This is a genomic window from Paracoccus aeridis, assembly GCF_004923205.2.
Lineage (GTDB): Bacteria > Pseudomonadota > Alphaproteobacteria > Rhodobacterales > Rhodobacteraceae > Paracoccus > Paracoccus aeridis.
The window spans coordinates 54713-110304 of sequence record NZ_SELD02000015.1 but is presented as its reverse complement, the minus strand read 5'-3'; the positions used below and the strand labels follow the sequence as shown (position 1 = coordinate 110304).

Annotated in this window: 54 protein-coding genes (2 of these 54 running past the window's edge); 26 read left to right on the top strand and 28 right to left on the bottom strand. The window is 70.5% G+C overall.

Annotated features, from left to right (window positions below; all coding sequences use genetic code 11):
* Window positions 1-787 carry the 3' portion of a cryptochrome/photolyase family protein gene (locus ELI80_RS06540; RefSeq protein WP_201740570.1) on the top strand. Its footprint begins 815 nt before the window's first position, so only the last 787 of its 1602 coding nucleotides appear in the window; its start codon lies off the left edge, out of view; the stop codon is at window positions 785-787.
* Here ELI80_RS06540 and ELI80_RS06535 read toward each other — a convergent pair.
* A complete protein-coding gene (locus tag ELI80_RS06535) occupies window positions 724-2175 on the bottom strand; it encodes a cryptochrome/photolyase family protein (RefSeq protein ID WP_328592238.1) in 1452 nt (483 codons plus the stop codon). The genes ELI80_RS06540 and ELI80_RS06535 overlap by 64 nt on opposite strands.
* A gap of 126 nt (window positions 2176-2301) precedes the next feature.
* On the opposite strand from ELI80_RS06535, the gene ELI80_RS06530 reads away from it, so the two are divergent.
* The 4 genes from ELI80_RS06530 to ELI80_RS06515 all read left to right on the top strand — a co-directional run bounded on the left by ELI80_RS06530 (window position 2302) and on the right by ELI80_RS06515 (window position 4940).
* Entirely contained in the window at window positions 2302-3048 is a 747-nt protein-coding gene (locus tag ELI80_RS06530; RefSeq protein ID WP_136650306.1) for a fatty acid desaturase, read from the top strand.
* Window positions 3045-3584 (top strand): sterol desaturase family protein, encoded by a 540-nt coding sequence (locus ELI80_RS06525; RefSeq protein WP_136650305.1) that lies wholly within the window; start codon window positions 3045-3047, stop codon window positions 3582-3584. The genes ELI80_RS06530 and ELI80_RS06525 overlap by 4 nt, the downstream gene beginning before the upstream one ends.
* Window positions 3581-4504 carry a phytoene/squalene synthase family protein gene (locus ELI80_RS06520; protein ID WP_136650304.1) on the top strand — a complete coding sequence of 308 codons (924 nt, stop codon included), beginning with the start codon at window positions 3581-3583 and terminating at the stop codon, window positions 4502-4504. The genes ELI80_RS06525 and ELI80_RS06520 overlap by 4 nt, the downstream gene beginning before the upstream one ends.
* A gap of 79 nt (window positions 4505-4583) precedes the next feature.
* Window positions 4584-4940 carry a DUF4440 domain-containing protein gene (locus ELI80_RS06515; RefSeq protein ID WP_136650303.1) on the top strand — a complete coding sequence of 119 codons (357 nt, stop codon included), beginning with the start codon at window positions 4584-4586 and terminating at the stop codon, window positions 4938-4940.
* 4 nt (window positions 4941-4944) lie between these two features.
* Here ELI80_RS06515 and ELI80_RS06510 read toward each other — a convergent pair whose 3' ends face one another.
* A complete protein-coding gene (locus ELI80_RS06510) occupies window positions 4945-6339 on the bottom strand; it encodes a Coenzyme F420 hydrogenase/dehydrogenase, beta subunit C-terminal domain (RefSeq protein WP_201740569.1) in 1395 nt (464 codons plus the stop codon).
* Window positions 6336-7376, bottom strand: a complete 1041-nt coding sequence (locus tag ELI80_RS06505) for a polysaccharide pyruvyl transferase family protein (RefSeq protein ID WP_201740568.1) — start codon at window positions 7374-7376, stop codon at window positions 6336-6338. Before ELI80_RS06505 ends, ELI80_RS06510 begins: the two co-directional genes overlap by 4 nt.
* Window positions 7377-7602: 226 nt before the next feature.
* Here ELI80_RS06505 and ELI80_RS06500 point away from each other — a divergent pair, with 226 nt between their 5' ends.
* Window positions 7603-8103, top strand: a complete 501-nt coding sequence (locus ELI80_RS06500) for a YciE/YciF ferroxidase family protein (RefSeq protein ID WP_136650301.1) — start codon at window positions 7603-7605, stop codon at window positions 8101-8103.
* A 71-nt stretch (window positions 8104-8174) separates the two neighbouring features.
* On the opposite strand, the gene ELI80_RS06495 is transcribed toward ELI80_RS06500, so the two are convergent.
* On the bottom strand, window positions 8175-9176 hold the full coding sequence (locus ELI80_RS06495) for a Gfo/Idh/MocA family protein (protein ID WP_136650326.1): 1002 nt from the start codon (window positions 9174-9176) through the stop codon (window positions 8175-8177).
* A gap of 8 nt (window positions 9177-9184) precedes the next feature.
* Entirely contained in the window at window positions 9185-10150 is a 966-nt protein-coding gene (locus tag ELI80_RS06490; protein ID WP_236641364.1) for an MDR/zinc-dependent alcohol dehydrogenase-like family protein, read from the bottom strand.
* A gap of 83 nt (window positions 10151-10233) precedes the next feature.
* Here ELI80_RS06490 and ELI80_RS06485 point away from each other — a divergent pair, with 83 nt between their 5' ends.
* On the top strand, window positions 10234-10845 hold the full coding sequence (locus tag ELI80_RS06485; RefSeq protein ID WP_161596433.1) for a DUF1003 domain-containing protein: 612 nt from the start codon (window positions 10234-10236) through the stop codon (window positions 10843-10845).
* Here the strand turns inward: ELI80_RS06485 and ELI80_RS06480 are convergent.
* From ELI80_RS06480 to ELI80_RS06465, 4 genes are read right to left on the bottom strand one after another with little or no spacing between them, the layout of a single operon-like run.
* Window positions 10788-11909, bottom strand: a complete 1122-nt coding sequence (locus tag ELI80_RS06480) for an inositol-3-phosphate synthase (protein WP_136650299.1) — start codon at window positions 11907-11909, stop codon at window positions 10788-10790. The genes ELI80_RS06485 and ELI80_RS06480 overlap by 58 nt on opposite strands.
* Window positions 11910-11920: 11 nt before the next feature.
* The gene (locus ELI80_RS06475; RefSeq protein ID WP_136650298.1) at window positions 11921-12853 is read right to left on the bottom strand and encodes a glycosyl hydrolase; all 933 of its coding nucleotides are present in this window, start codon (window positions 12851-12853) and stop codon (window positions 11921-11923) included.
* Window positions 12850-13665, bottom strand: coding sequence for a TIGR04290 family methyltransferase (locus ELI80_RS06470; RefSeq protein ID WP_236641363.1), 816 nt, complete (start codon window positions 13663-13665; stop codon window positions 12850-12852). Before ELI80_RS06470 ends, ELI80_RS06475 begins: the two co-directional genes overlap by 4 nt.
* Before the next feature lie 11 nt (window positions 13666-13676).
* Window positions 13677-14267 (bottom strand): histidine phosphatase family protein, encoded by a 591-nt coding sequence (locus ELI80_RS06465; RefSeq protein ID WP_136650297.1) that lies wholly within the window; start codon window positions 14265-14267, stop codon window positions 13677-13679.
* Window positions 14268-14406: 139 nt separating this feature from the next.
* On the opposite strand from ELI80_RS06465, the gene ELI80_RS06460 reads away from it, so the two are divergent.
* The 7 genes from ELI80_RS06460 to ELI80_RS06430 are packed head-to-tail and all read left to right on the top strand — an operon-like array spanning window position 14407 to window position 22074.
* The gene (locus tag ELI80_RS06460) at window positions 14407-15522 is read left to right on the top strand and encodes an NAD-dependent epimerase/dehydratase family protein (protein WP_136650296.1); all 1116 of its coding nucleotides are present in this window, start codon (window positions 14407-14409) and stop codon (window positions 15520-15522) included.
* Complete coding sequence (locus tag ELI80_RS06455) at window positions 15519-16634, top strand: SDR family NAD(P)-dependent oxidoreductase (RefSeq protein ID WP_201740567.1); 1116 nt, start codon at window positions 15519-15521, stop codon at window positions 16632-16634. The genes ELI80_RS06460 and ELI80_RS06455 overlap by 4 nt, the downstream gene beginning before the upstream one ends.
* A gap of 26 nt (window positions 16635-16660) precedes the next feature.
* Window positions 16661-17746, top strand: a complete 1086-nt coding sequence (locus tag ELI80_RS06450; protein ID WP_136650322.1) for a glycosyltransferase — start codon at window positions 16661-16663, stop codon at window positions 17744-17746.
* Window positions 17743-18852 (top strand): CgeB family protein, encoded by a 1110-nt coding sequence (locus ELI80_RS06445; protein WP_136650295.1) that lies wholly within the window; start codon window positions 17743-17745, stop codon window positions 18850-18852. Before ELI80_RS06450 ends, ELI80_RS06445 begins: the two co-directional genes overlap by 4 nt.
* A complete protein-coding gene (locus ELI80_RS06440; RefSeq protein ID WP_136650294.1) occupies window positions 18849-19931 on the top strand; it encodes a CgeB family protein in 1083 nt (360 codons plus the stop codon). The genes ELI80_RS06445 and ELI80_RS06440 overlap by 4 nt, the downstream gene beginning before the upstream one ends.
* Window positions 19928-21025: a CgeB family protein gene (locus tag ELI80_RS06435; protein WP_136650293.1), complete on the top strand. Its 1098-nt coding sequence runs from the start codon at window positions 19928-19930 to the stop codon at window positions 21023-21025. The genes ELI80_RS06440 and ELI80_RS06435 overlap by 4 nt, the downstream gene beginning before the upstream one ends.
* Window positions 21022-22074, top strand: a complete 1053-nt coding sequence (locus tag ELI80_RS06430; protein WP_136650292.1) for an NAD-dependent epimerase/dehydratase family protein — start codon at window positions 21022-21024, stop codon at window positions 22072-22074. The genes ELI80_RS06435 and ELI80_RS06430 overlap by 4 nt, the downstream gene beginning before the upstream one ends.
* A gap of 62 nt (window positions 22075-22136) precedes the next feature.
* On the opposite strand, the gene ELI80_RS06425 is transcribed toward ELI80_RS06430, so the two are convergent.
* From ELI80_RS06425 to ELI80_RS06410, 4 genes are all read right to left on the bottom strand, one after another.
* Window positions 22137-22859 carry a DUF998 domain-containing protein gene (locus ELI80_RS06425; protein ID WP_136650291.1) on the bottom strand — a complete coding sequence of 241 codons (723 nt, stop codon included), beginning with the start codon at window positions 22857-22859 and terminating at the stop codon, window positions 22137-22139.
* Between the two features lie 77 nt (window positions 22860-22936).
* Window positions 22937-24106, bottom strand: coding sequence for a nucleotide sugar dehydrogenase (locus tag ELI80_RS06420; protein WP_136650290.1), 1170 nt, complete (start codon window positions 24104-24106; stop codon window positions 22937-22939).
* A gap of 37 nt (window positions 24107-24143) precedes the next feature.
* Window positions 24144-24593, bottom strand: coding sequence for a DUF6165 family protein (locus ELI80_RS06415; protein WP_136650289.1), 450 nt, complete (start codon window positions 24591-24593; stop codon window positions 24144-24146).
* Entirely contained in the window at window positions 24590-25492 is a 903-nt protein-coding gene (locus tag ELI80_RS06410; protein ID WP_201740566.1) for a glycosyltransferase family protein, read from the bottom strand. The genes ELI80_RS06415 and ELI80_RS06410 overlap by 4 nt, the downstream gene beginning before the upstream one ends.
* A gap of 218 nt (window positions 25493-25710) precedes the next feature.
* Here ELI80_RS06410 and ELI80_RS06405 point away from each other — a divergent pair, with 218 nt between their 5' ends.
* The 3 genes from ELI80_RS06405 to ELI80_RS06395 are packed head-to-tail and all read left to right on the top strand — an operon-like array spanning window position 25711 to window position 27781.
* Entirely contained in the window at window positions 25711-26049 is a 339-nt protein-coding gene (locus tag ELI80_RS06405) for a phosphonate C-P lyase system PhnL family protein (RefSeq protein ID WP_136650288.1), read from the top strand.
* The gene (locus ELI80_RS06400) at window positions 26046-26642 is read left to right on the top strand and encodes a ribose 1,5-bisphosphate phosphokinase PhnN (protein ID WP_136650287.1); all 597 of its coding nucleotides are present in this window, start codon (window positions 26046-26048) and stop codon (window positions 26640-26642) included. The genes ELI80_RS06405 and ELI80_RS06400 overlap by 4 nt, the downstream gene beginning before the upstream one ends.
* Window positions 26639-27781: an alpha-D-ribose 1-methylphosphonate 5-triphosphate diphosphatase gene (locus ELI80_RS06395; protein ID WP_136650286.1), complete on the top strand. Its 1143-nt coding sequence runs from the start codon at window positions 26639-26641 to the stop codon at window positions 27779-27781. The genes ELI80_RS06400 and ELI80_RS06395 overlap by 4 nt, the downstream gene beginning before the upstream one ends.
* Window positions 27782-28260: 479 nt before the next feature.
* On the opposite strand, the gene ELI80_RS06390 is transcribed toward ELI80_RS06395, so the two are convergent.
* Entirely contained in the window at window positions 28261-30183 is a 1923-nt protein-coding gene (locus ELI80_RS06390; RefSeq protein ID WP_161596432.1) for a PAS domain-containing HWE histidine kinase family protein, read from the bottom strand.
* A gap of 657 nt (window positions 30184-30840) precedes the next feature.
* Between ELI80_RS06390 and hppD the strand changes: the two genes are divergently transcribed.
* Complete coding sequence (hppD, locus tag ELI80_RS06385) at window positions 30841-31941, top strand: 4-hydroxyphenylpyruvate dioxygenase (RefSeq protein WP_136650284.1); 1101 nt, start codon at window positions 30841-30843, stop codon at window positions 31939-31941.
* Between the two features lie 48 nt (window positions 31942-31989).
* A complete protein-coding gene (locus ELI80_RS06380) occupies window positions 31990-32358 on the top strand; it encodes a Rieske (2Fe-2S) protein (RefSeq protein WP_136650283.1) in 369 nt (122 codons plus the stop codon).
* A 31-nt stretch (window positions 32359-32389) separates the two neighbouring features.
* Here the strand turns inward: ELI80_RS06380 and ELI80_RS06375 are convergent, their stop codons facing one another.
* From ELI80_RS06375 to ELI80_RS06345, 7 genes are read right to left on the bottom strand one after another with little or no spacing between them, the layout of a single operon-like run.
* Window positions 32390-33376: an ABC transporter substrate-binding protein gene (locus ELI80_RS06375; protein WP_136650282.1), complete on the bottom strand. Its 987-nt coding sequence runs from the start codon at window positions 33374-33376 to the stop codon at window positions 32390-32392.
* A 33-nt stretch (window positions 33377-33409) separates the two neighbouring features.
* Window positions 33410-34315: an ABC transporter permease gene (locus tag ELI80_RS06370; protein ID WP_136650281.1), complete on the bottom strand. Its 906-nt coding sequence runs from the start codon at window positions 34313-34315 to the stop codon at window positions 33410-33412.
* The gene (locus ELI80_RS06365) at window positions 34312-35250 is read right to left on the bottom strand and encodes an ABC transporter permease (RefSeq protein ID WP_136650280.1); all 939 of its coding nucleotides are present in this window, start codon (window positions 35248-35250) and stop codon (window positions 34312-34314) included. Before ELI80_RS06365 ends, ELI80_RS06370 begins: the two co-directional genes overlap by 4 nt.
* Window positions 35243-36076: an ABC transporter ATP-binding protein gene (locus ELI80_RS06360; protein ID WP_136650279.1), complete on the bottom strand. Its 834-nt coding sequence runs from the start codon at window positions 36074-36076 to the stop codon at window positions 35243-35245. The genes ELI80_RS06365 and ELI80_RS06360 overlap by 8 nt, the downstream gene beginning before the upstream one ends.
* A complete protein-coding gene (gene hydA, locus ELI80_RS06355) occupies window positions 36076-37527 on the bottom strand; it encodes a dihydropyrimidinase (protein ID WP_136650278.1) in 1452 nt (483 codons plus the stop codon). The genes ELI80_RS06360 and hydA overlap by 1 nt, the downstream gene beginning before the upstream one ends.
* Window positions 37524-38024, bottom strand: coding sequence for a hypothetical protein (locus tag ELI80_RS06350; RefSeq protein WP_136650277.1), 501 nt, complete (start codon window positions 38022-38024; stop codon window positions 37524-37526). The genes hydA and ELI80_RS06350 overlap by 4 nt, the downstream gene beginning before the upstream one ends.
* Window positions 38021-39304 carry a Zn-dependent hydrolase gene (locus ELI80_RS06345; protein ID WP_136650320.1) on the bottom strand — a complete coding sequence of 428 codons (1284 nt, stop codon included), beginning with the start codon at window positions 39302-39304 and terminating at the stop codon, window positions 38021-38023. Before ELI80_RS06345 ends, ELI80_RS06350 begins: the two co-directional genes overlap by 4 nt.
* Window positions 39305-39450: 146 nt before the next feature.
* Between ELI80_RS06345 and ELI80_RS06340 the strand changes: the two genes are divergently transcribed.
* The 4 genes from ELI80_RS06340 (at window position 39451) to amaB (ending at window position 44868) form a co-directional block, all read left to right on the top strand.
* A complete protein-coding gene (locus ELI80_RS06340) occupies window positions 39451-40077 on the top strand; it encodes a TetR family transcriptional regulator C-terminal domain-containing protein (protein ID WP_136650276.1) in 627 nt (208 codons plus the stop codon).
* A gap of 98 nt (window positions 40078-40175) precedes the next feature.
* A complete protein-coding gene (locus tag ELI80_RS06335) occupies window positions 40176-41492 on the top strand; it encodes an NAD(P)-dependent oxidoreductase (protein ID WP_136650275.1) in 1317 nt (438 codons plus the stop codon).
* An 11-nt stretch (window positions 41493-41503) separates the two neighbouring features.
* Entirely contained in the window at window positions 41504-42802 is a 1299-nt protein-coding gene (preA, locus tag ELI80_RS06330; protein WP_136650274.1) for an NAD-dependent dihydropyrimidine dehydrogenase subunit PreA, read from the top strand.
* Between the two features lie 527 nt (window positions 42803-43329).
* Window positions 43330-44868 (top strand): L-piperidine-6-carboxylate dehydrogenase, encoded by a 1539-nt coding sequence (amaB, locus tag ELI80_RS06325; RefSeq protein WP_438943056.1) that lies wholly within the window; start codon window positions 43330-43332, stop codon window positions 44866-44868.
* 346 nt (window positions 44869-45214) lie between these two features.
* On the opposite strand, the gene ELI80_RS06320 is transcribed toward amaB, so the two are convergent.
* From ELI80_RS06320 to ELI80_RS06310, 3 genes are read right to left on the bottom strand one after another with little or no spacing between them, the layout of a single operon-like run.
* Window positions 45215-46219, bottom strand: a complete 1005-nt coding sequence (locus tag ELI80_RS06320) for a phosphotransferase family protein (RefSeq protein ID WP_136650273.1) — start codon at window positions 46217-46219, stop codon at window positions 45215-45217.
* Entirely contained in the window at window positions 46216-47427 is a 1212-nt protein-coding gene (locus tag ELI80_RS06315) for an acyl-CoA dehydrogenase family protein (protein WP_136650272.1), read from the bottom strand. Before ELI80_RS06315 ends, ELI80_RS06320 begins: the two co-directional genes overlap by 4 nt.
* 9 nt (window positions 47428-47436) lie before the next feature.
* Window positions 47437-48183 carry an SDR family NAD(P)-dependent oxidoreductase gene (locus tag ELI80_RS06310; protein ID WP_136650271.1) on the bottom strand — a complete coding sequence of 249 codons (747 nt, stop codon included), beginning with the start codon at window positions 48181-48183 and terminating at the stop codon, window positions 47437-47439.
* A gap of 85 nt (window positions 48184-48268) precedes the next feature.
* On the opposite strand from ELI80_RS06310, the gene ELI80_RS06305 reads away from it, so the two are divergent.
* A complete protein-coding gene (locus ELI80_RS06305) occupies window positions 48269-49000 on the top strand; it encodes a FadR/GntR family transcriptional regulator (protein ID WP_161596431.1) in 732 nt (243 codons plus the stop codon).
* Window positions 49001-49301: 301 nt separating this feature from the next.
* The gene (locus tag ELI80_RS06300) at window positions 49302-49595 is read left to right on the top strand and encodes a PepSY domain-containing protein (protein WP_136650269.1); all 294 of its coding nucleotides are present in this window, start codon (window positions 49302-49304) and stop codon (window positions 49593-49595) included.
* 162 nt (window positions 49596-49757) lie between these two features.
* On the opposite strand, the gene ELI80_RS06295 is transcribed toward ELI80_RS06300, so the two are convergent.
* The 4 genes from ELI80_RS06295 to ocd are packed head-to-tail and all read right to left on the bottom strand — an operon-like array spanning window position 49758 to window position 54855.
* The gene (locus ELI80_RS06295) at window positions 49758-51164 is read right to left on the bottom strand and encodes an amidohydrolase (protein ID WP_136650268.1); all 1407 of its coding nucleotides are present in this window, start codon (window positions 51162-51164) and stop codon (window positions 49758-49760) included.
* Between the two features lie 44 nt (window positions 51165-51208).
* Window positions 51209-52570 carry a branched-chain amino acid transport system II carrier protein gene (gene brnQ, locus ELI80_RS06290; RefSeq protein WP_136650267.1) on the bottom strand — a complete coding sequence of 454 codons (1362 nt, stop codon included), beginning with the start codon at window positions 52568-52570 and terminating at the stop codon, window positions 51209-51211.
* 46 nt (window positions 52571-52616) lie between these two features.
* On the bottom strand, window positions 52617-53762 hold the full coding sequence (locus ELI80_RS06285; protein WP_136650266.1) for an amidohydrolase: 1146 nt from the start codon (window positions 53760-53762) through the stop codon (window positions 52617-52619).
* Between the two features lie 31 nt (window positions 53763-53793).
* Entirely contained in the window at window positions 53794-54855 is a 1062-nt protein-coding gene (gene ocd, locus ELI80_RS06280; protein WP_136650265.1) for an ornithine cyclodeaminase, read from the bottom strand.
* Between the two features lie 185 nt (window positions 54856-55040).
* Here ocd and ELI80_RS06275 point away from each other — a divergent pair, with 185 nt between their 5' ends.
* Window positions 55041-55592, top strand: partial view of a GntR family transcriptional regulator gene (locus ELI80_RS06275; protein ID WP_136650264.1) — the 5' portion only. The gene runs 123 nt beyond the window's last position; 552 of the gene's 675 nt are visible here — the first part of the coding sequence; its start codon is at window positions 55041-55043; its stop codon lies off the right edge, out of view.

Here is a 55592-nt window from a genome sequence, read left to right as displayed (position 1 = left end):
GCCCTACCTGAACATCGGCCTTCTCGATCCGCTGGACCTCTGCCGCCGGGCAGAGGCCGAATGGCGCGCAGGGCGCGCGCCCCTGAACTCGGTCGAGGGGTTCGTCCGCCAGATCATCGGCTGGCGCGAATACGTCCGCGGCATCTACTGGCGCGAGATGCCGGCCTATGTCGACCTGAACGCGCTCGACGCAACGGCCGACCTGCCCGATCTCTACTGGACGGGCGACACCGACATGGCCTGCCTGGCCGAGGTGGTGGGCCAGACGCTCGACATCGGCCACGCCCACCACATCCAGCGGCTGATGATCACCGGCACCTTCGCGATGCTGATGGGCGTCGATCCGCGGCAGGTGCACGAATGGTATCTCGCCGTCTACGTCGACGCCTACGAGTGGGTCGAACTGCCGAACACGCTGGGGATGAGCCAGTACGGCGACGGCGGGCTGATGGCGACCAAGCCCTATGCGGCCAGCGCGGCCTACGTGAACCGGATGTCGAATTACTGCGGCGCCTGCCGCTACGATCCGAAGAAGCGCCTTGGCAACGGGGCCTGCCCGTGGAACGCGCTCTACTGGGATTTCGTCGCGCGCCACGCGGACCGCTGGCGCGGGAACAACCGGATGCTGCCGATCCTGCGGAACTGGGAACGCTTCGACCCTGACGAGCAGGCCGCGATCCGCGCCGCCGCCGCCGCGTTCCGCGCGGGGCTGCCGGCTGGCGGCTATTCCTCCTCGTCCGGGGCCTCGGACGCGCGCCCATCCGGGCCCACATCAGGCTCGGCCTGAGCCTGCCGCATCGTGGCCAGCGCCTCCAGCGCCCGCTGCCGCCCGGCGGCGAGATCCACGATCGGCTCGTCCGGATAGCCGTCTGCCGGGTCCATCCCCCACGAACGCGGCACCGCGTCGAAATAGTCGCGCGCGTCCTCGCTGTCGCTGCCGTCCCAGCCCCAGAGCCAGCGGCGGCGGTAGTCGCCTTTGGGATCGAACTTCGCCGCCTGCGTCGCGGGGTTGAAGATGCGGAAATAGGGCGAGGCGTCCGGCCCGCTGCCGGCCACCCACTGCCAGTTCATCGCATTGGATGCGGGGTCCCAGTCGATCAGCGTGTCCGCGAACCAGCGAAGCCCGACGCGCCAGTCGATCAGCAGGTGCTTGGAAAGGTAGCTTGCCACCGCCAGCCGCACGCGGTTGTGCATCCGCCCCGTCACGAACATCTCGCGCAGCCCCGCGTCGACCAGCGGCTCGCCGGTGACGGCGCGGGTCCAGGCGGTCTCGTCCGCCGTGTCGCGGCGAAAGGGGAAGGCGGCGAATTCGGCGCGCCATTCCCTTTCCGGCAGCGTCGGCCATTCCGTCAGCAGGTGCCAGGCGAAGTCGCGCCAGGTCAGTTCTGACAGGAACTTCTCGGCCGCCTGCGCGCGGGCCGGGTCGTGCAGGTGCCGCTCGGCCGCGGCCCAGATCGTGCGGGGCGAAATCTCGCCCGTCGCCAGCGCGTCGGACAGGCCGGAGGTCGCCTCGGGCCGGTCCGGGCGGTCCCGCTGAAGATAGCCTGCGGCGCGGCCGAGGAACGCGTCCAGCCGTTCCCGCGCCGCCGCCTCGCCCGCCGGGGCGGCGTGGCGCGCCACCACCTCGGCGCCGCGGTCCATGTCGGGGGCGAGGTCGGGCAGCGGCTCGGACCGGGGCGGGTCGGCCCAGCAAATCTTCGGCTCGGGCAGCGGCGCGGGCACGCCGTGGCGGCGGACGGCGCGCGCGAAGGGGGTGTAGACCTTGTAGACGCCGCCCGAGCCGGTGCGGATCGCCTGCGGCGCCACCAGCAGGTGCCCGCAATGAAGGATCAGGCGCCGGCCGTCGGCTTCCAGCCGCTGCGCCACGCGGGCGTCGGCGGCGCTGCGCGCGGGTTCGGGCCAGTCGGTCGCGTGGATCTCGGCCGCATCGACCTCGGCCGCGACCCCGGCCACCACCTCTGCCGCGTCGCCTGTCCGCACGACCAGCGCGCCGCCGCGCCCCTTCAGGTCGGCGGAGAGCGCGCTCAGCGCGCCTTGCAGCCGCCATCGCGTCGCCGCGCCCTGCCCGCGCAGCACCTCGTCCACGACGAACAGCGCGACGACCGGCCCAGCGGCCGCCGCCGCCGCCAGCGCGGGATTGTCCGCGACCCGAAGGTCGCGCCGGAACCAGCAGATCGCCGTCAGAATGTCACCCCGCTTGCTACCCGACCCAACCGGAAAGGCAGGGTGCGGGTTGCATCCCTTGCCGCAAGGACCGCACGCGCCTACATTCGAGGCCTGCCGACCAAGTGGAACCGCGCCATGACCAGCATCGACCTTGCGCGCGCCATGCCCCGCCGTCGCCAGACCGTGCTGGCGCTGGCGATCGCCGCCGCGATCATCGTCGCATGGCTGTCGCTCCACGTCTTCGCGGTCTGCTTCCTCGACGCGCCTGCCCACCCGTTCCTCGCCGCGCTCTGCCTGGTCGCGCTGACGTGGCTGTCGGTCGGCCTGTTCATCATCGCCCACGACGCCATGCACGGCGCGGTGGTCCCCGGCCACCCCCGCGCGAACCGCGCCATCGGCACGCTGGCGCTCGCGCTCTATGCCGGGTTTTCCTTCCGCCGCATGATCGTCCAGCACATGCGCCACCACCGCGCGCCGGGGACGGACGACGACCCCGACTTCGCGCGCGGCGGCCCGGTGCGCTGGTACGCGTCCTTCGTCCTTCATTACTTCGGGCTGCGTGAGGTCCTTGTCCTCGGCAGCGCGACGATCCTCTATGCGCTGATCCTCGGCGACCGCTGGGCCTACGTGCTCTACTGGTCGATCCCGTCGATCCTCGCATCGGTCCAGCTGTTCGTGTTCGGCACCTGGCTGCCGCACCGGGCCGACGACGACGCCCCCTTCGCGGACCGCCACAACGCCCGCTCGCCGGCCATGTCCGACACGCTGTCGCTGCTGACCTGCTATCATTTCGGCGGCTACCACCACGAACACCACCTGTATCCGGGTGTCCCGTGGTGGCGCCTGCCCGCCACGCGCGCGCGCGCCGAGGATGCGCCGTGACCATCCTCGGCCCCGTCCTGATCGTGATCGCCACCGTCGCCGCGATGGAGTTCGTGGCCTACGCCACCCACCGCTGGATCATGCACGGTCCGCTGGGCTGGGGCTGGCACGAATCCCACCACGAGGCGCACGACGACGACCACGGCATCTTCGAGAAGAACGACCTCTACGCCGTCGTCTTCACCATCCTGTCGATCGGTCTGTTCGCAATCGGGTCGGCGTGGTGGCCGCCCTTGTGGTGGATCGCGGTCGGAATGGCGGTTTATGGCGTCCTGTATTTCATCGTCCATGACGGGCTGGTGCACCAGCGCTGGCCGTTCCGGCATGTGCCCCGGCGCGGCTACCTGCGGCGGCTCTACCAGGCGCACCGGCTGCACCACGCGGTCGAGGGGCGGGACGATTGCGTGTCGTTCGGGTTCCTCTACGCGCCGCCGGTGGATGGGCTGAAGGCGGACCTGAAGCGGTCGGGGGTGCTGGCGAAGCGCGCATCCGCCCACCGCGACGCCTGGAACCCCGAGACGCAGGACCGGATTTGACTGACACCGCCGCACCGACGCTCGCCCGCGACAGCGGCGAGGTGATCCGCAAGGGATCGAAGAGCTTCGCCGCCGCGTCGCTGCTGATGCCGCGCGCGATGCGCGACGACACCGTGATGCTGTACGCCTGGTGCCGCCACGCCGACGACGTGATCGACGGGCAGGATCTTGGCGGCGCGAGCCTGCCGCCCGAGGACGCGGCGGCGCGCCTCGCCCATCTGCAGGCCGAGACGCTCGCCACCCTGCGCACCGACGCGCCGGTGAGCGCGCCGTTCCAGGCGCTGCGGGCGGTGGCGCGGCGGCATGATTTCCCGGAACGCTGGCCGCTCGACCTGATCGCGGGGTTCGCGATGGACGTGGACGGGCAGCGCTACGACACGCCCGAGGACACGCTGCGCTACGCCTATCACGTGGCGGGGGTCGTGGGCGTGATGATGGCCCGGGTCATGGGCGTGCGCGACGACGCGGTGCTGGACCGGGCCTGCGACCTGGGGCTGGCGTTCCAACTGACCAACATCGCCCGCGACGTGATGGACGACGCGCGGATGGGCCGGGTCTACCTGCCCGCCGCATGGCTGGGCGGCGACGCGCCCGACCCCGCGGCCGCGACGCCGTCGCCCCACGTCCACGCCGCGACGCTGCGGCTGCTGGACCTGGCCGAACCCTACTACGCGTCCGCCCGGATCGGGCTGTCCGCGCTGCCCTATCGCGCCGCGTGGTCGATCGCGGCGGCGCTCCGGATCTATCGCGCGATCGGGCTTCGCATCCGCGCCGGGGGCCCGGACGCCTATCGCCATCGGATCGGCACCGGGAAGGCTGCCAAGGTCGCCATGATCGCCGCCGCGAAAGGCGACGCGATCCGCAGCAGGGGCGCGCCCCCTGACCTGTCCCGCGCCGGGCTTTGGACCCGCCCGCGCTAACCGGGGGGCGGCCTGACAAATATTCAGGCAACCTTTCCCGCCGCTCTCGCGTCCTATTGCGAACGCAGGAGGAATGCTGATGGACGACAGCCGGATCTGGAGTTTCGAGGAAAGCCTTTGGGTCGCCTCGGACGAGGAATACCACCAGAACGTGGACGCGGATTGCGTCATGGCGCTGGGGACCGACCCGCATGTCTTCGCCGGCGAGGACGCGGTGAACGCGGTCAGCAACACGCCGAAATGGGACAGCGTCGCGTTCTCGGACCAGCACGTCTCGCGCCCGCAGGAAGGGCTGATCGTGATCGGCTACAAGGTCGAGGCGTCCAGGGGCGACAAGTCGTTCCGCGCCGCCTGCACCTCGGTCTACCGCCGGATCGAGCACGAGGACTGGACCGTGGTCCAGCACGCCGAGCTGCCGCTTCCGGGCCACAGCTGACGGGTCAGCCCCGGCGACCGCGCGACGACGACAGGCGCTCGAGCCGGTCGAACAGCGGCCCGAGCCGTCCGCGCGCATAGACCAGCCCCTCGTACACGCGATAGGCGGCCCACGCCCAGCGCAGGTAGATGCCCGGCCGCCCGGTCCGCACCGCAAGATCGGCCATCCGGTGCGACCCCGCGCTGATCGCCGCGCGGGTGCGGTAAACTGCCTTGCGCCGGGCCGTCAGCCCCGCGGCGTCCGGCGCGACCCGCTTAACCGGCCGCACCCCGCGCCTGTTCCACGTCAGCCGATAGGCCAGCCCCTCGCGCCGCTGCCGGAACCCCGCCGCCTGCGTGTCGGCGATGAAATCCGCATCCACCGCCTTCAGGTCCAGCCGCCCCTGCGCCGAGCCTTCGTCCACCAGCCTCTGCATCAGGGGCGTGCGGACCACGATCACGTTGGTGCCGCGCCCGTCGGACGAATACGGCTCGACCCAGGCATCGCCGAAGCTGATGTCGGCGGTCTCGGCCACCACGTCGTCGCACCAGTTGCAGGCGCTGTTCATGAAATAGCCCGCGCCCCAGTCCCCGTCGGCGAGATGCCACCAGTCCTGCTGGGCCGTTACCCCGCCGTCGAGCGTGAGATGCGCGGTGTACCAGTTGGCGGGGCGGCCCTCGTCCTTGCGGCGGTATTCCACGGCGCGCACCGCCGCGGCGTCCGCGCCAAGCTGCCACGCGAAGCTGGTGACGAACCGCGCGCTTTTCATGTGCCCGCAGAAAAGGCCGAGCCTGTGGGTGATCCGTTCCGCCAGCAGAGGGTCTTGCGCGGCGGCCAGATGCACCGCCTTGATGAAGCAGGGGATGCCCACGACCGCGTAGCGCCCCGGCACGCGCCGCACCTCGTCCAGCACGTCCGCGAGGTGCACGGGATGATAGCGCGACTTCGCCCCCGCCAGCAGTTCGTCCACCGACCGCGCCACGCGGTAGCCGAAGAACGGCGCGCCACCGGCGCCCGGATGGACATGGAGCACCGCGTCGACATGGCCGCGCCGCAGCAGCTCGGCCGCGATCCAGCTCACCAGCCCGCCGGAGCTGCCCTTTTCGCGGAACGGCGCCTCGACCGCGGCGCCGACATGGGCGGACACGTGGCGACCGATCCGGTCGTCATGCAGGGGGGCGCCGGGAAAGGCGCGGGCGGCGATGGCGTCCTCGTTCTCGGCCCGGGGCGAGAACGGGCAGGTGGCCGAGAACGCCTCGGTCGGCGTCTCCATCCACTCTGCCGGGCCGGTCGGGTTCAGCTGGCCGAAGCGGTCCCATTCCATCCGCGCGCGAGGTTCCCCCGACGCGCAGGCGCCGCAGCCGATGCAAAGGCCCGACCGGACGATCGCGCCCGGGCTGACGAGCGGCGGCGCGGTCACGCCAAAACCCGGCCGAGATAGGCGTCGGACTGCGCCCTGAGTTCCGCCAGACGGGCGCCCACCTGCGGCGGGCTGTCCAGCGCCGCGCCCGTCTCGGACGCGGGCCGGTCCTCGAACGTGAGGTGCCGCCGGGCGTCCAGGAGCGCGATCAGGTCGCGCAGCTTGTTCCAGCGATAGAAGGACGGTGCGGCCACGAACGGCTTTCCGTTCACCAGCGAGAACACGCAGCCGTGGAAATAGGTGGTGGCGACCGCCTGCGCCCCCGCGACCAGCGCCGCGAAGTCGTGCGGGCCCGCGTCCAGCCGCTGCTCGTCGGCCCAGTCGTTGCGGTAGCCCACGCTGATCGTGCGCCAGCCGCGCCGGCGGGCGGCGTCGCGGACGCGGGCCGCGAACCAGTCCGGGATGTGGTGGCCATAGACCAGCAGGTAGGGCGCAGGCTCGTTGGCCGGCGCGACGTCCGGCGGGAACTGCAGCACCGGGTCCAGCACCATCTCGGGCGTGCGGCCGGTCGCCGCCTGAACCACCGCGCGGGTGTTTTCGTCCCGCACCGAGATCGCGTCCAGCCGGCCGAGCCGCGCGCGCCAGTCGGGCGCGAGGCCGCCATCCGCATCCATGTTGCCGCTGCTGGCGGCATAGGTCACGACCCGCGACGCCGCCACCCCCTCGCCCCAGAACAGCCGCTTGCCGCCATACCACGGGTGGCTGAGGTTCAGCACCTCGTCCGATCCGATCACGACCACGTCGAAGCGGGGGATCCCCGCGGGATCGTCGAGGTCGAACGGCGCCGACAGGGGTAGCGCGTCGAAGGCTTTTGTGAAGCGCCGCAGCTTGCGGCCATAGGCGCGGATGTCGGCGCGCCCGCTGCGGTCTGGCAGCAGGGGCTGGAACGCGTAGCGCCATTCCTGCGAGGTCACGTCCCGCGAGACATGGTCCAGCAGCACCGCGTCGTGCCCGCGCGCGGCGATCCCCTCGACCAGGCAGCGCGCCTGCCAGTAGCTGCCGTAGTTGATGCAGCGATGGAACGTCAGGACGCCCACGCGCCGCGCGCCCGTCCGCTCCGCTCCGCCATCCCGCCGCGATCCGGCGTCACTTCCCGTGTCTTGCGTCATGCCACGCTTGAACCAGCACGCGGCCGGATCGTCCAGCCGGTTCCACGTTCGCGCCCGCCCCCACCCCTGCCCTAATCTATGTCAAGCCGCGCAACCGGCGACCGGCGGGGAGGGTTGTCACGGCGTAACGCAGGCCAGCCCGGAAGGACGCGACATGGCACTCATCAAGAACATCGAAACCCTGCAGGACCTGTTCGTCCACACGCTGCAGGACATCTACTACGCCGAACAGCAGATCACGAAGGCGCTGCCGAAGATGATCTCGAAGGCGACCGACCCGCAGCTGCAGCAGGGCTTCGAGAAGCACCTGCGCGAGACCGAGGGCCAGATCCAGCGGCTCGACCAGGTGTTCGGCACGCTCGGCCTGTCGCCCAAGGGCGTGGAATGCCCGGCAATCGACGGCATCATCAAGGAAGCGGACGAAACGGCCGGCGACATCGCCGACAAGTCGGTGCTGGACGCGGCGCTGGCCGCATCGGCCCAGGCGGTCGAGCATTACGAGATCACCCGCTACGGCACGCTGATCGCGTGGGCGCGCGAGCTTGGCCGCAACGACGTCGTCCCGATGCTGCAGCAGAACCTGGACGAGGAATACGCCACCGACAAGACGCTGACGGCGCTGGCCGAGTCGCGCGTGAACGCCGCCGCCCAGTAAGGGCACGGCGCCCGGCAGGGCACGCCGCGCGGGTTCCTCCCCCGACGCCTCGGCGGCCCTGCCGGTCTGTTTCAGCGTCCGTAGATGCGGTCCAGCACTTCGGACACGGTGACGAGGTTGCGCGCCTCGGGATCGAAGCGCGCGCCGGCCGCAAGCCGCGCGAGCCAGTCCACCGCCGCGCGGCCGCCCCAGTCGTCGGGCAGCGCGCTGATGCTTTCCTCGCGCGTGTGCAGGTGCCGCGCGCCGACGAGATCGTAGAACGAACCGTCCACGTTGCGCAGGCTCGCCCCGCCCCCGGTGCCGAAGAACTCGGCCGCGATCACCGCCTCGCGCCCCGCCTGCAGGCCCCATGAGCAGCCCAGCCGGACCGTGGTTCCGCCGGCAAGGTCGATGGTGGCCACGGCGTAATCCTCGACCTGCCGCGCCGGGTCCGCCAGCGGCGCGCCCTTGGCGTAAAGGCGGCTCTCGACCCGCTCGACCCGCGGCCAGTCGAGCGCCCACAGGGCAAGGTCGACCATGTGCACGCCCAGGTCCACGACGCAGCCGCCGCCCGACAGCGCGGGGTCGTAGAACCACGGCTTGTCCGGCCCCCAGGCGTTGTGGAACAGCAGGTCCACGCCGAACACGTGGCCGAGCGCGCGTTGTTGCAGCAGGTCGCGGATCGCCCGCATCGCGGCGGTGTGGCGATAGGACAGGTCCACGCCCAGCAGCAGGTCGGCGCGTTCGGCGGCCGCGACGACCCCCGCGACTTCCGCCGCCGTGCGGCCCAGCGGCTTCTGGCAGAACACGGCCTTGCCCGCTTCGAGCGCGGCGATCGACTGTTCGGCATGGGCGGCACTCGGCGTGGCGATCACCACCGCGTCGATGCCGGCGTCGAGCAGCGCGTCGAGCCCGTCCACCCGCACCGCGCCGGGGGCGAGGGCCAGCGCCTCGGCCGCGCCCGCGTTGTCGGGTTCGGCCACGGCCACGATGTCGGCAAGGCCCGTCGCCGCCAGCGCGGCCATCCGGTGCCGCCCGATCCAGCCGGTGCCGAGAAAGCCGAGCCGGGGCTTCGGGACGCCGCCGGGACCCATCGGCCCGCTCACATCCGCACCCAGGCCTTGACGAAGCCGCCGGGCTTGTCGCGGGTGGCGGCCATCGCCGCGCCCAGGTCTTCCAGCGGATAGTCCCCGGTCAGCAGCGGCGCCAGGTCCAGCCGCCCCGACGCCACCGCATCGACCGCCGCGCGCAGGCCCGCGACGCGCACGGCCGGATCGCGCTCGTGGGCGCTGGCGATGTCGATGCCCTTCCAGTTCCACATCTGCATGTTGACCTGCCGCGGCCCATCCTGATGGTAGCCGGCGATGACCAGCCGCCCGCCCTCGGCGACCAGCTCGCCCGCAAGGTCCAGCGGCCACTGCTTGCCGACGCATTCGATCACCCGCTCGGCCATGCGGCCGCCGGTCAGGCGCTTCACGTCCTCGATGATGCGCCAGTGGTCGTCCATCACGACCGCCTCGGCCGCCCCCATCGACCGCGCGAGATCGAGCGATTCCGCCCGCCGCGACACCGCGATCACCCGCGCGCCCGCGTCGGTCGCGAGCCGCGTCAGGATCGCGCCCAGGAAGCCGATGCCGACGATCGCCACAGCCTGGCCCGCGCGGATGTCGCTGCGGGCGAAGATGTTCATGGCGCAGGCCACCGGCTCGCCCGGCACCGGCTTGCCGTCGAGTTCCGGCGGCAGCGGCACGACCATCCCGGCCTCGGCGACGTCGTATTCGGCGTAGGCGCGTTCCGACAGCGCCGCGACCCGCTGGCCGATCTCCAGCCCCCGGACGCCCTCGCCCACGGCGGCGATGGTGCCCCAGCATTCGTGGCCCATCCCCCCCGGCGCGCCCGGCCAGGTGGACCACGGCTGCCCTTCCCACGGCTCGACGTTCGAGGCGCAGACGCCGCAGCCCTCGACCCGGATCAGCACCTCGCTTGCGCCCGGCACGGGCACCGCGACCCGTTCGACGGAAAAATCCTGCGGGCCGTTCAGCACCGCTGCGCGCATCGTCTGTGTCATCTGCTATCGTCCGTAACAAGATCATGGGCTGGAACCGGATCGCGGCCCGACCCCTTATCGAAGGCACAGTTGGCGAGGCCCTCATGGATCAGACAGACCCCGTTCCCAAGGGCGAGGACATGACGGAGCAGCTGACCAGCAACATCATGCGGCTGGTCGAGCGGCGCCGGCAGGAAGACGCCCGCGCCTCGCTGAGCGACAGGATCGCCGAGGCGATCACCCGCATCGCCGGCTCGATGACCTTCATCCTGCTGCACGTCGCCTTCTACGGCGGGCTGCTGCTGGTGCTGACGGACCTGATCCCGATCCCCGCTCCCTTCGGCGACGGGCTGGGCATGATCGGCTCGGTCGCCTCGATCGAGGCGATCGTCCTGTCGCTGTTCGTGCTGATGAACCAGCGGAAGGAAGAACAGCGCGCCGATGCCCGCGCCGACTTCACCCTGCATGTCAGCCTGCTGACCGAGGACGAGCTGACCAAGCTGGCGACGGTCATCCACCGCATGGCCGAGAAGCTGGACGTCCCGATTGACCGCGAAGCGGCCGAGGAGATCGAGAAGAACGTCGATCCCGAACAGGTCCTTGACGCGCTGGCCGAGATCGAGGGGGAGGACGGCGGCGCCCCCGGCCATCCCCGCACTCACGACGCGGATGCGGCCACGGGCGAGTCCGCGATGAAACCCTCGACCGCCTCGTAGGCCTCGTCGTCGGTCATCTGCCGGGGCGGGTGCTTGCAGAAATACGCGGCCGGCGCGAGGACCGGCCCCGAAAGACCCCGGTCCCGCGCGATCGCGGCGCAGCGGATCATGTCGATGGCGACCCCGGCCGAGTTCGGGCTGTCCTCGACCGAAAGCCGCAGTTCCAGGTTCATGGGGACGCCGCCGAACAGCTCGCCCTCCATCCGCAGGAAGCAGACCTTGTTGTCGTTCTGCCAGGCGACGTAGTCGGACGGGCCGACGTGGATGTTCTCGTCCGACATCCGCTGTGCCGCGACGGCCTGCACGGCTTCCGTCTTGGAGATCTTCTTGCTTTCCAGCCGCTTGCGGTTGGCCATGTTCAGGAAATCGGTGTTGCCGCCGGTGTTCAGCTGGTAGGTCCGGCACAGCTTGACCCCGCGCTTGGCGAAGAGGTCCGTCAGCACCCGGTGGACGATGGTCGCGCCAAGCTGCGCCTTGATGTCGTCGCCGATGATCGGCACGCCCGCGGCGCGGAAGCGTTCGGCCCAGGCCGGGTCCGAGGCGATGAAGACGGGGATGTTGTTCACGAACGCGACCCCGGCTTCCAGCGCGCATTCGGCGTAGAACTCGGTCGCCTTCTGGCTGCCGACGGGCAGGTAGTTCAGCAGGACGTCGGTGCCGGAGTCCCTGAGCGCGCGCACCACGTCCTCGCGCGAGGGTTCGGGCAGGTCGGCGGGCACGAAGGTCCGCGCGTCGGGGTGGTCGGCCATGTGCTCGGCCACGCCGTCCAGCAGCCGGCCCATCGCCACGACGGCGCCGGTTTCCGGCACGTCCGCCGCGAACACGGCGGTGCAGTTCGGGGGCGCGAAGATCGCCCGCGAGATGTCCTGCCCGACCTTGCGCCGGTCGATGTCCCAGGCGGCCACCACGCGGATGTCGCCCGCGCTGTAGCCGCCGAGGTCGTGGTGCATCAGCCCCGACGCGTCGTTGCGCCCGGCATAGTGCGCGAGCCCCTGGACGAGCGAGCTGGCGCAGTTGCCGACGCCGATGATGGCGATGTTGATGGGCTTTCTGGCGTCGGTCATGCGGATTGCTTTCAGGTCAGGGCGGGCTGCGACGCGGGCGGCTGCGTGGTCGCGGTTGCGGGCGCGTAGCGTTCGATCATCGCGGCGCAGAAATCGGCGAACTGCTGGGGATCGTGCGGCGGGCTCGTATGGTGCGCGCCGGGGCCGAGATGCTCGGGCGTGAAGCAGAACGTCACGGTGGTGTCGAAATCGGCCAGCGCCTCCATCTGCCGGTCGAACCAGCCGATGGCGTCGGGGCGGAAGCTGTCGGCCCAGCTGAGGCCGGTGCGCAGGTGCCGCACGCCCAGGCGCTTCATCCAGGCCACCGCGTCGTCGAGCCGCGGGTCCTGGTAGTGGAACCACTGCATCAGCCCCATGTCGGCGGCGTGCGGCGCGTAAGCCTCGAGGCCCGGCTTGGGCGTGCCGTCGGCGCGGATCAGGCCCATGTAGAAATGGCGATAGTAGGACGACCCCTCCGCCTCGCGGTGGCGCGTCGTCGCGCCCCATTCCTGCGGCAGGTCGAACAGCGAATACCAGAAGATCCGCGGCACCCGGCCGATGAGCAGCTCGGCCGTCTTCTGGACGCCGAAGACCTGCACCTCCTCGGCGCCGAAGGACCCCACGCCGACCTCGGTCACCCAGACGGGCTTGTCGGTCACGGCCTCGATCTCGGCGACCTTGGCCGGCCAGTCGTGGATCGGCCACAGGTTCCAGTCGAGCGGGAAGCCATGCACCGCCACGACGTCCACGTGGTCGAGCGCGCCATGCCCCTGCATACGCTGCACCCACAGCGGGTCGATCGGCGACATGCCGCCGAGGACGCGGGTCACGGCCGGGTTCACGGCCTTGATGGCGCGCCCGGCGCGGGTCACGCAGTCGGCGAAGCGCGACCAGTCGGGGTCGAGTTCCGGGTCCCAGTGGGACTTGTTGTTCGGCTCGTTCCAGATCATCGCGGCTTCGATCATCGGGCGGCTTCTCCTTCGGGGCGCGCGGACCGGGCGGAACCGGCGGGACGGGCGGGATAGACCGCGTGCGGGCCGTATTTCCCATACGGAACGGGCGCGGTGCGGCACAGATAAACTTCATCAAGCGGCCCCGCCTCGATGCGGAAGCCCGACGCGCGCAGCATCGCTTCCACCCCGGCGCGGTTCGGGACCCACCAGTTGGTCCAGTCGTTGGCCCACGCGCTTTCGACGAAGGCCATGCGCGGATGCGCCGGGTCCTGGAAATGCGCGTCGTCGGCGAAATCGTAGTCGGGGGCCACCTTGGCCACCTCGTCGGGGCCGCGGGTCAGCGTCTGGAACAGCATCATGTCGCCCGCGACATGCTCGCGGATCAGGTCCAGCGCCAGCAGCGGGTGGCGCAGGTGATAGAGGACGCCCATGAAGATCACGAGGTCGAAGCGTTCGCCAAGCGCGCCCACGTCGTAGATCGACAGGTTGCGGAACTCGACCCCGTCGGCGCCCAGCGTCTCGGCGGCAAAGCGCGCCTGCGCGAGGTAGCGGTCGTCGCTGTCGATGCCCAGGACGCGGGCGGCGCCGCGCCGCTTCATCTCGAAGCTGTAGAAGCCGGCGTTGCAGCCGATGTCGAGGACGGACCTGCCGGTCAGGTCGGCGGGCACGAGATCGCCGAAGCGCGCGAACTTGTCGGCGGGATAATCGCCGAGGAAATGTTCGGGCGCGGTCGGATGGCCGTGCAGGTCGAGGTTGTGGAACCACGGGCCAAGCCGGTCGATCCGATCGCGGATGCGGTCCATCGGTGGCGTCGGGTCGTCCATCGCGAGCGTCCTCAGTTTCGGGCGTTCAGGCTTAGAAGCTGCGCCCCGCCCTGTCCATCGGCGTTCAGCCAGCAGATGCGGCCGGGATCGACGGAAAAGCGCAGAATGTGGTCCAGGGCCAAGCCGAGATAGCGGCAGACCACGCCCCGGATCACGTCGCAATGGCTGACGCACAGGACCGGTTCCCCGCCTTCCGCGCCGAGCCGGTCGATCAGCGCGGCGGCGCGGGCGACAGCCTGCGCCATCGTCTCGCCCCCCGGGGTGGGCGCGGTGCCCCGCGCGGTGTTCCACAGGTCCCATTCGGCGCCGGACAGATCCGCGAAGTCGCGCCCCGACCAGGCGCCGAAGTCGATCTCGTCCAGCGCGGGGTCGATCTGCGGCGACAGGCCCAGGCCGCTGCCGAGGATCGCCGCCGTCTCGACCGTGCGGCGCCGGGGGCTGGACAGGACGCCGGCGATGCCGGCCGAAGCCACCGCGCCGGCCAGCGCCCACGCCTCGTCCCGGCCCGCGTCGTTCAGCGCCACGTCGCTCGTCCGCCCGCTCAGCACCCGGCCAAGCTCGTCGTGCGAGCCGTGCCGGACCAGCCCGACAAGGCGGCTCATGCCCGCACGCGGCCGGCGCCGCGCCCGTTTGATCTTTGTTGAAGAAGAAGATGCTGAAGGCGGAACCGCTTGAACATGAACAGGTTAAAACCATACCAAGTCGGTCGACACAACCGGACACAGGCACTCAGGGGGACGTTTGGAACAGGTTCTGATCACCGGCGGGGCAGGCTTCATCGGCCGTTTCGTGACCGACGAACTGCTGCGGCGCGGGCACAGGGTGCGCGTGCTGGACGCGCTGATCCCGCAGGTCCACGGCGACGCCGCGACCCGCCCCGACGCCCTGAACGCGGAAGCGGAGTTCATCCACGGCGACGTCCGCGACAAGGACGCGGTCGCCCGTGCGCTGAAGGGCGTGGACAGCGTCGTCCACCTCGCGGCCGAGGTCGGGGTCGGCCAGTCCATGTACGAGGTCGAGCGCTACACCTCGACCAACGACGTCGGCACCGCCGTCCTGTTCGAGAAGCTGATCGACAACCCGGTGCGCCGCGTCGTCACCGCCTCGTCCATGTCGATCTACGGCGAAGGGCTGTACCGCGACGCCGACGGCGCGCTGGTCGAGGACGCGGAACGCCACGGCATCCGCGACGGGCTGAAGAACTGGGAGCCGGTGGACGCGCAGGGCCGCCCGCTGTCGCCGGTGGCGACGCCGGAATGGAAGCGCCCGAACCTCGCCTCGATCTATGCGCTGAACAAGTTCGTGCAGGAACGCACGACCCACATCATGGCCGCCCCCTACGGGATCGAGGGGGTGTGCCTGCGGCTGTTCAACGTGTTCGGCCCGGGCCAGGCGCTGTCGAACCCCTATACCGGGGTGCTGGCGATCTTCGCCTCGCGCTATCTCAACGGACAGGCGCCGATGATCTTCGAGGACGGCGAGCAGCGGCGCGACTTCGTCCACGTCTCGGACGTGGCCCGCGCCTTCGCGGATTCGCTGACGTTGCCGCAGGCGGCGGGGGGCACGTTCAACATCGGCTCGGGGCATGACCGTTCCGTGACCGAGGTCGCGCAGGAACTGGGCCGGGCGATGGGCCGCAACGACCTCGACCCGCAGATCGTCGGCAAGGCCCGGATCGGCGACATCCGCCACTGCTTCTGCGACACCTCGCTTGCGGCGGAAAAGCTCGGCTTCACCGCGCAGACCGACTTCCGGGAGGGCCTGGGCGAGCTTGCCGAGTGGGTGGCGAGCCAGACCGCCGTTGACCGGGTGGAACAGGCGCGCGCGGAACTCGACAAGCGGGGCCTCGTCGCGTGAGCGTCGCCCGCGACATCCCGTCCGGCAACCGGACCGACCCCGCCGCCGACCCGCGCCCGGTGCTGGTGACGGGCGGCGCGGGGTTCATCGGCTCGAACCTCGCCGACCGGCTGGCGGGCGAAGGGCACCGGGTCATCGTCTACGACGCGATGACGCGGCCGGGGGTGGAACGCAACCTCGCCTGGCTGCAGTCGCGCCACCCGGACCGGATCGACCACGTGCAGGCCGACATCCGCGACGCCGCGCGCCTTGCCGCCTGCATCCGCGACGCCAAGGTCGTGTTCCACATGGCGGCGCAGGTCGCGGTCACGACAAGCCTCGTCGAGCCGGTCGAGGACCTGCAGGTCAACCTGATCGGCACCGTCAACCTGCTCGAGGCGCTGCGGGCCAGGGGCGACGGCACGCCGCTGGTCTTCGCCTCGACCAACAAGGTCTACGGCGATCTCGCCGATCTCGACTTCCAGCTGGCGGAGGAAGCGTACCTGCCGACCGACGCCGGGGTCCGCGGCCATGGCATCGCCGAGACGCGGCCGCTCGACTTCCACACCCCCTACGGCTGTTCCAAGGGCGCGGCGGACCAGTACGTGCTGGACTACGCGCGCAGCTACGGCGTGCCGACGGCGGTGCTGCGGATGTCCTGCATCTACGGCCAGCGCCAGATGGGGACCGAGGACCAGGGCTGGGTCGCCCACTTCCTGATCCGTGCGCTGAAGGGCCAGCAGATCACCCTGTTCGGGGATGGCTGCCAGGTCCGCGACATCCTCGACGTGTCGAACGCGGTCGACGCCTATCTGGGCGCGTGGAAGCGGATCGACGCGGTGTCGGGCCGCGCCTTCAACCTTGGCGGCGGGCCCGCCAACGCCGTCAGCCTGCGGCAGCTGCTGGACTTCGTGGGCCAGATCATCGACCGGCCGGTGGACGTGGCCTATTCCGACTGGCGCGCGGGCGACCAGCGCTACTTCGTGGCCGACACCCGCGCGGTGGATGCCGCGCTGGGGCTTTCGCCCAAGGTGGACTGGCGCGACGGCGTGACGCGGCTGGCGCAGTGGCTCGCGGCCGAGGGCGGGATCAACCTGCCGGTCGGCAACCCGGCGCTGGCGCAGTCGGCCTGAGCGTGGCGGGCGCACACCGCATCCTGATGACGACCGACGCCGTGGGCGGGGTCTGGCGCTACGCGCTGGAGCTTTGCGCCGCGCTGGACGCCGAGGTCGTGCTGGCGGTGCTGGGCCCCGCGCCCGACGCGGACCAGCGCGCGGCCGCGGCATCGGTGCCGGGCCTGCGGCTGGTCGAGACGGGGCTGCCGCTCGACTGGCTGAGCGACGGGCCGGGGCCGGTGCTGGCGGCGGGCGCGGCCATCGCCCGGCTCGCGCGAGAGGTCGGGGCGGATGTGGTCCACCTGAACTCCCCCGCGCTGGCGGTCGCCGATTTCGGGGTGCCGGTCGTGGCGGTGAACCACGGTTGCCTGGGGACGTGGTGGGACGCGGCGGGTAAGGGCGCGGTGGATGCGACGCTCGCCTGGCTGCCGGACCTCGTGGGCCGTGGGCTGCGGGTCGCGGACCGGACCGTCGCGCCGACCCGGGCCTACGCGGAAGCCATCGCCCGCCGCTACGCGCTGCGGGTGGTGCCGACCGCCGTTCACAACGGCCGCACCCCGATCGCCCTGCCGGCCGCCCTGCCGGCCACCCTGCCCGCCGCCGCGCCCTGTCCCGGTGCGCTGACCGTCGGACGGCTGTGGGACGAGGTGAAGGGCACCGCCACGCTCGACGCCGCGGCCGCCCGGCTCGACGCGCCCTTCGTCGCCGTCGGGGCGACCCGCGCCCCGCACGGCGCCACCGCCGCCCCGCGCCACCTGCAAGCCACCGGGCCGTTGCCCGAGGCGGAACTGGCCGGCCTGCTCGCCCGCCGCCCCGTCTTCGCCAGCGCCGCCCGGTTCGAGCCCTTCGGCCTTGCCGTGCTGGAGGCCGCGCAGGCGGGCTGCCCGCTGGTCCTGTCCGACATCGCGACATTCCGCGAACTGTGGGACGGCGCCGCCGTCTTCGTGGCCGCCGGCGACCCGGACGGCTTCGCCGCCGCCATCGCCGCGCTGCTGGCGGACCCCGCCCGCCACGCCCCGCAGGGTGCCGCCGCACAGGCCCGCGCCGCCCGCTTCACCCCCGCCGCCACGGCCGCGGCGATGACCGCCATCTACCGCGACGCGCTCGGCTCGCGTGAGGACGCCGCATGAAGATCGTCTACTTCACCCATTCGCTGCAAAGCTGCTGGAACCACGGCAACGCCCATTTCCTGCGCGGCGTCTTGCGCGAACTGTCCGCGATGGGCCACGACGTCCGCGCGGTGGAGCCGCAGGGCGCGTGGAGCCTGGAGAACCTGCTGCGGGACCACGGCGAGACGGGCCTTGCCCCGTTCCGCGACAGCTACCCCGACCTGCGCGTGGAAACCTACCCCGCCGACGCCGACCCGGTGGCGCTGGCGGACGGGGCGGACCTCGTGATCGTCCACGAATGGAACGACCCGGCGCTTGCCGCCACGCTCGGCCGGGCGCGCGCGCAGGGCGCCAGCTTCCGGCTGCTGTTCCACGACACCCACCACCGCGCCGTCAGCGACCCCGAAGCGATCCGCGCGTTCGACCTGTCGGGCTTCGACGGGGTGCTCGCGTTCGGCGAGACGCTGGCGGAGGTCTATCGCCGCTGGGGCTGGGGCGACCGCGTCTGGACCTGGCACGAGGCCGCCGACACCCGCCTGTTCCACCCGCCCGCGCAGGAAGGCCCCCGCGACGGCCTCGTCTGGATCGGCAACTGGGGCGACGGCGAGCGCACCGAGGAGCTGGAAGGCTTCCTCTTCCGCCCCGCCCGCGACGCGGGCCAGCCGCTTGACATCTACGGCGTCCGCTACCCGGCCGAGGCGCTGGCGACGCTGTCGCGCTATGGCGTGCGCTACCACGGCTGGGCGCCGAACGCCGCCGCGCCCGGCATCTTCGCGCGCCACATGGCGACCGTCCACGTGCCGCGCCGCTTCTACACCACCGTCCTGCCCGGCATCCCCACCATCCGCGTGTTCGAGGCGCTGGCCTGCGGAATCCCGCTTCTGTCCGCGCCGTGGTCGGACAGCGAAAACCTGTTCCGCCCCGGCACCGACTTCCTGTTCGCGGATACGGGCGCGGCGATGACCCGGCGCCTGCGCGACGTCGCGAACGACCCGGACCTGCGCGCAAGCCTCGTCGCGCACGGGCTGGAAACCATCCGCGCCCGCCACAGCTGCGCCCACCGGGCACGGGAACTCATGTCCATCGCCGCCAAGCTCGGCCTCACCGAAGGAGCATCCGCGGCATGAAGATCGCGTTCTACGGATCCAGCCTGTTGTCGTCCTACTGGAACGGCGCGGCGACCTATTACCGCGGCATCTTGGGCGAGCTCGCGAAGCGCGGGCACGAGATCACCTTCTACGAACCCGACGCCTTCGACCGCCAGAAGCACCGCGACATCGACCCGCCGGACTGGTGCCGGTCGGTCGTCTACCCGGCGACCGAGGACGCGATGCGCACCGTCCTGTCCGAGGCGGCGGCGGCCGACATCGTCGTCAAGGCGAACGGCGTCGGCGTCTTCGACCGCGAACTGCTGGAAGGTGTCGTCGCGGGCGCCCGTCCCGGCGCGCTGAAGATCTTCTGGGACGTGGATGCGGCGGCGACGCTGGACGAGATGCGCGGCGACGAGGCCCATCCGGTCCGGCAGGCGCTGCCGCATCTGGACATGGTGCTGACCTATGGCGGCGGGCCGCCGGTCGTGAACGCCTATCGCGGGTTCGGCGCGCGGCTGTGCGAGCCGGTCTACAACGCGCTCGACCCCTCGACCCACCACCCGGCGCCGTCCGATCCCAGGTTCACCTCGGACCTCGCCTTCCTCGGCAACCGCCTGCCCGACCGCGAGGCGCGGGTGGAGGAGTTCTTCCTGCGCCCCGCCGCGGGCCTGCCCGACCGGCAGTTCCTGATCGGCGGGAACGGCTGGGAAAGCAAGGACATGCCCGCGAATGTCCGGCATCTCGGCCATGTCTACACGCACGAACACAACGCCTTCAACTGCACCCCGCTGGCGGTCCTGAACGTCGCCCGCGACAGCATGGCGAACGTGGGCTTCTCGCCCGCGACGCGCGTGTTCGAGGCGGCGGGCGCGGGCGCCTGCCTGATCACCGACGCGTGGGAGGGGATCGAGCAGTTCCTGGCCCCGGACACCGAAGTGCTGGTCGCCCGCGACGGGCAGGACGTGGCCGACCACCTTGCCGCGCTGACGCCGGAACGCGCGGCCGAGATCGGGCGCGCGGCGCTGGCGCGGGTCAAGGCGGAACACACCTACGCCCTTCGGGGCGAGCAGGTGGACGCGCTCCTGCGCGCGCAGGCCAGGGGGGTCGCCGCATGAAGCTGGTCGTCCTGGGACTGTCCCTGTCCTCGGCGTGGGGCAACGGCCACGCCACCACCTTCCGTGCGCTTCTGAAGGCCTTCGCCCGGCGCGGGCACGAGGTCCTGTTCCTCGAACGCGACGTGCCGTGGTACGCGGGCCACCGCGACCTGGCCGACCCCGACTGGTGCCGGCTGGCGTTCTACGGCGACCTGCCGGCACTCGACGCATGGCGGGACGAGATCGCCGCCGCCGATGCCGTGATCGTGGGCAGCTACGTCCCCCAAGGGGTCGAGGTTGCCCGCCGCGTGCAGGACTGGGCGCGCGGCGTCACGGCCTTCTACGACATCGACACGCCGGTGACGCTCGCCAAGCTGGAACGCGGCGACTTCGAGTATCTCTCGCCCGAGGTCATCCCCGGCTTCGACCTGTACCTGTCCTTCACCGGCGGCCCGACGCTGCGCCACATCGAAACCGCCTACGGCGCGCCGATGGCGCGGGCGCTGTACTGCTCCGTCGATCTCGATCTCTACGGCCCGCGCGAGGTGCCGGTGCGGTGGGACCTGTCCTACCTGGGCACCTACAGCGACGACCGCCAGCCGACGCTGGACCGGCTGCTGCTCGAACCCGCCCGCCAGCGCCCCGACCTGAAGTTCGTCGTGGCCGGGCCGCAATATCCCGCGACGATCGACTGGCCCGCGAATGTCGAGCGGATCGAGCACTGCCCGCCCGCCGACCACGCCGCGTTCTATTCGGCCAGCCGCTTCACGCTGAACGTCACCCGCGCCGACATGATCCGCGCGGGCTGGTCGCCGTCGGTCCGCCTGTTCGAGGCCGGGGCCTGCGCCACGCCCATCGTCTCGGACCGCTGGGACGGGATCGGAAGCCTGTTCGCGCCGGGGGCGGAGATCGTGCTGGCCGACAGCGCCGCCGACGTCCTCGCCGCTATCGACCGCGACGCCGCCGCGATGGGCCGCGCCGCGCGCGCGCGGATCGAGGCCGCGCATTCGTCCGACCACCGCGCCGCCGAACTGGACGCGCATCTTGCCGAAGCCGCAGGGGCGCGCCGCCACGCGCAGGCCCGCCCCGCCGCGTCAGAAGGAATCCCGGCATGACGAAACCGACCATCATCACCGCGCTGCCCAACCGGCGCGAAGCCGCCCGAAGCGGCGACCGCAGGCTGACCGTGGTCGCGGGGGGCGCGGGCTTCATCGGCTCGCATCTCTGCCGCGCGCTTCTGGACCGGGGCGAGGCGGTGCTGTGCCTCGACAACCTCCAGACCGCCCGCCCGTCGAACCTGCCGGGCCTGCAGGCGGACCCGAACTTCACCTTCGTCCGCTGCGACATCGCGAACCCGCTGCCGGCCGAGGTGCTGGCCCTCGCGCCCCGCATCCACCGGATCTACAACCTCGCCTGCGCGGCGTCCCCGCCGCTTTACCAGCGCGACCCGGAACACACGATGCTGACCAACGTCGTCGGCACCAACCACCTGCTGCGGCTGGCGGAAAGCGCCCGCGCCCGGTTCCTCCTGACCTCGACCAGCGAGGTCTACGGCGACCCCGATATCCATCCGCAGGCCGAGGATTACCGCGGCAACGTCAGCTGCACCGGCCCCCGCGCCTGCTACGACGAAGGCAAGCGCGCCGCCGAAAGCCTGACCTTCGACTACGGCCGCGCCGGCCGGGCCGAGGTGCGGGTCGCGCGGATCTTCAACACCTACGGCCCGAACATGGACCCGGCCGACGGGCGGGTGGTGTCGAACCTGATCTGCCAGGCGCTGCGCGGCGACGAGCTGACGATCTACGGCGACGGCAGCCAGACCCGCAGCTTCTGCTACGTCTCGGACCTCGTCGCGGGGCTTCTGGCGCTGATGGAGGCCGGGTTCGACGGGATGGAGCCGGTGAACCTGGGCAATCCCGACGAGCTGACGGTGAACGAGCTTCTGGGCCATGTCATCGCGCTGGCCGGCGAGCCGCGGCAGGTGGTGAACCGCCCGTTGCCCGTGGACGATCCCCGCCGCCGCCGCCCCGATATCACCCGCGCCCGCACGCTGCTGGGGTGGAAGCCGCAGGTGCCGCTGTCCGAGGGGCTGGCCGCGACCTATGCGTGGTTCGAGGAGGAGATGGGCGGGGCCGCGACCGGCATCGGTCAGGGCCGCAGTTGAGCGAGGGACGCGGCTGAGGCAGGGTTGAAGCCCACGCCGGGCCGCGACTGACGGCCAGGCCGCTATTGGGGCGCCATCGCCCGCACCACCGGGCGCAGCGCGTCCCCCTTGACCAGCCACGACACCGCGAAGGCGACGGTCGCCAGCGTCTCGAGCCAGAACACCGGGCGCAGCGGGACCAGCCGCGCCTGCACCGCGTCCGGCGCGACCATCAGAAGCCCGATCGCGGCCATCGAACCCACGATCGTCCAGCCGCAGGCGCGATAGATCCGGTTGCTCGCGGCCTTCTCCGTCGAGCCTTCGCTGCCGCGGACGAACAGCACCAGGCAGAACACCGCCAGCGCGCCGAAGAAGGCGGCGGCGCCGAGCCAGTGGACCGTGCTTGCGAGCGGAAAGCCCAGGACGCACTGGCTGAGCGTGCAGGGAACCTCTGTCCCCGGCAGCGTCGGCACCAGTGCGATGGTCAGCGCGCCCAGCGACGCGGTGCGGGCGGCGGCGAGGTCGCTGATCCATTCGCCGGTGCGGGGGCGATAACCCTCGTAGCTCCACAGGAAGACGGCGTTGGCGCACAGCGTGCCCACGAAGATCTCACGCATCGGCGAGTAATACGATGCCGAGATGCTGGGCAGGATGCCGTGGCCGAACACGATGCCCCAGACGATCAGCGCCGCGGGCAGGAAGAACCCCAGAAGCCCGATGGCCCGGCGCACCCGCAGGAACGACAGCACCAGGTCGTTGTCCGCGCGCTGCTGCGCCCCCTGCTGGTCGCGGATCACGTTCGCCATGCCCTGCCCCTCACGTCACCGACGGCAGGCTAGCACGGATCGCCCGCGAGGCGAGCGCCATCGCGCGCCGGGCAGTCTCAGTCGTCGCGCCCGGACAGGTCGCGCGTGTAGACCTTGTCCGCCACGTCGGCGAGGTCCGCGCTTTGCCGGTTCGACACGATCACGTCGGACATCGCCTTGAACTCGTCGAGGTCGCGGATCACGCGCGAGCGGTAGAAGTCGTCGGCGTCCAGCGCGGGCTCGTAAACCACGCACTCGATCCCCTTGGCCTTGATCCGCTTCATCACGCCCTGGATCGAGCTGTGGCGGAAGTTGTCCGACCCCGCCTTCATCACCAGCCGGTAGATGCCGACGACGCGGGGTTTGCGCGCGACGATCTGGTCGGCGATGAAGTCCTTGCGCGTGCGGTTGCTTTCCACGATCGCGGCCATCAGGTTCTGCGGCACGCGGTCGTAGTTCGCCAGCATCTGCTTGGTGTCCTTGGGCAGGCAGTAGCCGCCATAGCCGAAGCTGGGGTTGTTGTAGTGGTCGCCCACGCGCGGATCGCCCGAAACGCCCGCGATGATCTCGCGCGTGTCCAGTCCCCGCGCCTCGGCGTAGCTGTCGAGTTCGTTGAAGAACGCGACGCGCATGGCGAGGAAGGTGTTGGCGAACAGCTTGATCGCCTCGGCCTCGGTCGGGCCGGTCAGCAGCACCGGAGTCGTGTGGGACGAGGTTCCTTCCAGCAGCAGGTCGGCGATGCGGCGGCCCTGGTCGCCCCGGTCGCCCACGACGATGCGGGACGGGGCGATGCTGTCGGCCAGCGCCTGGCCTTCGCGCAGGAACTCGGGCGCGAAGATGATCCTGTCCGATCCGGTCTCGGCTTGCATCCGCTCGACGAACCCGACCGGGATGGTGGACCGCACCAGGATCAGCGCGTCGGCATTCGCCGCCTGCACCTGCCGTATCACCGCCTCGACCGAGGAGGTGTCGAAGCGGTTCGTCACCGGGTCGTAGTCGGTCGGCGTCGCCACCAGCACCAGCTCGGCCCCGGCATAGGCCGACGCGCCGTCGGTCGTGGCGGTGATGTCCAGGTCGCGGGTGGCCAGCCATTCGCTGGCCAGCCGGTCCTCGATCGGGCTTTGCCGGTTGGCGATCGCGGCGACGCGGTCCGCGTTCAGGTCCACGGCGGCGACCTGGTGGCGCCCGGCCAGCATGACCACGTTTGCGGTGCCCACATACCCCAGGCCGGCGACGGCGATCTTCATCGGATTGTTCCCATCTACTCGTGACAGGCGCCAAGGATCACGCCGGGCCCCGCGCGTCAACTTGGCCTTCGGCGCAGGAGGCGGGATGATGCTTTTCCTCGACGAGGCCCGATTTCAGAAGCGCGTTGATCGCGCGCTTCAGCGCGGCGCGTTCGTCGTTGGTCTGGTAGACCGACCGCGCGAGCGCGACGAACGCGTCGTCGAAGCTGCCCTGCGCTTCCTTCACGCGGATGTCGTCCTCGATCCGCCACAAGGCCGCGTTGACGCGCGCAAGCCCGTCCAGAAGCGGGGCGAGGCCGGCGACCTGCATGACCGGCGCCGCCACGTCCCGCAGCGCCTGAAGCTCGCGCCCGACATTCGCGCGGGCGGCCGCGTCGGGGATGAGCCGGGCCTTCAGATCGAGGATCGTGATCTTGTCCAGAAGCTCGCCCCAGGACACCGGGACCATGGGGACGGGCGGGATCGGGGGGGCGTCTTCGCGGGTCATGCGGATGTGTCGCCCCCCGCGGCGGCACCGTCAAGCGCGCCCGCCACCCGCGCGATCACCTCGGCCCAGTCACCCGCGCGGTGCTGGCGGAAGATGCGGACCGAGGGATACCACGGCGTCCGCTCTCCCTCGCCAGGCCAGCGCCAGTCGGCGCTGTCCTTCAGCAAGAGCCATGTTGGCCGCCCGAGCGTCCCCGCGAGATGCGCGATCAGCGTGTCCACCGTGATGACGCGCGATGCGCCCGCGACCAGCGCGGCCGTCCGCCCCATGTCCATCGGGCAGCCTTCGGGATCGAGGACCGGCAGCGCGGTCGGGGCGGCCACCAGAGAAATCGCGGGCGCGCGGCAGACGGGCGCCATCAGCGCCTCGGGGATCGACCGCGAGGGATCCCAGTCGCCGCCCTGCCAGCAGAGCGCGAGCGTGCCCGGCGGCAGGTCCGCGGGCCGCACCGCAAGCGGAAGCGGCGGCGCGGCGGCGGGCGTCAGCCGCAAGGCGAAGGGCAGCTCCATGATCTCGACGTCGCAGTCGTGGGGCTTGAGCGGGCGGGCCACGTCGAAGGGAACCAGCCGGTCGATGCCGGGATGGCCGGCGAACAGCGGCAGGAGCCGGGGCTGCATCTCGACCGTCACCTCGGCCGCCCGCGCCCGCAAATGCGGCAGGAAGCGGGCGAACTGCACCGTGTCGCCAAGGCCGTGATAGCAGCGGACCAGCACCCGCCGGCCGTCGAAGGGCCGCCCGTCCCAGACCCAGCGCAGGTGGTAGGGCAGGTTCGGGTCGTCGCGCGTGGCGGGATCGCGGGCGGAATGCGCCGCCGCCATGATGTCCCACGCCGCGCGATGGTCGCCGCGGCGCATGGCGGCGGTCCAGGGATCGGGCTTGGGGTCGGTCTGCTGGTCCATCGGGCCGCCTTGTCGCTTCGCGTCCGACCTAGCGCCTGCCGCGCCCGCGGAACAGCCCGCGAAGCACCGCGCGGGGAGCGTTGGCGCTGAGATGCTTCGTCGCTCGATGCTGGTGAGAACAGGCACCTCGTCGGAACCGCGCTGGCGGATCAGGTGCTTGACGACCCGCGCCACGCCTGTAGGCAGCTTCTCGTGTCCTCGGCCGCGCAGGTATGACGATGATCGACGATCAAGACGTGACCGGGGCCTTCACCCTCGACAAGCGGGGTGGCACGGCGCTGCGGGTGATCGAACGGGCGCGGCCGCACCCCCTGCCCGGCAAAGGCGTGGCGCTTGCCGGCGCGTCCGGCGCGGGGAAATCGGCGCCCACAAGGCTGGCCCGGCACAACGACCGGATCGACGCGGGCTCCATCCGCCGCGTCGTCCCCCGCCTCTCCCGCATCGAGAACGTGGCCGAGCCGCTCCCGACTCCGGGCGCTCCCGGCGGCGACGAGGGGCGCGCCCTCGCCCGGCAGGCGGTCGTGACGACCTTCGGCCCCGACCGGACAGCGGCATGACGACGGAGCCCGCGCCCGGAACCGCCCGCGCCCCCGCGCCGGCGCCGTGCTTCGCCTTCGTCGGACCCTCCGGCGCGGGCAAGGACAGCGTGATGGCGGCGGTGGCCCGCGCCCGGCCGGACGTGCTGCTGGCGTGCCGCGTCGTCACACGGCCCCCCGACCCGACCGAACCCTTCGAGGCCGCGACCCGCGACAGCTTCGACCGCGACCGGGCGGCGGGCCGCTTCGTCCTCGACTGGGACGCGCACGGCCTGTCCTACGGCATCCCGCGCGAGGTTCGCGGCGCGCAGGCCGCGGGCCGGATCCTTTTCGTGAACCTCTCGCGCGCCGTGCTGCCGCAGGCCGTCCGCGCGCTGGCGCCACTGAGCGTGGTCCACGTCACCGCCCGCCCGGACGTGCTGGCCCGGCGCCTCAGCGCGCGGGGGCGCGAGGATGCCGACGCGATCGGGGAACGCCTGCTCGGCGCCGACACCCCGTTGCCTTCGCTCGCCGGAACGCCCATCCACCGCATCGACAATTCCGGCCCGCTGGACCATGCCGTGCAGGCGGTCCTTGCGCTGCTGCCCGCCCCCTCAGACACGAGCTTTCCATGACCGCCGAGACCGTCTTCGCCAACGCCTCCCTGATCCTGCCCGACCGTGTCGCGAGGGGCAGCCTTCTGGTCCGCGACGGGCTGATCGCCGGCATCGACGAGGGGAGCCGCGTCCCGGCGGGCGCGATCGACTGCGGCGGCGACTATCTCTCGCCCGGCATGGTGGAACTGCACACCGACAACCTGGAACGCCACATCCAGCCCCGCCCCGGCGTCAACTGGCCGCACGCCGCCGCCATCGTGGCGCACGACGCGGAACTGGCGAGCGTCGGGATCACGACGGTGTTCGACGCCCTGCGCGTCGGTTCGATCGAGGAGGAAGAGGCCGACTATCCCCGCTACGCCCGCCCGCTGGCGTCCGAGATCATGGCCCTGCTCGACACCGACGCGCTGCGGATCAGCCACTACATCCACCTGCGGGCCGAGGTCTGTTCGGAAACGCTGGTGGCCGAACTCGACGAGTTCTCGGCCGCCGACCGCGTGGGCCTCGTCAGCCTGATGGACCACACGCCGGGGCAGCGGCAGTTCCGCGACATAAGCAAGCTCGCGCTCTACGTGCAGGGCAAGCACCGCATGTCGGACGAGGCCTTCGCCGACCACATCCGCCGCCTGACCGACCTGCAGGCCCGCTACGGCGCGCTGCACGAGGCGGCGGCAGTCGCGGCGGCGGGCCGGCTGGGCGCGGTGCTGGCGAGCCACGACGACACCACGCCCGAGCAGGTCGCGACCTCGGCCGCCTACGGGATCCGGCTGGCCGAGTTCCCGACCACGATGGAAGCCGCCGACGCCTGCCGGGACCACGGCATCCGCACGATCATGGGCGCGCCGAACCTCGTGCGCGGCGGGTCGCACAGCGGCAACGCGGCGGCAGCCGACCTCGCCCGCGCCGACCGGCTCGACATCCTGTCGTCGGACTACGTGCCCGCATCGCTTCTGGCGGGCGCGGCGATCCTGGGCGGGATCTGGGACGACCTGCCCCGCGCGATCGCGACCGTCACCGCGAACCCCGCCGAAGCCGCGAGCCTCACCGACCGCGGCCGGATCGAGCCCGGCCGCCGCGCCGACCTGATCCGCTTCTCGATGCTGGACGCGACCCCGGTCCTGCGCGAGACATGGGTTGGCGGCCGCCGCGTGGCGTGACGGGATAGGGACGTGACGGCCGGGGGGCGTGACTGGCCGGGGCGCTGAGTCGCGGCTTCGCGGGGCACCTTGTGCTCGGCGTCGTCAGGGGGCTGGGCGCGAGGATCGAACCGCAGGGGGAAGTTTCCACGGGTCACCGGCGAACTCCGGGCGAATCTTTCCCAGCACAACCCCAGGGGTGAACGGCCCGGAACCCGTGCGCGTGGGTGACGGGCTGATCGGCAGCCCGACGGACGACACCTCGGCCCCGGTGTTCACCAAGACTGGCGAGGTGCTGGGGCAGGTTCCGGTCGGTCCGCCCCTGTCCATCATGGAGCTGACCGCGGAACCGCACGGCCCCAAAGGCGGCGCTGACGGTAACCGTCGACGATCCGGGCCCTTAGACGGCGCTGAGCCTGACCGAGTGACCGGAGCGCGCGCCCCTGTCAGGCGGCCGGATCGGGCGGCATGATCAGGCGGGTGGAACCCGGGCCGCGCGATCACGCATCGGGCGCGACCTCATCGGGCAGCGGCAGCGCGTCGCCATCGTTCGTCACCTCGGCCAGCGGCGCGGTCAGGTGACACTGCACCCCTGTCACGGCATAGTCAATCCGCACCCGCCCGGCGCCCGAGTCCGCCAGCCCCATTTCCAGCAGTTCGGTTCCGAAGCCGCGGCTTTTCGGTCGCCTGACCGGCGGCCCGCCGCTTTCCGCCCAGTGAAAGGACAGCATCGGCGCGCCGGACCCGCCGTCCTGCTCCACCGACCAGGCCAGCTTGACCCGGCCCTCGGGGACCGACAGCGCACCGTACTTGCCCGCGTTCGTCGCCAGCTCGTGCACGATGAGCGACAGCGACAGCGCCGAGCGCGCGCCGATGGTCAGGTCGGGCCCGTCGAACATGATCCGCCGGCCCTGGTCGTGGACCGCGGCCGCGCCCTCGACGATGGACCGGATGGTGGCGGCGTTCCGGTGCCCGGTCATCACGACGTCGTTCGCCGCCGACAAGGCCCGGATCCGGGCAATCGTGGCAAGCCGGCCGGACTCCACGTCCGGGGCGTCGCGCAGCGTCTGCGACACGATCGCGGAAACCACCGCCAGCGTGTTCTTCATCCGGTGCGCAAGCTCGTTGTTCAGCGTCGCGCGGCGATGTTCGTTGCGGACCCGGCGGGTGATGTCGCGCACGGCGCCCACGAAGCGGACCGGCGCGCCGCCGCGATGCAAGCCGCCCGACAAGTCGCGATGCAAGCCCACCAGCAAGCCTGCGCTGTGCCCGCCGCCCGCGCCTTCACCGTTACCCTCGCCCTCGCGCAGGGACACGCCCTTCATCGATGCCCGGCGCTCGATCCCGTCGTCCAGGCCGATCACGCGGAACTTCATCTCGAACACCTCGCCGCCGTCGCAGGCGGCGGCGAAGCGGCGCTCGAACTCCGGCCGGTCGCCGGGATGGATCGCGGCGATCATGTCCGACAGCTTGGGCCTGCTCGACTCGGAACTGCCGAACAGCAGGCAGGTGTTGCGGTCCCAGTCCAGCGTCCCGGTGCTGAGGTCGATGTCCCACAGGCCGACGTCGCCGATCTCCACCGCAAGCCGGCGGCGCTGCTCGATGTCGGACCGCTCCTGTTCCGACCGGACCCGATCGGTCACGTCCGAGAACACGAGCACGAAGCGGTCGCCGCCCAGAGGCTGCGCGACCCCGTCGTATGACCGTCCGGTCGCGCCGAACTGGCGGACGAAGGATTGCGCCGCCTGCCGCTCGACCACCTGCGTGGCCATGTCGATCCAGTAGCTGTCGACCTGGCCGAACACCTCGCGGACGGTCCGGCCCTTGACGGAACGGTCCTCGATCCCGCTCAGCCGCTGCCAGGCCGGGTTGAACTCCTCCAGCCTGAAATCGTCGATCCGCCCGTCCTCGCCGCGGATCAGTTCGCCCACCAGCAGCCCTTCCTGCAGGGCGTCGAAGAGCGCCTGCCATTGCGCTTCGGACGACCGCAGGCGGGCCGCGGTCGTCACCGCCCCGGTCGTCTCGTTGGTGATGCACAGAAAGCCCGCGACGCGGCCGCGGGCATCGCGGACGGGCGAATAGCTGAACGTCCACCACGTGTCCTCGGGGACGCCGTAGCGGGCCATCCGGATATGGAAGTCGCTGACCGAACTCGCCTCGCCCGCCATCGCCCGCCCGGCCATGGACCGAACCGCAGGCCACGCATCGGCCCACAGCATCGGCAAGGTCGTGCCGACGGCATCGGCGACCCGCGGCCCGAGGACCGGGCGATAGGCGTCATTCGAGAAGAACCACATCTCCTCGCCCCAGACGAGATAGCTCGATTCGGCCGAACCCAGCAGCGTGTTGACCATCGCGAGAAGCAGCGGGTCCCAGTGCTGCGGCAGTCCCAGCGGATGGTCGGCCCAGTTGTAGGCGGCCATCTCGCGGCCGGTCAGGCCACCTTCTGCAAACGGTTGCTGCCCGGGGAATACGTCATCCCGGGCGGTGACGGATGCGATGAAGGGCTTTTCACGGGACATGGGAAATGGCGCAATCTGCCGAAGCGAAGACAAAACAGACAATCTGGAGAGCCGCCGTTTCCGATACGCTCGGGCGTGCCGGGCTGGGCCCCCTGTCCATCATCAAAGCAGATAACCGCCTTGTCTGGAAAGGACAATCTCGTGCGGGCTCGCGCTGCGGTGGTGCCGGCCGCTGAGCGCGAGTCCGCCGGTGCGCGTCCGCGCGGGCGCAACCTGTCGGCGAACAACGACAATTCCGGCTGCCCCGCCGGTTGCCGGCCGTCGGTTCCGCGCCGCCCGCATCCACGGACCAGCCGCCCAGCGACCTTACCGGCAGCGCGCGCGGATCGCCCACCGGCCTGTCGGCTACGACCCGGCGCTGTCCCTCCGGCAACGGCCGGGGTCCGGCGGCCGATCGGGTGCACGCGCCCGGCTGCCCGTTCAACCCCACCCGGGGCGCCGGATCGACGGTCGCGTTTCCGCCCCTGCGGCAAATCGCATCATTTGCAACGATCCGTTGTTTCGCCGCCTCCCCCCGATGCTGTATGGTCCATCCACAACGAGGAGTGAGGAAACATCATGGGACCCTTCCCGCACGACGCCCCGCGGGCCGTCATCAGCGAGGCGAACCCGGCCGGCACCGACGGCTTCGAGTTCGTCGAATTCGCCCACCCGCGCCCCGAGGAGCTGGAAAGCCTGTTCCAGCGCATGGGCTATACCGAAGTCGCCCGCCACCGCACGAAGGACATCTCGCTGTACCGGCAGGGCAACATCAACTACGTCCTGAACCGCGAGCCGGGCAGCCACGCCGCCCGCTTCGTCCAGGAACACGGCCCCTGCGCCCCCGCAATGGCGTGGCGCGTGGTCGATGCGAAGGTCGCGCTGCAACGCTGCCTCGACTACGGCGCGAAGGAGTACACCGGCAGCGACAAGAGCCTGGACGTCCCTGCCGTCATCGGCATCGGCGGGTCGCTGCTGTACCTGGTCGAAACCTACGGCGACAAGGGCTCGCCCTACGAGGCCGAGTTCACGTGGCTGGGCGAGGCCGACCCGAAGCCCGCGGGCGTGGGCTTCTACTATCTCGACCACCTGACCCACAACGTCATGCGCGGCAACATGAGCACGTGGTACCGGTTCTACGCCGACGTGTTCAACTTCCGCGAGATCCGCTATTTCGACATCGCCGGAAAGCAGACCGGGCTGACCAGCCGCGCGCTGACCTCGCCCGACGGCAAGATCCGCATCCCGATCAACGAAAGCTCCGACGACAAGAGCCAGATCGAGGAATACCTGCGCGAATACAAGGGCGAGGGGATCCAGCACATCGCCGTCGGGACCGAGGACATCTACGCCGCGACCGACGCGATCGCGGCGCGGGGGCTGGAGTTCATGCCGGGCCCGCCCGCGATCTACTACGACAAGTCCTTCGACCGGGTGAAGGGCCACGACGAGCCGATCGAGAAGCTGGAAAAGCACGGCATCCTGATCGACGGCGAAGGCGTGGTGCAGGGCGGCGAGACGCGCATCCTGCTGCAGATCTTCTCGAAAACCGTGATCGGGCCGATCTTCTTCGAGTTCATCCAGCGCAAGGGCGACGACGGCTTCGGCGAGGGCAACTTCAAGGCCCTGTTCGAGTCGATCGAGGAAGACCAGATCCGCCGCGGCGTGCTGACGGCCTGATCCGTTCCGGGCGGCCCCCGCGGCCGCCCGCCTTTCCGGGGAACCCCCATGACCGACGCCTGGCGCAAGTACCGTGGCGCCCCCGCCGACGGCACCCCCCTCTGCCCCGTCGAAGCCATTCCCGATCCGGGCACGCGCAGCGTCATGGTCGCGCGCTTCCCGGTGATCCTCGCCCGGAACGGCGGGACGCTGCGGGCCTATGTCAACGCCTGCCCGCACCAGTACCTGCCGCTCGACCACCGCGGCCCGAACGTCATCAGCGCCGACGGGACCATGCTGCGCTGCACCAACCACGACGCCGCCTTCCGGCTGGAAGACGGCGCAGGGGTCGAGGGGCTGGGCCTTGGCTGCGCGCTCGATGCGATCCCGGTCACTGTGGACGCGGCCGGGATGGTGGTGATCGGCGGGTCGCCCTGACGGCGCCCGCCGCCCGCCCTGCCGCAGGGCCCTATTGCAGCGCCTTGTCCGTGATCGCGTGGGTCCATGCGCCGTCCGGCGCCTTCGAGATCACCGGGTCCGACCCGCCCGCCAGCAGCGTGTCGACCGTGCGCTGGTAGTCCGCCTCGTCCAGCGCGCCGTTCGATCCGACGGTGAGCTTGGCCACCTCCTGCATCATGCGGACCTGGTGCGCCTCGGTCTGGGCGCCGGTCTCGTCATTGTCGAGGACGATCTGCGCGGCTTCCTCGGGGTTCTCCTCGGCGTATTTCCAGCCCTTCATCGAGGCGCGGACGAAGCGGACCAGCCGATCCTCCATCGCCGGGTCGGCGAGCGTCGATTCCAGCGTGTAGAGCCCGTCCTCCAGCGTGGCGACGCCTTGGTCCTCGTACTTGAAGGTCACGAGGTCGTCGGGGCTGATGCCCGCGTCCAGCACCTGCCCGTATTCGTTGTAGGTCATGGTCGAGATGCAGGACGCCTGCTTCTGCAGCAGCGGATCGACGTTGAAGCCCTGCTTGAGGACGGTCACGCCGTCCGGTCCGCCCGTCGTGGGCAGGCCGAGATGCGCCATCCAGCTGAGGAACGGGTATTCGTTCCCGAAGAACCAGACGCCCAGCGTCTTGCCCTTGAAGTCGGTGGCGGGGTCCGTGACGCCGCTTTCCTTGAGACAGGTCAGCATCATCCCCGACGACTTGAACGGCTGCGCGATGTTGACGATCGGCAGCCCCTTTTCGCGCGCGGCCAGCGCCGCCGGCATCCATTCCACGGCGACGTCGGCGCCGCCCCCCGCCAGAACCTGCGTCGGCGCGATGTCCGGCCCGCCGGGCTGGATCGTGACGTCGAGGTTCTCTTCGTCGTAGAAGCCCTTGTCCTCGGCGACGTAATAGCCCGCGAACTGGGCCTGCGTGACCCACTTGAGTTGCAGCGTCAGCGGGTCGGCGGCGTTTGCGGCACCGGCCAGCAGGGCCAGCGCGGCGGACGAGATCATCAGTCTGGTCATTCTCCACTCCACTGTTGGGGGCGTTCTCGCCCGTTATGTCCGTTGTGACGGGTGCCAGAAGGTGACGCGGGACTCGACTGCCGACACGGCCCCGTAAAGCGCGGACCCCGCCAGCGCCGCCATCAGGATCTCGGCCCAGACGAGCGCGAGGTCCATCTGCCCCACCGCGGTCGAGATGCGGAACCCCATGCCGCGGGTCGGGCTGCCGAAGAACTCGGCCACGATCGCGCCGATGAGGGCGAGGGTGGTGGTGATCTTGAGCCCGTTGAACAGGAACGGCATCGCCGCCGGCAGGCGCAGCTTCGCGAGGCTTTCCCAGTAGCCCGCGCTCCACGTCGCCATCTGGTCGCGCTGCATGGCGTCGGTCGCGGCAAGGCCCGCGACCATGTTCACGAGGATCGGGAAGAACACCATCACCACGACGACCGCGGCCTTGGACTGCCAGTCGAACCCGAACCACATCACGAGGATCGGCGCGATCCCCACGATCGGCAGCGCGGCGACGAAGTTGCCGATGGGCAGAAGGCCGCGTTGCAGGAACGGCACCCGGTCGATGGCGATGGCGGTGGCGACCGCCAGCGCCGTGCCGATCAGCCAGCCGGTGAGCGCACCCTTCACCAGCGTCTGCCAGAGGTCCGACAGGATCATCGGCAGACTGGCCGCGAAGCGCGCGCCGATGGCCGAGGGCGCGGGCAGGATGACCGAGGGGACCGCGTAGACCCGCACCCCGATCTCCCACAGCGCGAGCAGCGTCACCCCGAAGACCATCGGGATCGCCGCCTGCGCCGCCCGTCCACCGCGCCGGGCCAACAGCCCGTTGGCTAGCCACCCCACAGCCCAGAGCGCCGCAAGCAGCCCCAGCCGCGCATCCCACAGCGCCGCGACCAGGACCAGGGCCGCCAGCGCGAGGACGCCGAGGCGCGGGGCCGCCGCCGTCATCGCGCCAGCCCCATGCGGCGCAGCGTCACCCGCTCGATGGCGCCGATCAGCCAGACCAGCGCGGCGGCGAGGATCGCGGCGGCGAACAGCGCCGACCAGATCTGGATCGTCTGTCCGTAATAGCTGCCCGACAACAGTCGCGCGCCAAGGCCCTGCGTCGCGCCCGCCGGCAGCTCGCCCACGATCGTCCCCACCAGCGCCGCCGCGATCGCGACCTTGAGCGACGCGAACAGCCACGGCAGCGACGACGGCAGCCGCAGGTAGCGCAGCACCTGCCCGCCGCCCGCGTTCCACGACCGCATCAGGTCGAACTGCATGGGATCGGGCGCGCGCAGGCCCTTCACCATCCCGACCAGCACCGGGAAGAACGACAGCCACGCCGCAATCAGCGCCTTGGGCAGCAGCCCCGTGACGCCCACGCTCGCCAGAACCACGATCACCATCGGCGCGATGGCCAAGATCGGTACGGTCTGCGACGCCACCGCCCACGGCATGATCGACAGGTCCATGACCCGGCTGTGGACGATCCCCACGGCAAGCAGGATCCCCGCCGACGACCCCAGCGCGAACCCCGCGAGCGTCGCCGACAGGGTGATCCAGCCGTGCCAGACGAGACTGCGCTTCGAGGTGATCTTCTGCCCCGCCACCCCGTCCCACAGCCCCGCCGCGACCTGGTGCGGCGCCGGCAGGACGGGGCGTTCCTGCACCATCGTGGCGCGGACCACCTGCGCGGCGGTCACCGTCTCGCCCGCCCGCGCGGCCTGGTCGCGGACCCAAGACGCGTTCATCCAGACGGCGGCCAGATACCAGGCCGCGACGATCGCGGCGAGGACGGTGAGGACCGGCAGGACCGACTGGCCTGCTTTTCCCCAACCCCACCCGCGCCGCGTGACGGACGCCGCGACGAGGGCCGTCGGGACCGCAGGCTCACTCATCCCCGTGACCCGCATGCCCCGCCCGCAGCCCCTCGCGGACCCGGTGCGAGATCTCCGCGAACTCCTTGCTGTCGCGGATCTCCAGCGGGCGGTCGCGCGGCAAGGGGCTTTCGATCACGTCGGTGATCCGGCCCGGGCGCGGCGACATGACGACGATGCGGGTCGACAGGTACACCGCCTCGGGGATCGAGTGGGTGACGAAGCCGATGGTCTTGCCGGTGCGCGCCCACAGCGCGCGCAGCGCCTCGTTCAGGCGGTCGCGCACGATCTCGTCCAGGGCGCCGAACGGCTCGTCCATCAGCAGGATGTCCGCGTCGAACGCGAGCGCCCGCGCGATCGAGGCGCGCTGCTGCATTCCCCCCGACAGCTGCCACGGGTAGCGCCCGCCGAACTGCGACAGCTCCACCAGCTCCAGCACGCGGGCGATCCGCCGCTGCCGGTCGGCCTTGTCGAAGCCCATGATCTCCAATGGCAGCGAGATGTTCCCGGCGATGGTCCGCCACGGATAAAGCCCCGGCGCCTGGAACACATAGCCATAGGCCCGCGCCCGCCGCGCCGCATCGGGGGACATCCCGTTGACCGTGAGCTGCCCCGCGGTCGGGCTTTCCAGCGCTGCGATCGCGCGCAGGAACGTCGTCTTGCCGCAACCCGAAGGGCCGATGAAGCTGACGAACTCACCCTGCGCGATGGTCAGGTTCACGTCCTTCAACGCATGGACCGGCCCGTCTGCGGTCGGGAAGGTGAGCGAGACGCCGCGGGCCTCGATCACCGGGTTCGCGGTTTCCGCGGCGGGCGCGGGACGCAGCGCGGGCCGCGGGCTGTTCATCACACCCCGCTCACCGGAATGCCGCCGCGCGGCACGGGTCGGGGCGCGGTCAGTGCCTTCCAGCTCGACAGCGCGCGGTTCACCTCGCCCCGCGGCTCGCGGGCGACGAACTCGCCGTGGCCCTCGCGGCTCGACATCGCGCCGTCCGTCACCGCGACATGGCCGCGGGTCAGGACGTAGCGCGGCAGTCCCTTCACGCGGCGCCCCTCAAACACGTTGTAGTCGATCGCGGACTGCTGGTCCGCCGCGGTGATCGTCCGCTCCGCCTGCGGGTCCCAGACGACGAGATCGGCGTCGGAGCCCACCAGCACCGCGCCCTTGCGCGGATACATCCCGAGGATCTTCGCGATGTTGGTCGAGGTGACGGCGACGAACTCGTTCGGGGTCAGCCGCCCGGTGCCGACCCCTTCGGTCCAGAGCACCGGCATCCGGTCCTGCAGGCCCCCGGTGCCGTTCGGAATCTTCGTGAAGTCGCCCAAGCCCGTGCGCTTCTGCTCGGTCGTGAAGGCGCAATGGTCGGTGGCGACGCAGGACAGGCTGCCCGCCGCCAGCCCCGCCCACAGGCTGTCCTGGTGGCGCCGGTTGCGGAACGGCGGCGACATCACCCGCCGCGCGGCGTGGTCCCAGTCGGGGTTCGCGTACTCGCTGTCGTCCAGCACGAGATGCTGGATCAGCGGCTCGCCCCAGACCCGCTTGCCCGCCTGCCGGGCGCGGCGGATCGCCTCGTGCGAGTCCTCGCAGGAGGTGTGGACGACATAGAGCGGCACCCCCGCCGTGTCGGCGATCATGATGGCGCGGTTGGTCGCCTCGCCCTCGACCTGCGGCGGGCGCGAATAGGCGTGCGCCTCGGGCCCGGTGTTCCCCTGGGCGAGCAGCCGCGCGGACAGTTCCGCCACCACGTCGCCGTTCTCGGCATGGACGAGCGCCACCCCGCCTAAGTCGCCGACGCGGGTGAAGCTGGCGAACATCTCCTCGTCGTTCACCATCAGGGCGCCCTTGTAGGCCATGAAGTGCTTGAAGCTGGTGATGCCGCGGCCGACGATGTCGGCCATTTCGTCGAACACCTGCTCGCCCCACCAGGTCACGGCCATGTGGAAGCTGTAGTCGCAATGCGCCCGCGCGGTCTTGTTGTCCCAGATCCTGAGCGCATCGAGCAGCCCCTGCCCCGGCGCGGGCAGCGCGAAATCGACGACCATGGTGGTGCCGCCCGCGAGCGCGGCACGCGTGCCGCTGTCGAAGTCGTCGGCCGAGTAGGTGCCCATGAACGGAATTTCCAGATGCGTGTGCGGGTCGATCCCGCCCGGCATGACGAGGCAGCCAGTCGCGTCGAGCGTCGTGTCGCCGGTAAGGCCCTGTCCGATGGCGGCGATGCGGCCGTTCTCGATCAGGACGTCGGCCTTGCAGGTGAGGTCGGCGGTGACGATGGTGCCGTTGCGGATGACGGTGGTCATTCCTTGGCTCCTAGAGGATACTCGGGAATATCGTTGAGTGCTAAGACCAGAAGTTCCGCCGAGTCAAATGGGTCAGACTGTCCGGTAATTTTCTTAATTGATCTCTTGAGCGGCGGCCAGCGATCATTATCCGCCGTATTTCGCACGCCGACGGGAATAAAGCTGTCTACGATATAGAAGTAGTTAGAATCCTTCGCGATGGAAGGAAACTTTGTGAGCATTGACTGAACGTCAGAAAGATCAAAGCTCGTTGGTGAATATGTCTCGTAGCGCTGCCCGGGACCCTGCCTAACAACGTCCGTAATCAGCCCGACATATAGCAGGGCCGTCTTCCGTCTAGCGGCACCGTCTTTCCTTACGTCCTCGGTCGAGCACAGCCCCAAAAATCGTCCGTGCAGCTCGTGGGAGTCGAAAAACATGTTCATTGCAATATTGGCTGCTAGAGTGCTCTGAACATTTACGAGGATTATCTTGTCGGCATCATCAAACGGGTTCACCCCTCCACCTCCGCCGCATCCAGCACCGCGTGCAGCAGCACGTCGGTGCCGTTCCGGGCCCAGGCTTCCGTGATCTCCTCGGCCTCGTTGTGGCTCAGGCCGTCGACGCAGGGGCACATGATCATCGCGGTGGGGGCGACGCGGTTGATCCAGCAGGCGTCGTGGCCCGCGCCCGACACGATGTCGCGATGGCTGAGCCCCAGGCGCTCGGCCGCGTTGCGGACGGTGGCGACCAGGCCCGGGTCGAACGTCACCGGGTCGAAGTGGCCGGTCGATTCGATCTCGATCCCCAGCCCCAGCTCCGCCGCGATCCGGGGCGCCTCCGCCTCCAGCCGCGCCCGCATCGTGTCCAGCTTCTCGCGGTCGGGGCTGCGGAAGTCGATCGTGAAGACGGCCTTTCCCGGGATCACGTTGCGGCTGTTGGGATAGACGTTCGCGTGGCCCACCGCGCCGACCGCGTCGGGCTGGCTGTCCATCGCGATGCGGTGCACGGCCTCGATGATCCGCGCCATGCCGAGGCCCGCGTTCACCCGCATGTTCATGGGGGTCGAGCCGGTATGCGCCGCCTTCCCCGTCAGCGTGACCTCGATCCACCAGAGCCCCTGGCCGTGGGTGACGACGCCGATCTCCTTGCCTTCCGCCTCGAGGATCGGGCCCTGCTCGATGTGCAGCTCGAACAGCGCGTGGATCGGGCGGCCGCCGACCGGCTCGTCCCCGGCCCAGCCGATCCGTTCCAGTTCGTCGCCGAAGCGCTTGCCGTCCGCGTCGGTCCGGTCGAGCGCCCAGTCGAGGTCGTGCATCCCCGCATAGACGCCCGAGGCGAGCATCGCCGGGGCGAAGCGGGTGCCTTCCTCGTTGGTCCAGTTCACCACCACGATCGGGCGGCGGGTGCGCACGCCCATGTCGTCGAGCGTGCGGACGACCTCGAGCGCGCCGAGCACGCCCAAGACGCCGTCGTACTTGCCGCCAGTGGGCTGGGTGTCGAGGTGGCTGCCCATCCACACCGGGGCTGCGTCGGGATCGGTCCCCTCGCGGCGGGCGAACATCGTGCCAAGGCGGTCCACGGCGACGGTCATGCCCGCGGCCTCGCACCAGCGGCGGAACAGGGCCCGACCCTCGCCGTCGGCGTCGGTCAGGGTCTGGCGGTTGTTGCCGCCCGCCACGCCCGGCCCGATCTTCGCCATCTCCATCAGGCTGTCCCACAGCCGCGCGCCATCGACGCGGAGGTTGGCGGTGACGTGACCTGATGCGGAACTGGTGCCGGCTGTCGTGGCTGGCATGTCGTCGGCGGCTGAAGGCATCTCGGCTCCCGTGACTTGATTTGACCAATCGGTCAGGATCAGCGTAGGGAGCGGCCATTCCCGCTGTCAACGATTTCGCAAGGCGGCCCGCAGCCAGCCCCGGATTGCCCGGAAAAGGAGCATCGATGCCCGCGGCCGAGGATCAGCCAGCTGCCAGCCCCGCCCGCAGCGCCCGCCGCCAGCAGACCGAATCGGCGATCCTGGAAGCGGCGCTCGACGTGTTCGCCATGCACGGCTTCCGCGGCACGACGCTGGACCAGATCGCCGAGCGCGCGGGGATGTCGAAGCCGAACCTGCTTTACTACTTCCCCAGCAAGGAGGACGTGCACGCGCGGCTCCTGGGCGATCTGCTGGACCACTGGCTCGCCCCCCTGCGCGGCATCGACCCCGGCGGCGAGCCGGTCGAGGAGATCCTGCGCTACGTCCGGCGCAAGCTCGCCATGTCGCACGACTATCCCCGCGAAAGCCGCCTGTTCGCGGGCGAGATCATCGCGGGCGCGCCGCGGATTTCCGGCTTTCTCACTGACGGGCTGCGGCCGCTGGTGGACGAGACGGTGGCGCTGATCCAGGGCTGGATCGCGCAGGGGCGGCTTGCGGCGGTCGATCCGGTGCAGCTGCTCTTCTCGATCTGGGCGCTCACGCAGCACCATGCCGACTTCGCGGCGCAGATCGAGATCGTGGCGCCGGGCGACCGCGCGGGCGACGCGGGCGCGTTCCTCGATCAGATGTACCGCCGCCTGCTCACGCCCTAGGCGCACGATTTGAAAAGTTCGCCGGGCGCAATTTTACCGTTTGATAAAATCCGGTCTGGTCGTACCGTCGAATCGTGCCTCGCCAGCAGGAGACCACGATGGACACCCCGACCACGGGGGCGAGCAGCGGCACACAAGGCGGGATCACCGCCGGCCGCCTGACGCCCGACGCCTACGCCGCGAACTTCGCCGACCTGCACCCGCCGTTCGACCCGCACGAAGCGCAGGTCGCCGCCGACCGCTGCTATTTCTGCCACGACGCGCCCTGCGTCACCGCCTGCCCCACCTCGATCGACATCCCGCTGTTCATCCGCCAGATCGTGACCGGGACGCCCGACGCATCCGCCAAAACGATCCTGTCGCAGAACATCCTCGGCGGGATGTGCGCCCGCGTCTGCCCGACCGAGACGTTGTGCGAACAGGCCTGCGTGCGCGAACTGGCCGAGGGCAAGCCGGTCGAGATCGGGCGCCTGCAACGCTACGCCACCGACCACCTGCAGCGGCAGGGGGCCCACCCCTTCGCCCGGGCAGAGGACACGGGCAAGCGCATCGCCGTCGTCGGCGCGGGGCCTGCGGGCCTTGCCTGCGCGCACCGGCTGTCAATGCTGGGGCACGGGGTCGCGCTGCTCGACGCGCGCCCCAAACCCGGCGGGCTGAACGAGTTCGGCATCGCCACCTACAAGACCACCGGCGGCTTCGCGCAGGCCGAGGTGGAGTGGCTGCTGCGGATCGGCGGCATCGCCTTGCAGAACGGCGTCGCGCTGGGGCGTGACTTCACGCTGGAAAGCCTGCTTTCCGAGTTCGACGCCGTGTTCGTCGGCGTGGGCCTTGCCGGAACGAACGGGCTCGACATCCCCGGCATCGACCTGCCCGGCGTCGACGATGCGGTCGATTTCATCGCCGCGCTGCGCCAGTCCGACCCGGCCGCGGTGCCGATCGGGCGCGACGTGGTCGTCATCGGCGGCGGCATGACCGCGGTGGACGCGGCGGTGCAGGCAAAGCTCCTGGGGGCGACCAACGTGACGCTGGCCTATCGCGGCCCGCAGGCGCGGATGAAGGCGAGCCTCTACGAACAGGAACTCGCCGCCGCGCGGGGCGTGCATGTGCTGCACGAGGCGGTGCCCGTCGCCGTCGAAGGCGCCGGCCGGGTCGCGGCGGTCGTCTTCGACCGGCCGGGCGAGCGGGTCCGCATTCCCGCCGACCAGCTGCTGCTTGCGATCGGGCAGCGGCTCGACCCCGCCGCCCTGCCCCCGACGCAAGGCGGCAAGATCGTCGTGGACGGCCCCGGCCGCACCCGCACCCCCCGCGTCTGGGCCGGGGGCGACTGCGCCATGGGCGGGGACGACCTGACCGTGACGGCGGTGGCGCAGGGACGCGACGCCGCGATGGACATCCACACCAGCCTGATGCGCTGAGGAGAAACGCCATGGCAAACCTGGCATCGACTTTCGCGGGGATCCGGTCGCCGAACCCGTTCTGGCTCGCCTCGGCCCCGCCCACCGACAAGGAATACAACGTCCGCCGCGCCTTCGAGGCGGGCTGGGGCGGGGTCGTCTGGAAGACGCTGGGCCTCGACCCGCACATCGTCAACGTGAACGGCCCCCGCTACGGCGCGATCTGGGGCGCGGACCGCAGGCTTCTGGGCCTCAACAACATCGAGCTGATCACCGACCGGCCGCTGCAGGTGAACCTCGACGAGATCGTTTCGGTCAAGCGCGACTACCCCGACCGCGCGGTCGTGGTGAGCCTGATGGTCCCCTGCGAGGAGGAGCCGTGGAAGTTCATCCTGCCACGGGTCGAGGCGACCGGCGCCGACGGGGTGGAGCTGAACTTCGGCTGCCCGCACGGCATGTCGGAGCGCGGCATGGGGTCGGCAGTGGGGCAGGTCCCGGAATACATCGAGATGGTGACGCGCTGGGTCAAGGCGAACACCCGGATGCCGGTGATCGTGAAGCTCACGCCGAACATCACCGACATCCGCAAGCCCGCGGCCGCGGCGAAGGCGGGGGGCGCGGACGCGGTCAGCCTCATCAACACGATCAACTCGATCACCTCGGTCGATCTCGACCTGTTCGCGCCCGAGCCCACGATCGACGGGCGCGGCGCGCATGGCGGCTATTGCGGTCCGGCGGTGAAGCCCATCGCGCTGAACATGGTGGCCGAGATCGCGCGGAACCCGGATCTCCGCGGCCTGCCGATCAGCGGCATCGGCGGCATCACCACCTGGCGCGACGCGGCCGAGTTCATGGCGCTGGGGGCGGGCAACGTGCAGGTCTGCACCGCGGCGATGACCTACGGCTTCCGGATCGTGCAGGAAATGATCTCGGGCCTGTCGGAATATCTCGACGAACGCGGCATGGCGCTGGCCGACCTCACGGGCCGCGCGGTCCCGAACGTCTGCGACTGGAAGGACCTCAACCTCAACGCGGTCAGCAAGGCATTCATCCACCAGGACCTCTGCATCAAGTGCGGGCGCTGCTATGCCGCGTGCGAGGATACCAGCCACCAGGCCATCGCCATGCTGCCGGGACGCGTGTTCGAGGTGAAGGATGACGAGTGCGTCGCCTGCAACCTCTGCGTCAACGTCTGCCCGGTCGAGGACTGCATCACGATGGAGCGGATGGCCGAAGGCGACGTGGACCCGCGCACCGGCCGCGTGGTGTCGTTCAAGCACGCCGACTGGACCACGCACCCGAACAACCCCGGCGCGGTCGCGGCGGAGTAGCGGCCGCGCGGGTCACGGGAACCCGCCCCGGTCTTCCGTCGCGCGGGAAGCCGTCACCACGCCAGCAGCGCGGGGTGGCCGCCTGTCTGGGCGGTGTCCACCCACGGCGGCGTTCGTGGGCGATGTGGCCGAGGTCGGGCGGTATGGCCACCGCGCGCGGCCAGGGCTTCGGTAGGGGGCGCATCGCGGTGCATTGGCGATGATCGCGAGATGGCCGACTTCAGGCTCAGCCTGACCGGGAAGATCTCGGGCCCCTGCTGGCAAGCCCGGTCGAGATGGAAGCGGTGGTCCGAACAGCACTTCCGGCTGGAATGACGCGCCCCGCGGCGCGACGGGAAACGGGCGGCTTCCGGCGCCGTGTCCAATGGACTATGCTATTGGCGATCGACGAGTCGGGCCGGTCGGTTGCCTCAGGCTGGCGGCGCCCGGCCGGTACGACCTGCATGGCTTCCGGCCGCAGCAACGACCAGCGCGTCGCGACATGCCCAAGGGGGGCCCGGGGCGCGGCAGACACACAAGGAACGGACATGACCTACGACCGGCACGACATGACCTTCAGCATCGCCAGCGACACGCGCGACGTCCTCGACCGCCTCGGGGTGGACCCCGCGCTTTACACCGGCGGCACGCTGGAAAGCTTCTCGCCGGTCACGGGCGAGCGGACGGCTTCGCTGCCCGAACATGACGCGGCCGCCGTCGCCGCCGCCGTGGGCCGCGCGGCAGAGGCCTTCCGCGTCTGGCGCGAGGTTCCCGCGCCGCGCCGGGGCGAGCTGGTGCGCCTGCTGGGCGAGGAACTGCGCGCCGCCAAGACCGACCTCGGCCGGCTCGTCTCGATCGAGGCGGGCAAGAGCCCGTCCGAGGGGCTGGGCGAGGTGCAGGAGATGATCGACATCTGCGACTTCGCCGTGGGACTGTCGCGCCAGCTCTACGGCCTGACCATCGCGACCGAGCGCGCCGGGCACCGGATGATGGAAACATGGCACCCGCTGGGGGTCGTGGGCATCATCAGCGCCTTCAACTTCCCGGTCGCCGTCTGGTCCTGGAACTCGGCGCTGGCGCTGGTCTGCGGCAACCCGGTCGTCTGGAAGCCGTCCGAGAAGACGCCGCTGACGGCGCTCGCGTGCCAGTCCATCCTCGACCGCGCGCTGGAACGCTTCGGCGACGCGCCCGAAGGCCTGTCGCAGGTGGTGATCGGCGGGCGCGAGGTCGGGTCCGCGCTGGTGGACGATCCGCGCGTGGCGCTGGTGTCGGCCACCGGATCGACCCGCATGGGCCGGCAGGTCGGCCCGAAGGTCGCGGCGCGGTTCGGACGCTCGATCCTGGAACTCGGCGGCAACAACGCCGGCATCGTCACGCCTTCGGCCGATCTCGACATGGCGCTGCGCGCGATCGCCTTCGGGGCCATGGGAACGGCCGGTCAGCGCTGTACCACCATGCGCCGCCTGTTCGTCCACGACAGCGTCTATGACCAGCTGGTGCCGCGGCTGATCAAGGCCTACGGCTCGGTCTCGGTCGGCAATCCGCTGACCACGCAGGCGCTGGTCGGCCCGCTGGTGGACCGCGCCGCGTGGGAGGGGATGCAGGCCGCGCTGGACGCGGCCCGGGCCGAGGGCGGCACCGTCCACGGCGGCGAGCGGGTGGCCGACGCCGGCCCCGAGGCCGCGTTCTACGCCCGGCCCGCGCTGGTCGAGATGCCGCGCCAGTCCGGCCCGGTGCTGGAAGAGACCTTCGCCCCGATCCTGTACGTCATGCGCTACACCGACTTCGAGGACGTCATCGCGCAGCACAACGCGGTGGGGGCCGGGCTGTCGTCCTCGATCTTCACGCTGGACCTGCGCGAGGCCGAGGCCTTCCTGTCGGCCTCGGGCTCGGACTGCGGGATCGCCAACGTCAACATCGGCACCTCGGGCGCCGAGATCGGCGGCGCCTTCGGCGGCGAGAAGGAAACCGGCGGCGGGCGCGAAAGCGGATCGGACGCGTGGCGCGGCTACATGCGCCGCGCGACGAACACGATCAACTATTCCCGCGCGCTGCCGCTGGCGCAGGGCGTCGTGTTCGACATCTGAGGCCGGGCGCTTTCACGGCCGACCGCGGGCAGGAAGGGAGAGACCTGCTCGCAGGGCGGCGCTCTTCCGCGAGACTGCCGGATCAGGCGGCCTTGGCGCGCGCCTGAGCGGGCGAGCGCCGCAGGTCAGCCCGGACCGACGCAGAGCGCGTCGCTGGATCGTCCGCCCCGGCCCTGAACAAGGCTGCGGGCGGACGCGATTCTCCCAAGGTGGACCCCGCGCCCCGCCGCGCCTGCCGGCTCCAGCCACGAAATTCCGGCCCTCGTGCCTTCGCAGGGACGCACAGGCCGCGCCAACGCGGCTTTCCCACGCGTTCGCGGCAACCAATCGTGCCGTTTGGCGAGACTCAGCCGGCCTCTGCCGCCGCCAGGCCGTGCCCCGCATACGCCCGCGCCAGCCGCATCGCATCGCCGGCCGCATCGCCGGCGGCGTTGCCCTGCAAAGCGCGGTCGGCGATGCCGACGAAGATCACAGCGAAGCGGAACAGGGCGAAGGCCTCGTGGAACGGCGTCAGCGCGACGGCATGGCGGCTCGCGGCAATGTATTCCTGCACGAACTCCTTTCGCGAGGGGATGCCCAGGGCGCGCCAGTCCAGATCGGCGAGGCCGCCGTATTCGTCCTGCCGCGCGCGCCAGAACATGCAGAAGAAGCCGAGGTCGGCCATCGGGTGCCCGAGGGTCGAAAGCTCCCAGTCGAGGACGGCGGCGACACGGGGGCGGTCGCGCGCGAACATGATGTTGCCGATGCGGAAATCGCCATGCGCGATGGACACGATGCCGTCATCCTCGGGGATGCGTGCGGCCAGCCAGTCGTGAAGCTGGTCAAGCTCCGGGACGCCGCGGCTCTGGGCCTGTTGCCACTGCTTGCCCCAGCGGGCCACCTGCCGGGCGAAGTAGTTGCCGGGGCGGCCGTAATCCCCCAGCCCGGTCGCGGCGGGGTCGATCGAATGCAGGGCCGCCAGCGTGCGCGCAACGGCGAGATACATGTCGCGGCGCTCCGCCGGTTCGGCGCCGGGCATCGCGGATTCGTGCCAGACCCGCCCGTCGAGCCGCTCCATCAGGTAGAAGGGCGTGCCCAGCACCGAAGCGTCGTCGCACCAGGCCACCATCTCCGGCACCGGCACGTCCGTTCCGGCGAGCGCCCGCTGGATGCGGTATTCGCGGTCGATGGCATGGGCGCCCTTCAGCAGCGGCCCCGGCGGCTGCTTGCGAAGCACCAGACGCCGCCCGCCCGCGGTCACGAACCAGGTCGGGTTCGACTGGCCGCCCGCGATCGGCCGGATCTCGGGCGCGCCGTCAAGGCCGAGGTTGTCGCGCAGCCAGCCGCCGAGCGCCGCGGCCTCGGCGGTCATTCCACCCCCTCGACCGGCCATTGCCAGAAGTCGCGGCCCTTTTCGGCCAGGTTGCGGTTGATGACCATCTTGTGCACCTCGTCCGCGCCGTCCACCAGCCGCGCCTGCCGGGCGTAGCGGTAGATCCATTCCAGCACCGTGTCCTTGGAATAGCCCCGCGCGCCGTTGATCTGGATCGCCCGGTCGGCGGCGTCGTGCAGCACGTTGGCAACCTGGATCTTGGCCATCGAGATCTCGGCCTGCGCGCGTTCGCCGCGGTCCAGCGCCCAGGCGGCCTTGGCGACCAGCAGCCGCCCGACCTCGATCCGCATGGCGAGATCGCCCAGCATCAGCTGGATGCTTTCGCGGTCGGCCAGACGGATGCCGAAGCCCTCGCGGCGGGCGGCGTACTCGGTCGCGACCTCGATGCAGCGCTTGGCGAGGCCCAGCCAGCGCATGCAATGGGTGAGCCGCGCCGGGGCAAGGCGGGTCTGCGTGACGCGCATCCCCTTGCCCTCGGCCAGCAGGACGTTCGCGGCCGGGATCTCCAGCCCCTCGAAGACGATCTCGCAATGGCCGCCATGCTCCTCGGGGCCCATGATCGGGATGCGCCGCTCGATGCGCCAGCCGGGCTGCGAGGCGTCGAACATGAGCGCGGTATGGGCGTCCTTCGCGCCTTCCGAGGTGCGGGCGATCAGGATGAAGTGCCGGGCCGCCTCGGCGCCGGTGATGAACCACTTGCGGCCCTCGACGACGTAGCGGTCGCCCTCGCGCCGCGCGAAGGTGCGGATCATCGAGGGGTCGGAGCCGCCGCCGGGCGCGGGCTCGGTCATCGCGAAGGCCGAGCGCACGTCGCCACGGGCGATCGGCGCCAGCCAGCGTTCCTTCTGCTCTGGCGTGCCGAGGCGGTTCAGCACCATCATGTTGCCGTCGTCGGGCGCGGCCGAGTTGAAGACGACCGGCCCGAAGATCGAGCGGTTCATTTCCTCGTAGCAGACCGCCATGCCGAGCAGTCCGACCCCGCGCCCGCCCTGATCCTCGGGCAGCTGCAGGCACCACAGGCCCGCGGCCCGGGCCTCGGCGCGGAGGGTCCCAAGGAGCCCCTCGTCGATGTTCTCATGCGCGTCGTAGCTGCCCGCATCGGCCTCCAGCGGAATCAGGCGGTCGTTGACGAACCCGGCGATCTGGCGGCGCAGGCGGTCGAGTTCGGGGGAGATGGTGAAATCCATGCTGCACCTTCAGAGCGTTGAGACCAGATGCCCGCCATCCACCGCAAGGGTGGCGCCGGTGATGTAACTGCCCGCGTCCGACGCCAGCAGCAGCAGCGGCCCGTCCAGTTCCGCCTCCTGCCCCAGTCGGCGCTGCGGGATCCGCGAAATCAACGCCTGGCCCGCCGTCGAAGCGAAGAACCCGGCGTTGATCGGGGTTTCGACATAGCCCGGGCAGAGCGCGTTCACGCGGATCCCGAAGCGCGCCCATTCAAGGGCGAGCGCCTTCGTCATCTGCACCACGGCGGCCTTCGAGGCGGTGTAGGCGACGACCCCGCCCGCGACGCGCAGCCCGAGGATGGAGGCGATGTTGACGATGCTGCCGCCGCTTCCCGCGTCCCGCATGGCGCGCGCCGCCCCCTGCGCCACGAGGAAGCTGCCGCGCAGGTTGGTGGCAAGCACCCGGTCCCATTCGTCCGCAGGCATGTCGATCGCCATGCCGGAGCCGCTGATCCCGGCGTTGTTCACGACGATGTCGAAGCGGCGCTGCGACAACACGGCGGCGACGCTGGCCTCGTCGGTCACGTCGAGGCTGACCGCGTCCGCCCTGTGCCCGGCGGCCTGGAGCCCCGCCACGACGTCATCCAGCCGGTCGGCGCGGCGCGCGCCCAGCGTGACGGCGGCGCCGGCCCGCGCCAGCACGCCCGCGAAATGCGCCCCCAAGCCGCCCGACGCGCCGGTGACGAGCGCCGTCTTTCCCGTGACCTGCAGTTCCATGCCGTTTCCCTTGACTCGCCGATCCGCCGGCATGTTAACATTGTCGGACAATATGACAACTACGAAGACAGGCCGTGAGAACCACATGCTGCCACGGGCCGCGAAGACGAACAGCTACCAGCAGGTTGCCAGCATCCTCGAGGCCGAGATCGTCGGCGGGCGGCTGAAGATCGGCGAGCTTCTTCCGATCGAGGCCGAACTGGCCGAGGCGCTTGGCGTGAACCGCTCGACCCTGCGCGAGGGGCTGCGCGCGCTGGAAGGCAACGGGCTCGTGCGGCGGGTGGCGGCCAAGCGGCTGCAGGTGACGGCGCCCGACCCCGAGCGCGTGGCCCTGACCAACGCCCGCGCCCTTGGCCTGCGCGGCGCCAGCTTTCGCGACCTCTGGGACGTGCAGATGCAGCTGGAGCATTTCGCCGCCGCCCTCGCCGCCGAGCGGGCGAGCGACGATCAGGCCGCCGCCCTGCGGGCGAGCGTCGAGGCGCTGGCCCCCGTGCTGGACGACGACGAGGCCGTCATCCGCCACGACATCGCCTTCCACGCGCTGATCGGCCACGCGGCCGCGAACAGCGCGCTGGAACTCGCGACCGCGCCGATGGGGCTGCTGCTGTTCTCGGCCACGCGCGACCTCTACCGGGCGGTCCCCGCCGCACGCCACCGCCTTCTGGACGCGCACCGCGCGATCGCCGATGCGATCGCCGCGCGCGATGCCGCGGGCGCGGCAGAGTGGATGCGGCGGCACATCGCGGATTTCCGCCGCGGCTACGAGGTGGCAGGCTTCGACCTGGACGCCGCGATCGAACTGCGGCGCGCTGTCTGACGGCGATGGCCGCATTGCCCGTGTCGGGAGGGCTGGCCAGAGGTGACCAGTTTGCAACCTGAATGTCCGCGCCGGGAATCGAACCGCACTGGCCCGCGCCTGCCGGGACTTGCGGGGAAGGACGGCCGCCCTTGCCTTCGCACCCGCTTCGCCACGTAGCGCCCGGCCGCCCAGCGCGTCAGGCCGTGCGAACCCGACTGGCACGAACCTTCCTTTCAGGAACGCCGCAGGGCCTCGCACGTTGGACCCGACAGGCGGGCGGGATCATCCCGCCTCGCCGCCCTCGATAACGGAGAAAGCCATGTCTTCCAGAATGTTCGGGCTTCTGTCCGCCATCCTTCTTGCCGTCGCGCCCCTGTCGCCCGCGCTGGCCGACGACCGCGACCCCACCGCCGAGGAGCTGGGGAAGATCGAGGCCGCCTTGCGCGCCGAGGGCTTCACGGCCTGGGAAGAGATCGAGTTGGACGACGGCGTGTGGGAAGTGGACGATGCCGTTTCGGGCGACGGCCTGAAGTACGATGTCGTGCTTGACCAGTCCTTCGCCGTCATCGCGCGCGAGGAAGACGGCCGCGACCTGTCCCGGAAAGCGCCCTGATCCAAAGGCGGGCCGGCGTGTGGCGGCCCCGTGATGCGAAAACGGGCCGGCGTGTGGGCCGCCCGCCGATACGGAAACGGGCCGGCCTGTGGGCCGGCCCGGCGCAAGGGATCGCCACGCTGGCAGGTCCGGTGACGCCAGACCTGCCGCTGCTGGCGCGCCTTACTGTTCGTCCTTCCAGCCGGCGTATCCCAGCACGAACTCGACATGCGAGCGGACGCCGGTGATCAGCGCCGTCTCGTCCACCATGAAGGCAGGATGGTGGTTGGACGCGGCTTCGCTCAGCTCCTGATCCTCCGGCGTGACGCCCAGAAACACGTACAGTCCCGGCACCTTCTCGGCGAAGAAGGCGAAGTCCTCGGACGCCGGCTGGTTCACGGGGATCTCGCGGGCCTTGCCGTACGACGCCCGCTGCAGGGCCGGAACCATTGCCTCGGTCAGCGCCGCGTCGTTCATGGTGACCGGCATCGCTTCGGCGATGTTCACCTCGGCGGTGACCTTGTGCGCGGCGGCGGTGTTCTCGACCATGACGGGAAGCGCCTCCAGGATCGTGTCCCGGATCTCGGGCGCGTTCGAGCGAAGCGTCCCTTCCATGGTCAGTTCGCCCGGGACGATGTTGCCGGCCGTGCCGGCGTGCACGCTGCCCGCGGTGACGACGCCCATGCCTTGCAGCAGGTTGACCTGGCGGCTGACGATGGTCTGCATCCCGGTGATGATATGCGCGCCGGCGACCACCGCATCCGCCCCGTTCCACGGCATGGAGCCGTGCGCCTGGCGTCCTTCCACCCTGACCCGGAAGCCGTCGGCGCTGTTGAGCGCGGCGCCGGGCTTGTATTCGATCTGCCCCGTGTGCGCGTTGGCCATGACGTGGACGCCGAAGATCGCCTCGACCCCGAAGCGTTCGAGCACGCCCTCCTCGACCATCTTCCGCGCGCCCCAGGACGGCGCGTCCGGCTGGAACGGATCGACGTCGGCGGCACCCTCTTCCGCGGGCTGGAAGATGAACACGACCGTTCCGGGGATCTTGTCGCGGTGCCCCGCCATGACGGTCGCCGCCGACATCAGCATCGCCGTATGGGCGTCATGCCCGCAGGCGTGCGAGACCGGAACCTCGTCGCCGTGAAAGACGCCCGTCTGGGTGCTGGCGAAGGGAAGGCCGGTCGCTTCCTTGACAGGAAGCGCGTCCATGTCGGCGCGCAAGGCGACCGTCGGGCCGTCCAGTTCGCCCTTGAGGATCCCCACGACGCCCGTGCCGGCGATGCCCGTGTGAACCTCGAACCCCAGCTTGCGCAGGTGGTCGGCGACATAGGCGGCGGTGTCCTCCTCCTGGTTGCCGAGCTCGGGATGCTGGTGGATGTGGCGCCGGAACTCGATCAGCTCCTGCTCCGCCTCGGCCGCCGCCGCCTCGACCCATGCGGTCGGGGTGGCAGCCTGCGGGGTGGCAGCCTGCGGGGTGGCAGCCTGCGGGGGCTGCGCCGATTCAGGCTGCGCGGTGTCCTGGGCATGGACCGAAATCGGAAGCGCCGCGAGCGCCGTCGATACCGCAAGTGCGCGTAGAAGACTGTTCATTGTCCCGTCCTTGTCTCGTCAAAAGGATTCTGGCTTTGCGGTGCTCAGCCGTGGGCTGCTTCCGGCTGGTTCCCGACGCTTTGGCGCCCTGTCGCGGACCAGATTGCGCCGCCGATCAGCGCGCCGACGATGGCCGGGACGACCCATGCGAAGCCCTGTTCCGCCAGCGGGATCGCGCCATAGGCGGCCTGCAGCCATTGCGGCAGGGTGAAGCCCAGCATGGACCCGGTCAGCGCCAGCGAATCGTAGATGCCGATCAGCACCGTCGCGACCGCCATGCCCTTCCAGATGCCGTCGTTGGTGAAGAGGCGCGAGAACAGGCCCAGGATCGCGATGCAGATCGACACGGGATAGATCAGCATGAAGATCGGGCCCGCCATGCCGATGATGTAGTCCACCCCGCCGAAGGCCTGCCCCAGCGCAACGAGCGTGGTGAGGATGGCGCCGGCGCGATAGCTGATGCGGTTGCCGGTCCACTGGGCCATGTAGGTCGCCATCACGGCCGTCGCGCCCACGGCGGTCGTCAGGCAGGCGAGGATCACCGCGACCGCCAGCGCCTTGGCGCCGAAGTTGCCGGCAAGCGTCGACACGAGCGCCGTCAGCAGCTCGGCCTGGCCGATGTCGTCGGTGAACAGGCCGCTGCCGGTGGCGCCCAGGTATTCCAGCCCGCCATAGACCACGAACAGCCCCGCGAAGGTGATCGCGGCGGCGCCGATGATCATCGGCACGAAGACCTGGTCGGCGGCGTAGTGCTTGGCCTTGATCGCCTCGATGAACAGCACCCCGAACAGCAGGCCCGTCAGCACGTCGCCGGTCTGGTAGCCGGTGACGAAGCCGAAGGCGAAGGGGCTGTCCTGCCGCGACGGAACGGGCTGGCCCACCGGATCGACGAAGGCCCAGATCACGATCCCCGTCAGCAGGATCAGAAGCGCGGGGGTCAGGTACTTGCCGATCTTGTCGATGACGCTGCTGCGGTCGATGGCGAAGAACAGCGAGATGACGAAGTAGAGGACTAGGAACAGCGTCTTGCCGATCCCGTTCGCGGCGCCCGGCACCAGCGTCGCCATGCCGGTTTCATAGGCGACGGCGGCGGTGCGGGGAATGGTGATGAGCCAGGCGACCGTGATCATCGTGACGATCGTCATCACCGTGCCGAACCACGGCGCGACTGGCTGCGTCAGCCGCTGGAACGTGCCGCCGCCAAGACCCACGGCGACGACGCCGATGGTCGGCAGCAGCATCCCCGTCAGAAGCAGGCCCATCAGCCCCGGAAGCCAGGCGTCCCCGGTCTGGAAGCCCACGTGCGGCGGGAAGATCAGGTTCCCGGCCCCGAAGAAGACGGCGAACATGGCAAAGCCCACGATCACCATGTCGCGCCACATCCGTGGCGAAGTCACTGTCTGCACGAACCATCCTCCCCGATGGCATGAAAAGGCTTGAAGGATCGCCCGCTCACCCAAGGATCTCGCGCGCGGCGTCGGTCAGGATTCCGGCGCCGATCGGGATCAGGTCGTCGGGAAAGTCGTAGTCGGGATTGTGCAGGGCGGAGACGTCCATCCCCGCGCCCAGCAGGATCATCGCCGTTTGCGCGGTTTCGCCGAAGCGGCCGAAATCCTCGGACCCGCGATAGGGCTCGGCCATCTCCTCGAAGGCGACGTTCCGGGCGTCGAGGACGCGGCGCATGATCGCGGTGGGCTCGGGGTCGTTCGCACTGGCGGCGAAGTCGTCGTGCCATTCGACCTCCAGCCGCAGCCGCCCTGCCGCGGCGGCGCGGCGGGCCAGCGCCTCGGCATCGGTGCGCAGCCGCTCCATCCGTTCGGGCATCAGCGCGCGCAGGGTGGCCTGCAGCTCGGCCCGGCCGGCAGCGATGCCGTAGCTGGGCTCGCCCAGGCGGGCGTAGGTGATGGTGACAAGGGCGAACTCCTCGTCCATCGCGCCGCCCGGCCCCAGCGCCGCGAGGTCGCGGATCAGGTCGGCAAGCGTCTGCGCGGGCGAGATCCCGGTTTCCGGCTGGGATGCGTGGGCCGTCCGGCCCTTCAGCACCAGCCGCAGCCCGACCGAAGCGCAGAACATCGGCCCTTCGCGCAGGCGGGCGTGCCCCAGCGGGATGCCGGGCATGTTGTGCCAGGAAAACGCCACGTCGGGGCGCAGGTCGGCAAAGCGGGGATCGGCGATCACCGCCGCGGCGCCCGAGCCGTCCTCTTCCGCGGGCTGGAACATCAGCACCACGCGGCCGCGCTGGGGCGGCTGGCGGGCGAAAGCGCAGGCGCAGCCCAGAAGCGCGGCGCTGTGCCCGTCATGGCCGCACATGTGCGCCCGGCCGGGAATGGTCGAGGCGTGGTCCACCTCGCCCGTCTCCTCGATCGGCAGCGCGTCCAGTTCGGCCCGCAGCATCACCGTGGGCCCCGGCTCGGCCCCCTCGAAGATGGCTGCGACGCCGTGGCCGCCGAGGTCGGTCACGACCCGGTGGGCGCCGATCCGGCGCAGTTTCTCGGCCACACGGGCGGCGGTCTCGCGCTCCTGCCCGGACACCTCGGGGTGCCGGTGCAGAAGGCGGCGGAAGTCGGTCAGGTCGGTGATCTCGCTGTTCGTCAGCATCCAGTCCCCTTTCCCCTTTTTCCCCGGCCGCTCAGGCGGCCCGCACTTCCGCCGACATGCGTTCCAACATCCCAAACAGGTCGCGCGGATCGTCGGGGTCGGCCAGCATGTCGAGATTCTGGTAAAGATCGGTGCCGCGGATCTTGTCGCGCACATAGCGCAGGGCGCTGAAATCCTCGGTCGCGAAGCCCACGCTGTCGAACAGGGTGATCTGGCGCTCGTCGGTGCGGCCGGGGGCCTGCCCGGTCATCACACGCCAGAGCTCGGTGACGGGGAAATCGGCGGGCATCTGCTGGATCTCGCCTTCGATCCGGGTCTGGTCGGGGTATTCCACGAAGACCGTGGACCGCGACAGTATGTCCTTGTGCAGTTCGGTCTTGCCGGGGCAGTCGCCGCCGATCGCGTTGATGTGGATGCCGCTGCCGACCATGTTGTCGGTCAGGATCGTCGCATACTGCTTGTCGGCGGTGCAGGTGGTGATGATCTCGGCGCCCTGCACGGCCTCCTGCGCCGAGCCGCAGGTCACCACGGTCAGCCCCTTGCCCGACAGGTTGCGGGCCGCCTTGGCGGTCGCCTGCGGGTCGATGTCGTAAAGCCGCACGGTGTCGATGCCGCAGATGGTCTTGAAGGCGAGGCACTGGAACTCGGACTGCGCGCCGTTGCCGATCATCGCCATGGTCCGCGCGCCCTTTGGCGCGAGATATTTCGCCACCACGGCCGAGGTCGCGGCGGTGCGCAGCGCGGTCAGGATCGTCATCTCGCTCAGCAGCACGGGATAGCCGCTGTCCACCTCGGCCAGGACGCCGAAGGCGGTGACGGTCTGGCGGCCGTCGCGGAAGTTCTTGGGATGGCCGTTCACGTACTTGAAGCCGTAGGCCTTGCCGTCCGACGTCGGCATCAGCTCGATCACGCCTTCCTCGGAATGGGCGGCGACGCGCGGCGTCTTGTCGAAGCTTTCCCAGCGGCGGAAGTCTTCCTCGATATAGGTGGCAAGCTCGGTCAGCACCTTCTCGACGCCGGTGGCGAGCACCAGGCGCATCATGTTGTCCACGCTGACGAATGGGACGAGGCTCATGGGTCCGGGCTGTGACATTTCTCTCCTCCTGATCTCGGGCAAGGGCAGGCGTCAGGGCCGGATTCGGCGAAGGCGACGTCCTCGGATGACGAAAGGGTTATCACAAAGCCGTCGTACTGTAAACTGTTAACAGTTTTCCGGCGTGGCAAGCGGGTCCGCGATGTGGTTGGATAGGGCGATCCATCGATGTGCAGGAAGGCACGATGAACGACCTCCCGACCGGGAAGCTGCGCCCTGTCAGCCTGTCCGACAGCGTGCGCGAGGAACTGATCAGCCTGATCGTCGCCGGCGTCCTGAAGCCCGGACAGCGCCTGAACGAGGTGCATCTGGCCGAACGGCTCGGCGTCAGCCGCGGCCCCGTGCGCGAGGCCGCGCGCGAACTGGAAGGCCAGGGGCTGATCGTCAGCCGCCCTCGGCTGGGATCCTTCGTGGCCGACTTCACCGCGACCGAGATCGTCGATCTCTACGAGATCAAGGTCTGGATCGAACGGGCCCTGGTCGAGGACGTGATCCGCTACTGGCCCGACGCCCTGCGCCAGACGACCCTGGCCGAGATCGGGCAGATCGACCGCGCGGGCAAGCTGGCCTTCTCACGCTCTGTCTTCGAGTGTCGCCAGCGGATCGCCGCGCGCATCCATAACCGCTACCTGGCCGAGCACGTCCTGTCGCTCTGGCGCAAGTTCTACATCGTGACCGCGCTGATCGACGTGCCCGACGAGGACGCGCGGACGGACCGCATCATCGGCACGCTGCGG

What these genes read in the sequence shown, in the direction of transcription:
- ELI80_RS06440 (WP_136650294.1), top strand. Translation starts at nt 18,849, where the DNA reads ATGAAGATCGCGTTCTACGGATCCAGCCTGTTGTCGTCCTACTGGAAC.
- ELI80_RS06465 (WP_136650297.1), bottom strand. Translation starts at nt 14,267, where the DNA reads ATGAGCCGCCTTGTCGGGCTGGTCCGGCACGGCTCGCACGACGAGCTT.
- ELI80_RS06345 (WP_136650320.1), bottom strand. Translation starts at nt 39,304, where the DNA reads ATGCCAGCCACGACAGCCGGCACCAGTTCCGCATCAGGTCACGTCACC.
- ELI80_RS06310 (WP_136650271.1), bottom strand. Translation starts at nt 48,183, where the DNA reads ATGGAACTGCAGGTCACGGGAAAGACGGCGCTCGTCACCGGCGCGTCG.
- ELI80_RS06380 (WP_136650283.1), top strand. Translation starts at nt 31,990, where the DNA reads ATGACCGACGCCTGGCGCAAGTACCGTGGCGCCCCCGCCGACGGCACC.
- ELI80_RS06300 (WP_136650269.1), top strand. Translation starts at nt 49,302, where the DNA reads ATGTCTTCCAGAATGTTCGGGCTTCTGTCCGCCATCCTTCTTGCCGTC.
- ELI80_RS06450 (WP_136650322.1), top strand. Translation starts at nt 16,661, where the DNA reads ATGACGACCGACGCCGTGGGCGGGGTCTGGCGCTACGCGCTGGAGCTT.
- ELI80_RS06370 (WP_136650281.1), bottom strand. Translation starts at nt 34,315, where the DNA reads ATGACGGCGGCGGCCCCGCGCCTCGGCGTCCTCGCGCTGGCGGCCCTG.
- ELI80_RS06495 (WP_136650326.1), bottom strand. Translation starts at nt 9,176, where the DNA reads ATGGGTCCCGGCGGCGTCCCGAAGCCCCGGCTCGGCTTTCTCGGCACC.
- hppD (WP_136650284.1), top strand. Translation starts at nt 30,841, where the DNA reads ATGGGACCCTTCCCGCACGACGCCCCGCGGGCCGTCATCAGCGAGGCG.
- ELI80_RS06285 (WP_136650266.1), bottom strand. Translation starts at nt 53,762, where the DNA reads ATGCTGACGAACAGCGAGATCACCGACCTGACCGACTTCCGCCGCCTT.
- ELI80_RS06375 (WP_136650282.1), bottom strand. Translation starts at nt 33,376, where the DNA reads ATGACCAGACTGATGATCTCGTCCGCCGCGCTGGCCCTGCTGGCCGGT.
- ELI80_RS06420 (WP_136650290.1), bottom strand. Translation starts at nt 24,106, where the DNA reads ATGAAGATCGCCGTCGCCGGCCTGGGGTATGTGGGCACCGCAAACGTG.
- ELI80_RS06410 (WP_201740566.1), bottom strand. Translation starts at nt 25,492, where the DNA reads ATGGACCAGCAGACCGACCCCAAGCCCGATCCCTGGACCGCCGCCATG.
- ELI80_RS06485 (WP_161596433.1), top strand. Translation starts at nt 10,234, where the DNA reads ATGGATCAGACAGACCCCGTTCCCAAGGGCGAGGACATGACGGAGCAG.
- ELI80_RS06405 (WP_136650288.1), top strand. Translation starts at nt 25,711, where the DNA reads ATGATCGACGATCAAGACGTGACCGGGGCCTTCACCCTCGACAAGCGG.
- ELI80_RS06340 (WP_136650276.1), top strand. Translation starts at nt 39,451, where the DNA reads ATGCCCGCGGCCGAGGATCAGCCAGCTGCCAGCCCCGCCCGCAGCGCC.
- ELI80_RS06490 (WP_236641364.1), bottom strand. Translation starts at nt 10,150, where the DNA reads ATGACACAGACGATGCGCGCAGCGGTGCTGAACGGCCCGCAGGATTTT.
- ELI80_RS06415 (WP_136650289.1), bottom strand. Translation starts at nt 24,593, where the DNA reads ATGACCCGCGAAGACGCCCCCCCGATCCCGCCCGTCCCCATGGTCCCG.
- preA (WP_136650274.1), top strand. Translation starts at nt 41,504, where the DNA reads ATGGCAAACCTGGCATCGACTTTCGCGGGGATCCGGTCGCCGAACCCG.
- ELI80_RS06515 (WP_136650303.1), top strand. Translation starts at nt 4,584, where the DNA reads ATGGACGACAGCCGGATCTGGAGTTTCGAGGAAAGCCTTTGGGTCGCC.
- ELI80_RS06435 (WP_136650293.1), top strand. Translation starts at nt 19,928, where the DNA reads ATGAAGCTGGTCGTCCTGGGACTGTCCCTGTCCTCGGCGTGGGGCAAC.
- ELI80_RS06470 (WP_236641363.1), bottom strand. Translation starts at nt 13,665, where the DNA reads ATGGACGACCCGACGCCACCGATGGACCGCATCCGCGATCGGATCGAC.
- ELI80_RS06395 (WP_136650286.1), top strand. Translation starts at nt 26,639, where the DNA reads ATGACCGCCGAGACCGTCTTCGCCAACGCCTCCCTGATCCTGCCCGAC.
- ELI80_RS06530 (WP_136650306.1), top strand. Translation starts at nt 2,302, where the DNA reads ATGACCAGCATCGACCTTGCGCGCGCCATGCCCCGCCGTCGCCAGACC.
- ELI80_RS06500 (WP_136650301.1), top strand. Translation starts at nt 7,603, where the DNA reads ATGGCACTCATCAAGAACATCGAAACCCTGCAGGACCTGTTCGTCCAC.
- hydA (WP_136650278.1), bottom strand. Translation starts at nt 37,527, where the DNA reads ATGACCACCGTCATCCGCAACGGCACCATCGTCACCGCCGACCTCACC.
- ELI80_RS06475 (WP_136650298.1), bottom strand. Translation starts at nt 12,853, where the DNA reads ATGATCGAAGCCGCGATGATCTGGAACGAGCCGAACAACAAGTCCCAC.
- ELI80_RS06400 (WP_136650287.1), top strand. Translation starts at nt 26,046, where the DNA reads ATGACGACGGAGCCCGCGCCCGGAACCGCCCGCGCCCCCGCGCCGGCG.
- ELI80_RS06305 (WP_161596431.1), top strand. Translation starts at nt 48,269, where the DNA reads ATGCTGCCACGGGCCGCGAAGACGAACAGCTACCAGCAGGTTGCCAGC.
- amaB (WP_438943056.1), top strand. Translation starts at nt 43,330, where the DNA reads ATGACCTACGACCGGCACGACATGACCTTCAGCATCGCCAGCGACACG.
- ELI80_RS06320 (WP_136650273.1), bottom strand. Translation starts at nt 46,219, where the DNA reads ATGACCGCCGAGGCCGCGGCGCTCGGCGGCTGGCTGCGCGACAACCTC.
- ELI80_RS06425 (WP_136650291.1), bottom strand. Translation starts at nt 22,859, where the DNA reads ATGGCGAACGTGATCCGCGACCAGCAGGGGGCGCAGCAGCGCGCGGAC.
- ELI80_RS06445 (WP_136650295.1), top strand. Translation starts at nt 17,743, where the DNA reads ATGAAGATCGTCTACTTCACCCATTCGCTGCAAAGCTGCTGGAACCAC.
- ELI80_RS06315 (WP_136650272.1), bottom strand. Translation starts at nt 47,427, where the DNA reads ATGGATTTCACCATCTCCCCCGAACTCGACCGCCTGCGCCGCCAGATC.
- ELI80_RS06430 (WP_136650292.1), top strand. Translation starts at nt 21,022, where the DNA reads ATGACGAAACCGACCATCATCACCGCGCTGCCCAACCGGCGCGAAGCC.
- ELI80_RS06390 (WP_161596432.1), bottom strand. Translation starts at nt 30,183, where the DNA reads ATGGCCGCCTACAACTGGGCCGACCATCCGCTGGGACTGCCGCAGCAC.
- ocd (WP_136650265.1), bottom strand. Translation starts at nt 54,855, where the DNA reads ATGTCACAGCCCGGACCCATGAGCCTCGTCCCATTCGTCAGCGTGGAC.
- ELI80_RS06365 (WP_136650280.1), bottom strand. Translation starts at nt 35,250, where the DNA reads ATGAGTGAGCCTGCGGTCCCGACGGCCCTCGTCGCGGCGTCCGTCACG.
- ELI80_RS06480 (WP_136650299.1), bottom strand. Translation starts at nt 11,909, where the DNA reads ATGACCGACGCCAGAAAGCCCATCAACATCGCCATCATCGGCGTCGGC.
- ELI80_RS06295 (WP_136650268.1), bottom strand. Translation starts at nt 51,164, where the DNA reads ATGAACAGTCTTCTACGCGCACTTGCGGTATCGACGGCGCTCGCGGCG.
- ELI80_RS06335 (WP_136650275.1), top strand. Translation starts at nt 40,176, where the DNA reads ATGGACACCCCGACCACGGGGGCGAGCAGCGGCACACAAGGCGGGATC.
- ELI80_RS06360 (WP_136650279.1), bottom strand. Translation starts at nt 36,076, where the DNA reads ATGAACAGCCCGCGGCCCGCGCTGCGTCCCGCGCCCGCCGCGGAAACC.